The following is a 54,754-nucleotide window of genomic DNA, read 5'->3' on the forward strand; positions in this document are numbered from 1 at the left end:
TCGGCTCCCTTTCTCTATGGAAGAAACGCCCGCAAAGACCGTGAAGGTGCCAGCCCCATATCATGCTCTCATCGCCGCGTGATCCGGGCCAGGTCATAGTCGTCGTGATCTTGATCGGGAATCATCCCCTCTCCTGAAGAGGAGGGGCTTGCTCGGACCGATGCGTTGTCATCACGCCCTGAGTGCCCGAAGGTACCGCCCGGCCGATCACGGCGCCTTGGCAGGTGGGATCGGGGTGTATTGCGCGGACACAAGTTGCCAGGCGCCGCGCTCCAAGCGGGCAACATAGCGCGCGCGTAGCGAGCGTGTCGTGCCGTTGGGCAGCGCGATCGAACGCCGCGCGGTGACGAGCGCCATCGACCCCTGGGCGTGGACAACGATATCGGAACTGGTCATGGGCGGCGCCGGACGCCTGGCCTCGGGCGCGTAATAGCCCAGGACGCGCGCGCGGCTGTCGACATCGCCGAGCGGCGAGATTTCCTCATAGTCGGGGGCGAGCGTGCTGCCGAGCGCCGCCGCATCGAACTGGGTCCGCGCGTTTTCGAATCGTTCGACGAGCGCGGGCAAGGGCGCGTCCTGCGCAGCCGCCAAGGGCATCATCCCCGTTCCCGCTACCGCCACCAGCCCGACCGCCCAAAGACTCATCTCTGATCCCCCGTTGAATTGACGCTATTCCAGTCGAGTTCGGGATGGCGCGCAAGGGGCTCGTGATCGGCAATTTCAGCGGGCGAGAGGGGCTGGGCAAGGCGTCGAACGCGTATTCTGCAACGGGCCAAAAGAAAAGGGCGACCCCCGCAAAGGGGCCGCCCTTTCTGTAGCTCGCCAAGCGAACGGGTGCGGGGGTTGCCCCCCGCAGTCCGATTACTTGAGCTCGACGGTCGCGCCGGCTTCTTCGAGCTGCTTCTTGATCTTCTCGGCCTCGTCCTTGGCAATGCCTTCCTTGACGGGCTTCGGAGCGCCTTCGACCAGCGCCTTGGCTTCGGTCAGGCCCAGGCCGGTGATCGCGCGGACTTCCTTGATGACGTTGATCTTCTTGCCACCGTCGCCGGTGAGGATCACGTCGAATTCGGTCTTCTCTTCAGCGGCCGGAGCAGCAGCGCCGCCAGCGGCAGGAGCCGCAGCAACAGCAGCGGCGGCCGAGACGCCCCACTTCTCTTCGAGCATCTTCGAGAGCTCAGCGGCTTCGAGGACGGTCAGCTCGCTCAGCTGGTCAACCAGCGCGTTCAGGTCTGCCATGTTCTTATCTCCAATACGGGCCGGATGAAGTGGCCCGAGTGTGTCAGTTCAAATCGTGTACGCCCGAAGATCAGGCGGCTTCCTTGTCCTTGTCGGCATAAGCCGCGAGGACGCGGGCGATCTGCGCCGCGGGAGCCTGGGTGATGGTTGCCAGCTTCGTGGCGGGTGCCACGATGAGGCCGACAATCTTCGCCCGGAGCTCGTCCAGCGAGGGCAGAGTCGCCAGCGCCTGCACGCCTGCGACATCAAGGACGTTCGCACCCATCGATCCGCCGACGATCTCGAACTTGTCGGTCGTCTTGGCGAAGTCCACGGCCACCTTGGCGGCGGCCACGGGATCGATCGAGCTGGCAATGCCGACGGGACCCGTCAGCATGTCAGCGACACCGGCATAGTCGGTGCCCTGGGCTGCGATCTTGGCAAGCCGGTTCTTCGAGACCTTGTAGGACGCGCCGGCTTCCCGCATCTTCGTGCGCAGGGCCGTCGACTGGGCGACGGTCATGCCGAGGTTGCGGGTGATGACCACCACGCCGACCTCGTTGAAGTTACGGTTCAGTTCGGCGACGGCCTGGGTCTTTTGATCGCGATCCATGCCATTCTCCATGGTTGGAACGGCCGCGAACGACCATCCCGGTTGCTTGACCGGGGGGTGTGACCACCCCTCGGGGTGTCCAGCGATGGGGAATGGGCAACCGACGCGTATGGAAACGCGGGGCAGACCGGGCGGGACCAGCGAGCTGGAGCGACCGGCAAAATCCTTTTCCCCGTCTCGGCAGGAGATTAAGCCAGGGCATATTCCCCGGCACCTGCTGTCTTGGACGGAATCCGAACGGGCAAGCCCATCCGGATGCGGGGCTGCGCTTAGGCGGATCAGGGGTGCGAGTCAAGTCGATCGGCGTCATGAAGTCGGCGTCATCATATGGTCATCCATCCGTCACGGGCATGACGCGGAAATGAAGCCTGTGTGACTTGGTCGCGCGGCAAAGAGCGGCCCGAGGCCGCATTCGACCCAAGCGGCGCCGGGGGATTTTCCATGTCGGATATCAATAGCATGGTCGCCTATGACGATGGCGATATCGATACCAACCGCTCTGCCAACACGCATATGAGCGAGTTGATTGCCACCCGCCTGTCGCGCCGTCAGACGCTGCGTCACGGCGTGTCGGCGATGACGACCGCATTGTTCGGCGGTGCGCTGCTGGCCGGGTGCGACGACGAGAATCCGCAGGCGGTCACGGCTACGGCGGCGGGCAGCACCGCCAGCGTCGCAGCGGGGCGTCCGGTCACGCTGACCGGTACGGTCGCCAGCGGGCAGGTGGCCAATGTCAACTGGAGCCAGACGGCCGGACCGTCGGTCACGTTGACCAACGCCAACCAGCTGGTCGCGTCCTTCCGCGCACCCGCCGTGGCGACCGCGACGCAACTCGCCTTCAACCTCGAGATCACCAGCCGCGATGGCCTAATCACCAACAACAGCGTGACCGTCACCGTCACGCCGATCGCGCTCGACTTCACCGCCGTGCCGCACAGCCTGGCGGATGTGGTGACGGTGCCTGCGGGCTATAGTGTCAGCGTGCTCTATCGGCTGGGCGATCCGATCGCCGCGGGCGTCGCTGCCTATGCCAATAACGGCACCGATACGAACTTCGCTCAGCGTGCGGGCGACCATCATGATGGGATGAGCTATTTCGGCCTGGCGGCGTCGGGCAACAATCCCGATCCGAACAACAGCACGCGCGGCCTGCTGGTGCTCAACCATGAGAATATCAGCGAGCAATATCTGCACGTGAACGGCCCGTCGCCAGCGCCCCGCGCTGAAAGCGAGGCGATCAAGGAGATCGAGTGCCACGGCGTCTCGGTGATCGAGGTGACGCGCACCAATGGCACCTGGAGCTATGTCCAGTCGTCGGCCCTGAACCGCCGCATCACGCCCAACACGCCGATGGCGTTCAGCGGCCCGGCGAAGGGCGCCGCCTGGTTGAAGACCGCCTATTCGACCGATGGCACCAGCGGGCGCGGCACGATCAACAATTGCGCCAACGGCACGATGGCGTGGAACACGTACCTGACCAACGAAGAGAATTGGGTGGGCTATTTCCGTCGCCTCTCGGGCGATGCGGCGGTGCGCACGGCAACCACGCCGAAGCAAAATGTCTCGTTGGCGCGTTATGGCATCAGCGAACCGCGCAACGGCAATTACAACTGGGCCACCGTCACGCCGTCGGACTCGTCTAGCACCATCTATCGCCGCTGGAACGCGACCGCCAATGCCGCGCTGGCGGCAGACGGTACGGCGGACTTCCGCAACGAACCGTTCCAGTTCGGCTGGGTGGTCGAGATCGATCCGTTCAACCCCGCCTCCACCCCGCGCAAGCGCACTGCGCTGGGCCGCATGAACCATGAGGGCTGCCAGAGCGGCCGGATGATCGCGGGCGTCCGTCCGGCTTTCTACATGGGCGACGATGCGCAGAACGAATATATCTACAAATTCGTGTCGGCGACGCCGTGGAGCGCCTCGGACGCCAGCGCCTCCGACCGCCTGGCGGTGGGCGACAAATATCTCGACACCGGCACGCTTTATGTCGCCAGGTTCAACGCCGACGGCACCGGCACATGGATGCCGCTGGTGTTCGGCCAGAACGGGCTGAACGCGTCGAACAGCATCTATCCCTTCGCCGATCAGGCCGATGTCCTCATCAACACGCGTCTGGCGGGCGATGCGCTGGGCGCGACCAAGATGGACCGGCCCGAATGGACCGCGGTCAATCCGGCGACCGGCGAAATGTATTGCACGCTGACCAACAACGCCTCGCGCAAGCCGGTCGCCTCGAGCGGCAACACCGCCGTCGATGCGGCCAACCCGCGCGCCTATGTCGATCCGCCCTCGACCTCGGTCGGCAACCGCAACGGCCATATCATCCGCATCCGCGAAACCGGCGATACGACCGAGGCGACCAGCTTCACCTGGGACGTGTACGCCTTTGGCGCGGGCGCGGATCTGGATGCGACCAACATCAACCTGTCGGGCCTGGACGCGACCAACGACTTCTCCTCGCCCGACGGCCTGTGGTTCAGCCTGCCGAGCAATGTCGCGGGTCAGCAGACGCCGGTGATGTGGATTCAGACCGATGACGGCGCGTTCACCGACGTGACCAACTGCATGATGCTGGCCGCGATCCCCGGCCGGGTCGGCGACGGCGGTACGCGACAGGTGACGAGCAGCGCGGGCGGGGCCTCGGCCACCGTCACCACCCGCATCGGCAAGGCGCCGGGCGTGACCCTGAAGCGCTTCCTGGTCGGGCCGAAACAGTGCGAGATCACCGGCATCCACTCGACGCCGGACGGCACCTCGGTCTTCGTCAACATCCAGCATCCGGGCGAGGGGGCGACCAACCCGTCCGCGCCGACCAGCAACTGGCCCGACAGCCAGTCGGGCAGCGCCGCCGCGACCGTGCGCCCGCGCTCGGCCACCATCGTCATCACCAAGAATGACGGCGGCGTCGTCGCGATCTGATCCGCTGGTCGCATCGTGACCCGGAAGGGGGCGGGAAGTGATTGCCTTCCCGCCCCCTTTGGCGTTCAAGAACCGCCGAAAGGATGGCGCGGTATGACGACGACACGGCGCGAGGTGATGGCGGGAGCGGTCGCGGCCACGGGGCTGGCTGCCATGGGCGAACCGCTCTTTGCGCGGGCGGCGGCGGACCGGTTGATCGCGGGCACCTATGCCCAAGAGGGCGGCAAGGGGCTGTACCCGATCGTCGACGGGCATGTGGCGCAGCCGGTGACGGGAATCGTCAACGCCTCTTACGGCGTCGCGGGCGGGCCGAACGGCAGCGTCTATCTGCTCCGCGAGCAGGCCGAGGGGCGGGTGACCAGCTATGGCCCCGACTGGACGGCGCGGGGCGGGGTGTCGACCGGCGGCGCCGACCCGTGCCATGTCGCGATCGACCGCGCCTCGGCCTGTCTGGCGGTCGCCAATTATTCCAGCGGCTCGGTCGCCTTCTATCGGCTGGACCGGCGGACGGGTGCGCCGGGTGAGCCGCAGCTCTTCCAGCATCGCGGGACCGGTCCCAATGCCGAGCGTCAGGCCGGGCCGCACGCGCATTGGGTGGGGTTCAGCCCCGACCGGCGCTGGCTGCATTCGGTCGATCTGGGGGCGGATGCGATCTTTGCCTATCGCTTCGACCCGGTGACGCGCACGCTCACCGACCAGCGGATCGCGTGGCAGGCTCCGGCGGGCGTCGGGCCGCGCCATATGGTCCGTCACCCGACCCTGCCGCGCGCTTATGTGGTTTGCGAGTTGCAGACGCGGTTTTTCATGCTCGAAGCGCTGCCCGATGGCCGTTTCCGCACCGTAGGCGAGCGCGCGCTGCTGCCCGAGGGGGCCACCGGCCCGTCCTTTGCCGCACATATCGCGATCGATCGCGCGGGGCGGACGCTCTATGTCTCCAATCGCGGGGCGAACACCATCACCGTCTTCGCGCTCGACGCCCGGGGCGAGCCTCGGGTGGTGCAGCATGTCCCGACCGGCGGGAACTGGCCGCGCTTCTTCCTGCTGCGCGAAGGGCGGGGCGAGATGCTGGTGGCGAACGAGCGATCGGGGACGGTAAACACGTTCCAGATCGGCCGGGACGGAAGACTGACCGCGATCGGGCGCAGGCTCACGATTCCGGGCGTGGTGTTCCTAGCCGAAGTCTAAAGCGCGTATAGCTCGCCACAATCCGCTCCCCTCCCGTAAACGGGAGGGGATGGGGGAGGGCCGGTGTCTCACCGAGGCCATCGCGTGCGGCTAACCCCCCACCCCAAACCCCTCCCCCCTGCCGGGAGGAGGGGCTTATCAAACGCCAAACCTCATAGGCCGCCATGCGCTTCTTCCAACCCCTGCTTGCCGGAGCCACGCTGTCCGGTCGTCTGCTCGCCTGTGTCGGGGCGGTCATCGGGATCGCCCTGACCATCATCGTCTGCGGCGGTCTGCCAGCACTCGGTCCCGACCTGCCGATCATCGTCGCGCCGCTGGGCGCTTCGGCGGTGCTGGTCTTCGCGGTGCCCGCCAGTCCGCTGGCCCAGCCCTGGTCGGTGGTCGGCGGCAATGTCCTGTCCACGCTCGTCGGGGTGGCGATGTTCCAGGCCATCCCCTCGCTGCCGCTGGCGGCGGGGTGCGCAGTAGGGGGCGCGATCCTGGTCATGTCGCTGGCACGCTGCCTGCATCCGCCGGGCGGCGCGGCCGCGCTGACCGCCGTCATCGGCAGCCAGGGCATCCATGCGGCCGGCTTTTCCTTCGCCTTCGCGCCGGTGGCGATCAACTCAATCGCGCTGGTGGCGCTGGGCATGTTCTTCCACCGGGCGACGGGGCGGAGCTATCCCCATGAACCCGCGCTCGCCCCGCCCGGCGGCGATGCCTCGCGCATCCGGCCGGAGGATGTCGACGCCGCGCTGGAGGATATGCACGAGAGCTTCGATATTGCGCGCGAGGATCTGGACATGCTGCTCGCCCATGCCGAGCGCCATGCCCGGGCAAGGGCCACCCCTCGTTCACGCTGAGCGAAGCCGAAGCGCACGAGCGAACCTTCGCCTGAAGCCAATAAAAAAGCCCGCCCCTCGCAACGAGGGGCGGGCCTTTCCGTCAAACGATCACACCGATCAGCGATATTTGCCGCTGAACGACACGCCGATGATGCGCGGTTCGTTGAACACCGCCGCCATATAGTTCTCGATCACGCCCTTGAGGTTCTTCTCGTTCGTGATGTTGCGGGCGAAGACCGACAGGCTCCAGTCGTCGTTCGGCGCGGAATAGCCGATGCTCAGGCCGCCCTCGAAATTGCCGTTCGCGGTGAACTCCTTGGTCCGGTACAGGACGAAGTTGGTGTAGCCCTGCAGGTTCCAGTCGGTCGAGATGAACGCCTTGCCGCCATCCGCCAGCGGCATGTCGTACTTGGCCGCCAGGTTGACGTTGTACTCGGGCGCGTTGGGCAGCGGGTTGCCGTTGATCGGCACGAAGAACGCCCTGGAGCCGAAGATCGTGCGCGTCGTCACCGGGCCGTTCAGCACGGTGCAGACCATCACGCCGTTCAGGCCGCAGGTCTGGACGCTGACGTTACGGTCGCGGATTTCGGAGTGGAGCAGGCTGACGCCCGCCGACAGCGCCAGATTGCGCACCGGCAGCCACTGCGCATCGGCTTCCAGACCATAGGCGACCGCCTTGTCGGCGTTGAGCAGCACGCCGTTGCCGTCCGAATCATTGCCGTTCAGCTGGATGTTCTTCACGCGATAGGCAAAGGCCGCCGCGTTCAGGCGCAGCGTGTTGTCGAACAGCTTCGACTTGAAGCCGGTTTCGAACGACAGGTTCGTTTCCGAACCAGCGGTCGAGAAGTCCGAGTTGAACACCGCCGAACGACCCTGAATGGTCGGGCCACGGAAGCCCTGCGCCGCACGGACATAGACGTTCAGGTTCGGATTGACCTCATACATGGCCGACAGGTCCCAGCTCGGCTGGGTGTCCGACAGGCGCACGTCGCGGCGACCGCGATAGGTGGAGACACCGGCGGCACTGTCGGCAGTGCGCAGCAGCTGGGTCCGCTTGGTATCCTCGCTGACCCGGCCGCCAGCGGTCAGGGTCAGGCGATCGGTCGCCCGGTAGCTGACCTGACCAAAGGCGCCCCAGGAGGTGTTGACGTTGTGCAGGCGCACCCAGTTGTTCGGATTGGCCCCGATCAGATAGGCGCGCTGGTAGAAGTCGGTGATGTCGCGGCTGTCGAAATAGATGCCGCCCAGCTGCCACTTGAAGGCGCCGCTGCCGGTCGAGGCGAGGCGGACCTCCTGCGTCCACTGGTCGAGGCCCCGGACCTGACCCTGGCTCAGGCCATAGCCATTCGGCACGCCGTTCACCGGGAAGTTGGTCGCGGCGCCGCCATCGGTATCGCCCCGGCTGTAGCCCGCGGTCGTCTCATAGGCAGTGATCGAGGTCAGCTCGGCCCCGCCCATGTCCCACGCGGCGCGCAGCGAGGTTCCTTGCGTGTCATAGGACTGCGGGTTGTCGCGGCCTTCGTCATAGGCGACCTGGTCGCGCGGCTCGGCCGACACGTCGCGCGAGCCCTTCTTGAGCGCAGCCCGATGGAACAGCGTCGAGGTGCCGTCATACCAGCGGGCATGGCCCGACAGGTTGAACGACAGCGTGTCGGTCGGCGTGAGGAGCAACTGGAGTCGCACGTCGCGCTCGGTGAAGCCGCCCATGGCGTCCTTCTTCGGGGTCAGCGTGCCGTCGGCGCTGGGACCGGAATAGACATTGTCGACCCAGTTGTCGCGGTGCTGCACCAGCGCCGACAGGCGGAAGGCCAGTACGTCGCGGATCAGCGGGCCGCCGACACCCGCGTCCATGCTGATCGTGTTGTAGCTGCCGATCGAGGCGGTCGCGCGGCTCTGGAAGCTCTGGCTCGGCTTGATCGTGTCGAACTTGATGATGCCCGCGGTCGTGTTGCGACCGAACAGGGACCCTTGCGGCCCGCGCAGCACTTCCACCTGGTCGACGTCGAAGATCGGGTTCGACTTCAGCACGACATGCTCCAGGACGACATCGTCCTGAATGATCGACACGGGCTGCGACGCGCCGAGATAGAAGTCGATATTGCCCAGGCCGCGAATGTAGAAGCGCGGAAAGATACGGCCGGTGGTCGTCTCGGCGTACAGGCCGGGGACGCGGCCCGACAGCGCCAGAATGTCCTCACCACCCTGCTGGAAAGCGCGCAGGTTCGACCCGCTGACCACGCCGACCGACACCGGCACACGGTTCAGGCTTTCCGAACGGCGCTCGGCGGTGACGACGACATCGCCCAGGCCCTGCTGCTCGTCCGTCGCAGCGGCGGCGGTGGCCGCACCCTGGTCTGCGGCGGTCTGCGCCATGGCTGGCACAGTCGCCAGCGTTCCCCACGCAGCGCCCAGCAGCGCCGCGGTCTTGATAACCGATTTCATATGTTCCCCACGCTCCGGCGGGCGGTTCGTGCCGCCCGACTGATTGGTTTATCCCGGTGAGGCGGGCCGTTAGAGGCGCATTATGGCGCTTGCGTGACAGAGGTGATGCGGCAAAACCACAGTGGCATGTGAAATCACCATCGGGATCCGGTCATGCCTGCGTCATGCATTCGGTGATCGCGGCATCAGCGGGCACCCGGGGCCTCCCCGAGGGTTGGTGTCACATAGTTGTAACCCAGTTTTGCTTGACGTGGTGCCTGCGTCTGGTCAGGGGGGCGGCATTCGTGCCATCCTCGGTTCATGACCCTTTCACGGTCCGGCGCTTCGCCGTGGCCCGATCGGCCATGGCTAGAAGACGTGTACGCTATCGGATCACTATCGGGGTTTACCGACTGATGTTCGCCTGGTTCCAACGCCTCCTGCCGAAGACGGGAAATTTCTTCGAGCTGTTCGAGGCGCAAGCCGCCACCATCCTTGCGGGGGCCGAAGCCACCGTCCGGCTGTTCGACAGCCAGGGCAATACCGCAGACGAAATCGCCGTCGTCGCCGCGCGCGAGCATGACGCCGACGAGATCACGCGCCAGGTGCTGACCTCGGTCCGCTCGACCTTCCTGACGCCGTTCGACCGCGCCGCCATCACCTCGCTGATCGGATCGATGGACGACACGATCGACGAGATGCACGCCGCCGCCACCGCGATCGGCCTGTACCGGCTGACCAGCTTCGCGCCCGAAATGCGCGAGATGGCGGCGGTAGCGGTCGAAGCGGCCAAGCTGACCGTCGAGGCGATGCCGTTGATGCGCGACGTCGCACGCAACGGCGACCGCCTGCACGCGCTGACCGAGGAACTGGTCCGGCTGGAGGGCCGTGCCGACGAGATGCACGCGGCGGGACTGAAGCGCACGCTGGACGAATGCGGCGAGCGCGACACGCTGCGCTTCGTCATCGAAAAGGAAGTGTACAAGCATCTGGAGCGCATCCTCGACGCGTTCGAGGATGTCGCCGACGAGATCGACGGCATCGTCATCGATCACGCCTGAGGCGGCGGCAATGCACGAACTCGCCTTTCCGCTGCTCGCTGGCCTGATCCTGGTCGCGCTGGCCTTCGACTATCTCAACGGCCTGCACGACGCGGCCAATTCGATCGCGACCGTGGTGGCGACCCGGCTGTTGTCGCCGGTCGCGGCGGTCGGTTTCGCGGCCTTCTTCAACTTCGCCGCCTATTTCCTGACCGTCGCCTTTCCCAGCCTGCACAAGGTGGCGGAGACCGTCGGCAAGGGGTTGATCGACCAGGACGTGGTGACGCCCGCCGTCATCTTCGGCGCACTGGGCGGGGCGATGGCGTGGAACGTCATCACCTGGCTGCGCGGTATCCCGTCGTCGTCCAGCCATGCGCTGGTCGGTGGGCTGGTCGGCGCCGGCGTCGCCCATGCTGGCATGGGCGCGGTGAAGTGGGCAGGACTCAACAAGACGCTGCTCGCCATCGTACTGTCGCCGATGCTGGGCATGATGCTGGCAATGCTGGTCATGCTGCTGAGCAGCTGGGCGCTTCGCCGCTCGACGGCCGGGCAGGCGGAGCGCAGCTTTCGGGCGATGCACCTCGTCTCCTCGGCCGCCTATTCGCTCAGCCACGGGCTGAACGATGCGCAGAAGACGATGGGGATCATCACCGTCCTCCTCTATTCGACCGGCCGCCTGACCGGCCCGTTCGAGGTGCCGCATTGGGTCGCCATCTCCTGCTATGTCGCGATGGCGCTGGGCACCATGACCGGCGGCTGGAAGATCATCGAGACGATGGGCAGCCGCATCACCAAGCTGTCGCAGCATCAGGGGTTCAGCGCCTCGACGGCGGGCTCGATCGTGATCTTCTGCGCCTCGGCACTGGGAATTCCGGTGTCGACGACGCACACCATCACCGGCTCGATCATCGGGGCGGGTGTCGCGCGGCGTGCCTCGGCGGTGCGCTGGGGCGTGGCGGGCAATGTGGTGATCGCCTGGATCATCACCATCCCGGCCTCCGCCGTAATGGGGGCGGGGTTCTACCTGCTAACCCGGTTGTTCTGACGAAGGGGGAGGGCCGGGGCTCTCCCCTTTTTTTATGATCCTCCCCGGTACGGGGAGGTGGCAGGCCGCAGGCCTGACGGAGGGGGGCTTCCTCATAGGTACTACCTAGCGGGACGCCCCCTCCACCATCCTTCGGATGGTCCCCCTCCCCGTGCCGGGGAGGATTATTCTATCATCACGACCCGGTAACCGGCCCGCCAGCGGCCTGGAACAGCGCGACCGTATCGGTCATCCGCGCCGCCTTGGCCTGAATCAGCTGGGCGCGGGCCTGTGCGTCCGTCGCGGTGGCGTTGAGCAGTTGCAGCGTGCCCACATCGCCCAGCGCCAGCTGCCGCCGTGCGAAGGTCAGCGCCTGGCCTGCCGCGTTGCTCGCCCGCTGCGCCGCGTCCAGTGCCTGTGCGTCGGTCGCAAGGCCGGTCAGCGAGTCCGCGACATTGCCGAACGCCTGGAGCACCGCCGCGCGGTACTGCGCCTTGGCCCCCTCCAGCGCGGCCTCCGCCGCCTTTTGCTGATGGCGCAGCGCATTGGCATGGAACAGCGGCTGGGTGATGCCGCCGAGCAGCGCCCAGAAGGGGTTGCCGCTCTTGAACATGTCGCCGAAATCCTGCGCCGAGCCACCGGCATTGGCCGATAGCTGGATGCTGGGCAGCCGCGCGGCGATGGCGGCACCGACATCGGCCCCGGCACCCTGCAACTGCGCGGCCGCCGCCAGCACGTCTGGGCGGCGATGGACCAGCTCGGACGGGACGATCGCGGGCAGCTCGGTCGGCAGATTGAGCTGCGACAGTTCGGGCAGCGGCGGCAAGGCCGACCCCGCCGGACGGCCGATCAGCGTCGCGATGACGGTGCGCTGGGCGGCCTCGGCGCGGACCAGCGGGGGCAGGGCGCCCTCGGCGGTGGCGAGCGCGGCCTGTTGAGTGGCCACGTCGGACGCGCCCACCGCACCCAGCCGCTGGCGCTGTTGCAGCGCGGACAGGATGTCGCGGTTGACCTGCACGGCGGTCTGCGCGGCGGCGACCTGTTCGGCCAGGCTCGCCCGCTCGATCAGCGCGGTGACGAGGTTGGCCGCCACCGTCATCCGCGCCGCATCCAGCTGATGCCGCTCGACCTCGGCGCGCGCGACGGCGGAGCGGACCTGCGCCCGGTTGCCGCCGAACGCATCGACGTCATAAGAGACGCTGACCTGCGCGGTGTGCAGCGTATAGAGTTGCTGGTTCTGGTTGGCGACCGCCGGGGACAGCGCGTTGGACACGCGGGTCCGCTGAACATTGTAGTTCAGCCCGCCCTGCGGAAACAGCAGCGTGCCGCGCGTCGCCCGGGCCTGTTCCTGCGCCTGTCGCAGCGAGGCTTCGGCGACCGCGACATCATTGTTGTGCGCCAATGCCTCGGCGACCAGCGCGTCGAGCTGGGCATTGCCGAAAGCGTGCCACCATTCGGGCGCGACGGTGGCGGACACCGTCTGGGCCGGGCCACTCGCGGGGGCGATCACCGGCGCCGGGGCGAGGGGGGGCAGGCTGGCATGGGCGTCCAGGTCGTGCGGGCCGACGGCGCAGGCCGAAACGCACGCCAGCAAAGGCAGGGTCAGGAAACGCTTCATGCCGGAACCCCGGGTTCAGAGGTGGTGGTATCGCCCTGGTCGTCGACCATCGGGTCATGCTTCTTCTTGCGCTGCGATAGCGGCAGGCGGACCGAATAGCGGCTGATGAGCACCGGCAGGACCAGCAGGATCAGCAACGGGGCCAGCGTCATGCCGCCGACCACGACCAGCGCGAGCGGCTTTTGCACCTGGCTGCCAATGCCGTGCGACAGCGCGGCGGGTAGCAGGCCGATCGCCGCGACCAGACAGGTCATGACGACGGGCCGCAGGCTGTTCTTGACGGTGGTGGCCAGCGCGTTCTCGCGAGGCGCGCCTTCGTCGATCGCATTGTTGAAGGTGGTGACGACCAGGATCCCGTCCATCACCGCGATCCCGAACAAGGCCACGAAGCCGATCGCCGCCGAGATGCTGAACGCCGTTCCGGTCAGGGCCAGCGCCAGCACGCCGCCCACGATCGCCATCGGGATCGCGGAGAAGGCGAGCAGGCTGTCGCGCATCGAGCCGAAATTCGCATAGAGCAGCAGCAGGATGAGCACGAGGCTGATCGGCACCACGATCTCCAGCCGCGAGATGGCGTTCTTCAGGTTATCCAGCTCGCCCGCCCATTCCAGGTGATAGCCCGGCGGCAGGTGGACATTCTGGTTGATCCGCGACCGCGCCTCCTCGACCGCGCCGCCCAGATCGCGGCCACGCACCGAGAATTTGATCGGGACGTAACGCTCCTGATGCTCGCGATAGATGAACGAGGCACCGCTGGTCAGCTTGACGTTCGCCACTTCGGACAGCGGCACCTGGATGGTCCCGTTGCCGTCGGGCGAGGGCGCGCCGATGGTGATGTTGCGCACCGACTCCAGCGAATCGCGCTGCTTGGGCTGCAAGCGCACGATGATCGGGAAATGGCGGTCGGTGCCGGGCTCGTAGAGGTCGGCGGGTGACTGGCCGCCAATGGCGGCGGCGACGGTGGCGTTGATGTCGTCGGGGGTCAGGCCATAGCGCGCGGCCTTGGCGCGATCGACATCGATGCGCACGGTCGGCTGGCCCAGAATCTCGAACACGCCGAGATCCTCGATGCCCTTCACCTTGGCCATCTGCGCCTTGATCTGGTTGGCCAGCTTTTCCAGCGTGACCAGATCGGGGCCGAACAGTTTGATCGAATTGGCACCCTTCACGCCCGAAGCGGCCTCTTCGACATTATCCTCGATGATCTGCGAGAAGGAGAAGTCGACCCCGGGATATTTGGTCGCCAGCCGCTTCGACAGTTCGTCGATCAGCTTCTCCTTGGTCATGCCGCTCGGCCAGGTGTCGAACGGTTTCAAAGGCACAAAGAACTCGACGTTGAAGAAGCCGGTCGCATCGGTGCCGTCGTCCGGGCGGCCATGCGCGGACAGGACCGCCGTGGTCTCCGGGTAGGACGCGATGATCTTGCGCACCTCGTTGGTCACCTTCTCGCCCGCCTCGAGACTGATCGAGGAGGGGAGGGTGGCGCGGATGTACATATTGCCTTCTTCGAGATGCGGCAGGAACTCGATGCCCAGCGAGCGCACGCCGACGACCGCCAGACCCATCATCAGCACCGCGCCGCCGATCGTCACCACCTTGTTGCGCAGCGCGAAGGACGCGGCGGGCTCATAGACGCGGCGTAGCTTGCCGACGATGAACGTCTCGGTCTCGGCCAGCTTGTCCGGCAGCAGCAGCGTCGACAACACGGGTGCGACGGTGAAGGTCGCGAGCAGGCCGCCGCTGATCGCATAGGCATAGGTCTTGGCCATCGGGCCGAAGATATGGCCCTCCACCCCGGTCAGGGTGAACAGCGGCAGGAAGCTGGCGATGATGATCGCGGCGGCGAAGAAGATGCCGCGGCTGACCTCGCTGGACGCGCCCAGCACCGCGCCAAAGCGGCTGGCCATGGTGTAATGGCCCTTGCCGCTCTCCACGGCGGCCGATCGTTCCACCATGTGGCGGAAGATATTCTCCACCATGATGACGCAGGCATCGACCACCAGGCCGAAGTCGAGCGCACCGACCGACAGCAGGTTCGCACTCTCCCCCTGCAACACCAGGATCAGGATCGCAAAGGCCAGTGCGAAGGGGATGGTCGCCGCCACGATGATCGCCGAGCGCAGATTGCCGAGGAACAGCCACTGCAGCGCGAAGATCAGCAGGATGCCCACCACCATGTTTTCCATGACGGTGTGGATGGTCAGGTTGATGAGGTCGGAGCGGTCGTAGATGCGCTCCAAATGGACGCCGGGGGGCAGGACGCCGCTGTCGTTGATATTGGCGACCTCGGCCTGCACGGCCTTGATCGTTGGCATCGACTGGGCACCGCGCTGCATCAGGACGATGCCCTGCACGATGTCGTCGTCGTTATTATACCCGGCGATGCCCATGCGCGGCGCGTTGCCGACCTTGACGGTGGCGACGTCCTTGATGAGCACGGGCGTGCCGCCCGCCTCGCCGACCAGCACGTTCTCGATGGCGTTCGGCGACTGGATCAGGCCGATGCCGCGCACGATCGCGGCCTGTTCGCCGAAATTGATCGTCTGGCCGCCGACATTGCCGTCGCTCTTCGACAGCGCCGCCAGCACCTGCGCCACGGTCACGCCGTGTGCGGTCAGCCGGTTCTGGTCGATCACCACGTCATAGGCGCGCAGCTTGCCGCCCCAGCCGGTGACGTCGATCACGCCCGGAATCCGCTTGAACCGGCGCTGGAGCACCCAGTCCTGCAACGTCTTCAGGTCCATCACCGAATAGCCCTTGGGCGCGACGATGCGGTAGCGATAGATCTCACCCACCGGCGAGGTCGGCGACAGCGTCGGCTGTGCCCCACCGGCCAGCGGGGGCAGCTGCGACAGGCGGTTGATGACCTGCTGCTTGGCCTGTTCGTTGGTATAATCGTAAGTGAACTGGATCTTGATGTCGGACAGGCCGAACAGGCTGATCGCGCGGATCGCGGTCATATGCGGGATGCCCGCCATCTGGACCTCGATCGGGATGGTGACGTTGCGCTCCATCTCCTCGGCCGACAGACCCTGGGTCTGGGTGATGACCTCGACCATCGGCGGAACGGGATCGGGATAGGCTTCGATGTTGAGGTTGATGAAGCCGATGACGCCAGCGACGATCATCGCAAAGAACAGGCCGACGATCAGCAGTCGCTGACGCAGCGCAAAGTCGACGATGCGGTTCATTATTCGCCGATCCCCGCTTCGTTGACGAACAGCGCGCCCGAGGTGACGATCTTCTCGCCCGGCTTCAGGCCGGAGGTGATCGTGACCAGGCCACCCGCGGAGTCGCCGGTCGTCACGTCGCGCGCGACCAGCAGGCCGTCGGGACGCATGATCCAGACGCGGGCATTGTCGCCTTCATGGATGACGGCGGCGGCGGGGACGCGGATCGCCTCGCCCGCGTTCAGATGGCGAATCGCAAAGCTGGCGAACATCTGCGGCTTCAGCGCCTTGTCCGGGTTGGGGATCGAGGCGCGAACGGGCAGGCGGTGGGTTTCGGGATCCAACGCGGCACCAACCAGATCGATGGTCGCGTGGAAGACGCGGCCCGGCACGGCGGGCGTCGTCACCTCGACCGGATCGCCGACGCGGACATTCTCGGCATCGCTCTCGGCCACTTGAGCCACCAGCCAGACGCGCGACGGGTCGGTGATGGTCATCACCGGCTTGTCGCCGCCCTGCGAGACATATTGCCCCGGCGCGACATCGCGCGACGCGACGACGCCGCTGATCGGCGCGACCAGCGTGGTGATGTCATGAATGCCGGCGCCCTGACCGGAATTCTCCAGCCGGTTGATCTCGCCCTGCGACTTGCCGAGGATCGCCAGCTTGTCGCGCGCCGCGCCCAGCGAGGCGGCGGCGGTGCGGGCGGTCGCCTGTGCCGCGGCGAGGTCGGCCTTGGCCTGCTGATAATCCTTCAGCGCGCCGCCTGCGGTCTCATAGATTTGCTGCTGGCGGTCGGCGTTGCGCTGCGCCGCGACCAGTTGCGCCTGCGCGTTCTGGTACGCGGCGCGGGCCGAAAAGAGCCCCGAGCGGGCATCGACGAAGTCGCTCGTCTTGATGAGCAGCAGCGGCTGGCCCTGGCGCACCACCTGGCCCGCATCGGCCAGCACCCGCACCACCTGGCCCGCATAGGGCATCAGCACCGGCGTCGAGCGGGTGCCGTCGGCGGTGATCGCACCTGTCGCCACGGTCTGCGCCCCCGACGCGCCCAAGCCGACGCGCATGGTCGGCATCGCGTCCAACTGCTCCTTGGACAGGCGCAGCGTGCCCGGCGGCGGCGGCGGTGGCGGCGTTTCCTCCTTATGCGTCAGCTTGCCAATGACCGTGAACAGGATCAGCGCCCCGATCAGCACGGCGGCGGCTATGCCAACCCAGCGCCATTGCTGCGCAGAGGAGAGGCGGCGGGTTTCGGGCAGCGTTGCGTCGGCGGGATTGACGTGCATCGGGCTCTTTCGGCGCAAGAAAGCGGATATTCGCTTGGCCGATAGGGGCAAACCCCTGACGCACGACTTACGGGTTCCTTACGAGACGTTCATGATGGAGAGCGGCTGAAGCCGCCAAAAATCCGCGAAAAATGCCCTATTGCCCGTATTTCAAAGCCTTGGGGGGCGGGCCTGCGGGATGACCACCCTGTCACCTTCGAGGAACAAATTTCGCCGTTCGTCGTTCGAAACCAACGGTTCGACATAAGGGAGGGTATAAGATGGCCAGTCACATGCCGCCGCCACGGATTTCTGACATGCCGCGCGAGCAGCGTCTGGATGCGCTCTATCGGCGCGCCGCCGAGGATCGTGCCCGCTATATGGCGATGCGCACCCGCAAGTCCGGCCTGCTCGACCGGTTGTTACACCTGTTCTGATTGGGTCCGCCGCGCCGATCAGCGCGCGGCACGACGTGTACGCCGCCGCGGCAATGGACGGGGGCGTAACCGCTTTTCGCGCCGCATGTCGCTGTGACCGATGGCGATCAGGATGATGACGAGCGAGGACAGCGCCGACACGGTCAACCAGATTTCCACCAGCGCGCCTGCCATGCCGTCTCCCCTGTCTCGAACCGCGCCAACGCGCTTGCCCGCGATCCGATCCCCGGAAACTCTGCAATAGGCCTTGGTCAGGCCGCGCACGGCGCGATATAGCTTCCGGCCATGATCCGATCCGATCGCCGATCCTGGCCGCTGGCGATATGGCTGGCCCTGTTGTCCGGTTATGTCGATGCGATCGGATTTCAGCAACTCGGTGGCTATTTCGTTTCGTTCATGAGCGGCAACGGCACGATGCTGGCGGTCCGGCTGGTCGCGCCGCATGAGCCCGTGTCGGGTGCGGTGGCGGTGCTGGCGATGCTGCTGGCGCTATTCGTCGCGGGCGTACTGGTCGGCACGCTGATCCGGCTGGCGCTGCCTCGTATTGGGCAGGTGGCGGTGCTGCTGCTGGTCGCCTTGCTGTTGGGCGGCGTCGCGGTGCTGGGCCGATGGGCCGCCCCGGCCATGGTGCTGGCGATGGGAGCGACCAACGCCACTTTCGAGCGCGACGGCGAGGTCAGCATCGGCGTCACCTATATGACCGGCACGCTCGTCAAGATCGGACAGCATCTGGCGCAGACCATGGCGGGGCGGGAACGCTGGGCCTGGCTTCCCTATCTATTGTTATGGACCGGCTTTCTGGTCGGTGCGGGGCTGGGCGCGCTGGCCTTTCCGGTCTGGGGATTGGTTTCGCTGATAGCGGCGGTGATGGGGGCGCTGATCGCGGCGGGCGCGGCGTGGCGGCTCTGCCCGGCGGCCTGACGCAAGCGAAAGCAGCCTCGACGCCTTTTTGGCCGACCCGACTTGGATTTCACGCGCGAGCAATATAATTACAAGGGCGAGAGTCGGGCATCAGACCCGAAACAGGAGAGTTTATGCGCGTGATCGACCATTTGGTTGCTGGCGGACAGACCGCAACCAACGCCGCCGGAACCCGCCAGGGTGACGTGTTCGACCCCAATAGCGGTCAGGTTCAGGCCCGCGTGATGCTGGGCGACGCCGCGCTGCTCGAACGCGCCGTTGCCGCCGCGAGTGCCGCGCAACCAGGCTGGGCCGCGACCAACCCGCAGCGCCGGGCGCGCGTGATGTTCCGGTTCAAGGAACTGGTCGAGCAGAATATGGATGCGTTGGCGCATCTGCTCTCCTCCGAGCACGGCAAGGTGATTGCCGACGCAAAAGGCGACATCCAGCGCGGGCTGGAGGTGATCGAGTTCGCCTGCGGCATCCCCCACGCGCTGAAGGGCGAATATACCCAAGGCGCCGGGCCGGGCATCGACGTCTATTCGATGCGCATGCCACTGGGCATCGGCGCGGGAATCACGCCGTTCAACTTCCCCGCGATGATCCCGATGTGGATGTTCGGTGTCGCCATCGCCTGCGGCAACGCCTTCATCCTGAAACCCTCCGAGCGTGACCCCTCGGTCCCCGTCCGCCTCGCCGAGCTGATGCGCGAAGCGGGCGCGCCCGAGGGCATTTTGCAGGTCGTGCACGGCGACAAGGCGATGGTCGACGCGATCCTCGACCATCCCGCGATCAGCGCGGTCAGCTTCGTCGGCTCGTCCGACATCGCGCATTACGTCTATCGGCGCGGTGTCGAGGCGGGCAAGCGCGTCCAGGCGATGGGCGGCGCGAAGAACCACGGCATCGTGATGCCCGACGCCGATCTGGACCAGGTGGTCGCCGACTTGTCGGGCGCGGCCTTCGGCTCGGCGGGTGAGCGCTGCATGGCGCTGCCCGTGGTGGTGCCGGTCGGCGACAAGACGGCGGACGCGCTGCGCGAAAAGCTGATCCCCGCGATCGACGCGCTGCGGGTCGGCGTTTCGACCGATGCGCAGGCGCATTATGGCCCGGTCGTGAACGCGGCGCACAAACGCCGTGTCGAGGACTGGATCCAGACCGGCGTGGACGAAGGCGCCGAACTGGTCGTGGACGGGCGCGGCTTCAAGCTGCAGGGCTATGAGGAAGGCTTCTTCATCGGCCCGTCGCTGTTCGACCGGGTGACGCCCGCGATGCAGAGCTACAAGGAAGAAATCTTCGGTCCCGTCCTGCAGATCGTCCGCGCCCCCGATTTCGAGACGGCGGTGCGGCTGCCCAGCGAGCACCAATATGGCAACGGCGTCGCGATCTTCACCCGCAACGGCCACGCCGCGCGGGAATTCGCGGCAAGGGTCGAGGTGGGCATGGTGGGCATCAACGTGCCGATCCCGGTGCCGGTCGCCTATCACAGCTTCGGCGGTTGGAAGCGCTCGGCGTTCGGCGACGTGAACCAGCACGGCATGGAGGGCGTCCGCTTCTGGACCAAGGTGAAGACGGTGACCCAGCGCTGGCCCGATGGCTCGCCCGATGGCGGCAACGCGTTCGTCATCCCCACGATGGCCTAACAGCACGCCCCTCCCGTTTACGGGAGGGGATGGGGGAGGGCACGCCACAGGCGACGGTCTCGGTGAGACTCCCTGCCCTCCCCAAACCCCTCCCGCCTGCGGGAGGGGCTTAAAGAAGCGAGAGATTTCGATGACCCAATTCGACCTCACCGACGAACAGCGCGAGATTCAGGAGCTGGCGCGCCGCTTCACCGCCGATCGCATCACGCCCTTCGCGGCGGAGTGGGACGAGAAGCACATCTTCCCGCGCGAAACCATCAAGGCGGCCGCCGAGCTGGGCTTCGCGGCCATCTACGTGTCCGAGGAATCGGGCGGCATCGCGCTCGGACGGCTGGAGGCGGCGCTCATCATGGAGGCGATGGCCTATGGCTGTCCCTCGACCTCCGCCTTCATTTCGATCCACAATATGGCGTCATGGATGATCGACCGGTTCGGCGATGCGGATGTGAAGGGGCGTTACCTGCCCGATCTCGTCACCATGGAGCGCATGGCCAGCTATTGCCTGACCGAGCCGGGCTCGGGGTCCGACGCGGCCGCGCTCAAGACGCGGGCGGTGCGCGACGGCGATCATTATGTCGTTTCGGGCTCCAAGCAGTTCATCTCGGGCGGTGGCGAGAACGAGGTCTATGTCACCATGGTCCGTACCGGTGAGGAGGGGCCGAAGGGCATTTCCTGCCTGGTGATCGACAAGGACACCCCCGGCGTCTCGTTCGGCGCGAACGAGCGCAAACTAGGCTGGCATTCGCAGCCGACGCGGCAGGTGATGTTTGATAACGTCCGCGTGCCCGTCGCCAACCGGCTGGGCGCGGAAGGCGAGGGTTTTCGCATCGCGATGATGGGGCTGGACGGCGGGCGGCTGAACATCGGCGCCTGCTCGCTGGGCGGCGCGCAGCGCTGTCTCGACGAGTCCGTCGCTTACGTGAAGGACCGCCGCCAGTTCGGCAAGGCGATCGCCGAATTCCAGAACACCCAGTTTACCCTGGCCGACATGGCGACCGAGCTGGAGGCGGCGCGTGCGCTGCTCTATCTCGCCGCCGCCAAGGTGACGGGCAATGCACCCGACAAGACCCGCTTCGCCGCGATGGCCAAGCGACTGGCGACCGATACCGGATCGTCGGTGGTCGACCGGGCGCTGCAGCTGCATGGCGGGTACGGCTATCTGATGGACTATCCGATCGAGCGTTTCTGGCGCGACCTGCGCGTCCATTCGATCCTGGAGGGGACCAACCAGGTGATGCGGATGATCGTTGGGCGTGACTTGCTGAAGGACTGACGTTCCCTCCAAACGCAACCACCCCGGCCTTCGCCGGGGTGGAAGAAGAGAGTAAGGTATAGGCATGACCCAAGACCTGATCGTCACCCGCGAAGGCCCGGTCGGGCGACTGCGGCTCAACCGGCCCAAGGCGATCCACGCGCTGACCCGCGACATGTGCGAGGGCGTGTTGGCCGCCTTGGAGGACTGGCGCGGCGATCTGTCGATCGAGGCGGTCATCATCGACCATGCCGAGGGACGCGGTTTCTGCGCGGGCGGCGACATTCGCCTGCTTGCCGAAAGCGGGGCTGGCGACGGCGAGGCGGCGCGGGGCTTCTTCCACAGCGAATATCGGATGAACCACCGGCTGTTCACCTATGCCAAGCCGATCGTCGCGTTCATGGACGGCATCACCATGGGCGGCGGCGTCGGCATCTCGGCACCTGCGCGCTTCCGCATCGCGACCGAGAATACCCGGCTGGCTATGCCGGAGACGGGGATCGGCCTGTTCCCCGATGTCGGCGGCGGCTGGTATCTGTCGCGCCTGCCCGGGCGGATGGGCGAGTATCTGGCGCTGACCGGGCACCGGCTCGACGGGGCAGAGGCCTATGCGTTGGGGCTGGCCACCCACTACCTGTCCGCTGCCTCGCTCGACGAGGCCAAGGCTGCGATTGTGTCCGCGCCACAGGAAATCGCCGCGACGCTCGATCGGCTGTCTGTCCTTGCTCCGCAAGCGAAGATCATGGCGCACGCCGCCGAGATCGACCGGCTGTTCGCCACCGATACGCTGGAGGAGATCATCGAGGCGCTGGAGGCGGACGGCGGCGAATGGGCGACGCAGCAACTCGGCGTCCTTCGCACCAAATCGCCGCAAGCCTGCAAAGTGTCGCTACGTCTGCTGCGTGAGGGCAGGCTGACCACGGACTTCGCCGACGAAATGCGCCGCGAATATGGCGTCGCTGCCCATGTCGTACAGCGCCCGGATTTCGTCGAGGGCGTCCGCGCGCTGATCGTCGACAAGGACAATGCGCCGCGCTGGGACCCTGCCACGCCCGAGGGCGTGACCGACACGATGATCGACCATATCTTCGCAGCCCTTCCCGAGGGGCAGGCCTGGACTCCCGATGACCGCTGAAGAGGACGCCGCATGACCGAATACAACACCCTGATCGTCGAGCGCCGTGAGGCAGTGACCCTGGTGACGCTTAACCGGCCCCAGGCCTTGAACGCGCTCAATGCCGAGCTGCTGTCCGAGCTGCTGGACGTGATGCGCGCCTATGACGCCGATCCCGAACAGCGCTGCGCCGTCATCACCGGGTCGCCCAAGGCGTTCGCGGCGGGCGCGGACATCAAGGAGATGCAGGAGATGGACTTCGCCGCCATGTATGGCGGCAATCATTTTACCGGCTGGGACGACTTCACCCGCACCCGCAAGCCGATCATCGCGGCGGTCGCGGGCTATGCGCTGGGCGGCGGGTGCGAGCTGGCGATGATGTGCGACTTCATCCTCGCCGCCGACACCGCCAAGTTCGGCCAGCCGGAGATCAAGCTGGGCGTGACGCCGGGCATGGGCGGGTCGCAGCGCCTGGCTCATGCGGTCGGCAAGGCCAAGGCGATGGAGATGTGCCTGACCGGCCGGATGATGGACGCCGAGGAAGCCGAGCGCGCCGGCCTCGTCGCCCGCATCGTCCCCGCCGCCGATCTGGTCGAAGAGGCGCTGAAGACCGCCGCGACCATCGCGGGAATGGCCCCGCTCGCGGTCCGTGCGAACAAGGAGATGGTCAACGCCGCCTTCGACATGGGCCTGGCGCAGGGCGTGCAGTTCGAGCGGCGGCTGTTCCACGGCCTGTTCGGCTCGGCCGATCAGAAGGAGGGCATGGCAGCGTTCGTGGAAAAGCGCAGCCCCAACTGGACCAACGGCTGATGAGTCCCACGCCCCTCCCGCAGGCGAGTTTCAGGTCGATCATGCCCCCGGCATGATCTAAACGATGCGGGGCATCGTTTACCTGAAACTGGGATGGGGGAGGGCAGGGAGTCTCACAGAGACCATTGCCCGTGGCCTTTCCCTCCCGCGGCCCCTCCCGCCTGCGGGAGGGGGGGAAGAAGAAAAAGAACACGATTGGAGAGAGCATCATGGCGCGGATCGCCTTTATCGGCCTGGGCAATATGGGCGGCGGCATGGCCGCCAATCTGGCGAAGGCGGGGCATGACGTCCGCGCCTTCGACCTGTCGGCGGACGCGCTGGCGGCGGCGAAAGCGGCCGGGTGCCTGCCCGTCGACAGCGCCATCGCGGCGATGGACGGTGTCGAGGCGGTCGTGACCATGCTGCCCGCCGGAAACCATGTCGAGCGCGTCTATGCCGACGCGGTATTCGCCGCCGCGCCGCCGTCGGCAATCCTGATCGACTGCTCGACCATCGACGTCGCCACCGCGCGACGCGTCGCCGAAGCCGCACAGGGCAAGGGCATGATGGCGGTCGATGCGCCCGTCTCCGGTGGGATCGCGGCGGCCAAGGCGGGTACGCTGACCTTCATGGTCGGCGGCCCCCAGGAGGCATTCGCACGCGCCGAGCCCTTCCTGTCGGCGATGGGCCAGGCGGTGATCCATGCCGGTGGCCATGGCGCAGGCCAGGCGGCCAAGATCTGCAACAACATGCTCTTGGGTGCGACGATGATCGCAACCTGCGAGGCATTCGTATTGGCCGAGAAGCTGGGGCTGGAAGCGCAGACCTTTTACGACATCGCCTCGGTCTCGTCGGGGCAGAGCTGGTCGATGACCAAATATTGCCCCGTCCCCGGCGTCGGGCCGGAGACACCCGCCGATCACGATTATCAGGGCGGCTTTGCGGCGGCGCTGATGCTGAAGGACCTGAAACTGGCGATGCAGGCGGCGCAGGAGGCTGGCGCGACCACGCCGATGGGCGAGCGGGCGGCAGAGCTTTACACGGCGTTCGTGGGTGAGGGGCAGCCGCCGGTGGACTTTTCGGGCATCATCCGCACCCTGCGGTAAGCCCCGAGCCCCAAATGCGATTCAGCCGGGGGCCAAGGCGAAGGCCAAGGGAATCCCTTTCGTCTTGGGTTGCACAGAGGCGCCGGGCAATTCCGTCGAACGCCCTAGGACGGAGCCATTTCGGCTCTCCCCCTTAACATATCGCAACCTTTGCCGTCGCAAAGCGATTCCCCCGCATTACCCATGAGGGAGGATGTGATGCGTGCATTGACACTCGGCCTGGTGGCGGCCGCGACGCTGGTTTCCGGTTGTTCGACTTATGGCGGTGGTTATGGCGGCCCGCGCTATGCCTATGACTATAACCGGCCCGATCCGGCTTATGGCGGCTATTATGCCGACCGCTATTATGTCGACAATGCGCGCTATCGCGAACGCCGTCTGAGCCGGAACGACCGCGTCTATGTCGGACAGGACGGCCGCTATTACTGCCGCCGCAACGACGGCACGACGGGTCTGATCGTCGGCGGTATCGCAGGCGGTGCGCTGGGCGCGGCGATCACATCGGGTGGATCGCAGACGCTGGGTACGCTGCTCGGTGCGGCGGGCGGTGCGCTTGCCGGGCGGGCGATCGAGCGGGACAATGTCCGCTGCCGTTGATTCCGACCTTTAAGCTTTGAAAAAAACGGGCCGATCCTTCCCTCGCAAAGGCAGGGTCGGCCTTGTCATGTCCGGCTGAAATAAACGTCACATGAACGGCGTGTCATTTTCTGCGACAATTGGCGACACAATAGCCAAGTGATTGGGATGACTTTGCGATTGCCGCCACCCATATTGTGGATAGGGCCAGTATTTGCCCGCTTTATTAAGGGAGTGTCATCATGAAGGCCATGATCCTTGCAGGCTTGGGTTTCGCCACTATTGCCGTTCCGACGGTTGCCGAGGCGCAGCGCTGGACTCCGATCGCGCAGCGCCAGGGGCAGTTGCAGCAGCGGATCGACCAGGGCATCCGCTCGGGCGCGCTGAACCGGCGCGAGGCCAATCGCCTTCAGTCCGAACTGCGCGGTCTGAGCCAGCTTGAATATCGCTATCGCCGGTCGGGTGGTGGCTTGAGCGTCTCGGAGCGCAATGACCTGGACCGTCGCTATGCCATGTTGACCCGTCAGGTCCGCTTCGAAAAGCACGATCGCAACTATCGCCGCTGATCGGTGACGGCCGCCGCGCCCGGAACATTCGGGCGTGGCGTGCCGGGCCGCTCGATGGGGCTGCCGCTATCCTTCCATTTGTCGAGTATCTGGCCCGAATTGGCCAGCCGGTCGCTGATCCCCGTTTCGCGTGGCGGAGCGGGGGTCGGCGCTTCCCGCGCCGGGGCCGGACGCGCGGGTGCGGGCGTGGCACCAGCGAAAGGTGCCGCGGGCAGGCTCGCCGGGGCGGGCGGGAGAACGTCGCTGCTCGCAATGTCCGGTGCCGGAGCGAGGGCCAGCACGGGCAAGACCTCTCCGCCCGCATAAGCGCGGTTCATCGCGGCGGCGGTCCCCCAATAGCCTTTCCAGCGGTGGAACAGGTGTGCGCCGACCATGTCGGTCATGACCATCGCCCGGTTCCAGGCGGGGGCGACGGCGAATGTGTGATAATGCGTCGCCAGCCCGACCGGGGCATAGACTCCGCCGGACAGCGCCGCCGCGGCGACCTGCGCCGCGCGCGACCAGCCCGTGATGGCGGGCGCGCGCGACAGGGCGCCGTCACAGGCGAAGCTGAACTGGCAATGCGCACGCTCGACCCCCTGATAGACGACGCCGCACACGGTCGCGGGAAAGGCCGGATGGCGCGCGCGATTTAGCACGACCTGCGCCACCGCGCGCTGGCCGTCGATGCTTTCGCCACCCGCTTCGTAATAGATGGCGGCGGTCAGGCACTGCATCGCGCGGGCGCGATCGATCGCGGTCGCACGCCCCCAGGCAAAGGGCCGAGCCGCCACCACGCCGCGATCGGCGACGCTGGCTCCCGGCGGGATCGGCAGGGCAGGGAGGGCGACGGTGCCGGTGCTGCCATCGATGGCGGGAAGCGCGTCGGCGGCGGGGGCGGAGGCTGTCACCGCAGGGCGCGCTTGTGGCGCGGCTATCGCCGCCACCGGCCGCTTGGCCCGCCAGGCCCCTTGCGCGGCCAGCACCAGTCCGAACGTCAGCATCAGGCCGAGCAGCGCCAGCCAGACCTGTATCATCCGCCTTACTGTCCGCTTCGCCACCCGCAATGTGGGGAGTCCTCTCGCCCTGCCGTTATCGGATTACGGCTATACCCAAGAGGGTTAAGGATTTTGTGTAGCGCTGGGCTCTGCCCCTCCACCATCCTTCGGATGGTCCCCCTCCCCAAGCATGGCTTGGGGAGGAATGGGCGGTCAGCGCAGTTTGGGTGAGTCGAGGTTGACCGAGGTGGCCGGAATGACCTCGACATTCGGATGGGCGGCCTTCAGCGCGGGCAGGAACTGCTTGGAATCGCCGACCACGATGATGCTCGCGGCCTTCGGGTCGAGCAGCGCGGCCGACACCGACTCTACCGCCGCCGAGTCCACCGCCTGGACGCGCGGGATATAGCGGCTCAGCTCGTCCAGCGGCACGCCTTGCAGCGTATAGTTGGCCAGGATGTCGGCGATGCCATCGGTCGTCTCGATGGTACGGCCGAAACCGCCGACGAGCACCGCCTGCCGGGTCGCCAATTCCTCTTGCGGCACGGGGGCGGTGCCCAGCTTGCGCATCTCGGCATCGATCAGCCCGACGACCTCGGCGGCCGAAGGGTTCTTGGTCTGGGTGCGCGCGGAAATCAGCCCGATATCGCGCCCGGTCGCCACCGAGCTGCCCGCTCCATAGGCCAACCCGCGCTTGATGCGGATTTCCTGGTTCAGCCGCGACGAAAAGCCTCCGCCGAGCACGGTGTTGGCCACCGCCAGCGGATAATAGCGGTCGTCCGCGCGCCGGATGCCCGAGCGCGCGACGACCACGCCCGCCTGTCCGGCATCGGGCATGTCGACAATGATCACGCGCGGCGCGGGGAAGGGGGATTCGGCTGCCTTGGCCGTGGCGGCCGGGGCTCCGGCGACACGCCAGTTGCCCAGGTAGCGCTCGGCGACCTGACGGGCCTGGTCGGGTGTGACATCGCCAACCAGCAGCAGTGTCGCCTGGCCCGGCTTCCAGCTGCGCGCATAGGCGGCGGTCAGGTCGGCGCGGGTCAGGCCCTTCAGCGACGCGGGCGTGCCCGAGAGCGGCTGGCCATAGGCGCGCGCGCCATAGACGACGCGGTCGGCGATCATCGCCGAAAGCTGCGCCGGGTTCTGCATCGCGACGTTCAGGCTGTCGATCGACTGGGTGCGGGCGCGGTCGATCTCGTCCTGCTTGAACGCCGGGTTGGTCGCGACATCGGCCAGGATGGTCATCGCGGTGCCGAGCTGGGCAGAGGGCACGGTCAGGTCGATGGTCGCGCCGTCATCCGACGCACCCGCCGCAATCGACCCGCCCAGACTCTCGACCGCCCGCGCGATGTCGGTCGCCGAGCGGGTCGTTGTGCCCTTGGTCATCAGTTCGGCCGACAGGCTGCTCGCCCCGGCCTTGCCCGCCGGATCGGTCGCCGCACCGCCCAGCGCGACCAGCGAGGCGGTGACGAGGGGCAGGTCATGCCGCTCGACCGTCACGACACGCAGGCCGTTGGGCAGCGTCGTCGCGACCGGCTGGGGCAAGGAGGGGGCGATGGCGGTGCCGGGGGCGGGCGGCTGGATGCGCTGGCTCTCGGGCGCAGGCGTCACCACCTCGATATTGGCGGGCGGGGTGAGTGCCGCCGTCTGCACCGTGGGCGCGATCTCGATCGGCATTTCGCGGACGTTGGCGGGCCGTTCGCTGTCGGGCAGATAGCGGATGGTCGCACTCTGCCGGTCGCTCAGATACTGGCGCGCGACCCGCTGGATGTCGGCGGCGGTGACCTTCTGCACGGCGGCGATCTGGCGGTCGGCGGCGGTGGGGTCGCCATCGACGATGACGCTGTTGGCGATCAGGCTGGCCTTGCCCTCCGCCGTCTCACGCTGCTTGAGCGCGGAGGTCAGCAACTCGTTCTTTGCCTCGGTCAGTTCGGCGGCGGAGACCGGCGTGTCGCGCAGGCGGGCGACTTCCTTCTTCAGCGCCGCCTCGCCCTCGGCCACCGGCTTGCCGCTCGCCATCATCGCGTACAGCACGAGGTTGCCGGTCGACTGCTTGGTGTCGAGGAAGGTCGAGGCCGACTGGGCCAGCTGGTCGCGGTACACCAGATCCTCGTACAGCCGCGAGCTTTCGCCCGCCGAGAGGATCGCGTTCAGCACCATCAGCGCAGGGGTATCGGCGCTGCGTTCGGGGGGCACGTGGTAGCTGATGAGCACGGCGGGAAGCGGCGTGTTGGGCTCATAGACGGTGCGCGACACAGGCGCCGTCCGCGCCGGTTCCTGAACGGTGACGCGCGGGATCGTGGTCGCAGGGCGCTTGATCTTCGCGAAATACTCGTCGACCCAGCGGTTCAGCTGCGCGGGATCGAAATTGCCCGACACCACCAGCACCGCATTGTCCGGCCGGTAATAGGTGGCGTGGAACGCGCGAACATCGTCGATGCCCGCCGACTCCAGTTCCTCCAGGCTACCGATGCCCGGCCGCGCATAGGGGTGCACCGAATAGGCGAGCTTGGGATAATAGATGGAGAACAGCTTGCCATAGGGCTGGGCGAGGGTGCGCTGGCGCAGCTCCTCCTTCACCACGTCGCGTTCGCTGGCGAAGCTCTTGGGCTCGACGACCAGCGCGGCCATGCGATCCGCCTCGGCGAACAACAGGCGTTGCAGGTGGTTGGCAGGCACCACCTCGAAATAATTGGTGTAATCGTCGGCAGTCGAGGCGTTGTTGTAGCCGCCGACATCCTCGGTCAGGCGATCCATCTGTTCGGGGACGAGGTTGCGCGTCGCCTTGAACATGAGATGCTCGAACATGTGTGCAAAGCCCGAGCGACCCTTGGGATCGTCCTTCGACCCGACATCATACCAGACCTGGACCGAGACGTTGGGCGTCGCGGTGTCGCGAATGGCATAGACACGCAGGCCGTTAGGCAGGGTGCGCGTCGTGAAATCGATGGGCTTTACGCTCTCCGTGCGCGCTGGCTGCGCAGATTGCGCCCCGGCCAGCGTGGGAAGGGCGGCAACGCCGAGCAGTAGCGCGGCACGGAAAAGGCGCATGAAAACCCTCTTTATCGAGTGACGTTACTTGGACTTGTTGCGCGCGCCGTAGAGCACGGCCGCCGCGATGGCCGCCGAACCGATCCCGACGCCCAGACCGATCTTCCCCATCGGCCAGTTGCGCGTTTTTTCCTTCACCGAATCGGCCGTCGCTTCGGCGGCGGCGATGGCGTGGTCCTTGGCTTCCTTGGCCGCGGCGAGGATTTCGTTGGGGGCGTCTTCGGTATGATCGGTCATGTTACTCTCCTACTGGCCACCAGCGTAGCGCGCCCGGAAGTCGTCCGCAAAGGCCGTAAGCCGCCCTTCGCCGATTGCCGCGCGCAGATCGGCCATCATCTGTTGGTAGAACCAGATGTTATGCTCGGTCATCAGCATCGCGCCCAGGATTTCGCCGGCGCGGACCAGATGATGGAGATAGGCGCGGCTCCAGGTCGCGCAGACCGGGCAGCCACAGGCGGGGTCGAGCGGCCCCTGATCCTCGGCGAAGCGCGCGTTGCGGATGTTGATCGGCCCTTGCCGCGTAAAGGCCTGCCCCGTCCGCCCCGAACGGGTCGGCAGGACGCAGTCGAACATGTCGACGCCGCGCTCGACCGCGCCCACGATATCGGTCGGCTTGCCCACGCCCATCAGGTAGCGCGGTTTGCTGGCAGGAAGCTGACCCGGCGCGAAGTCGAGGCAACCGAACATCGCTTCCTGCCCCTCGCCGACCGCCAGGCCGCCGATCGCATAGCCGTCAAAGCCGATATCGATCAGGGCGTCGGCGGAGGATTTGCGGAAACCCTCGTCCAATGCACCCTGCTGGATACCGAAAATGGCATTGTCCTCGGCGTGTTGGCCGCCCGCGTTGAAGGCATCGCGGCTGCGCCTGGCCCAGCGCATCGAGCGTTCCATCGCGGCGGCCTGCACCTCGCGCGTCGAGGTGGTCGGGACCAGCTCGTCGAATGCCATGACGATGTTGCTGCCCAGCAGCCGCTGAATTTCGATCGAGCGTTCGGGGCTGAGCAGATGGCGGGTGCCGTCAAGATGGCTTTTGAAGGCGACGCCATCCTCCGACCGCTTGGTCAGCTCGGCCAGGCTCATGACCTGATAACCGCCCGAATCGGTCAGGATCGGCCGGTCCCAGCCCATGAAGCCGTGCAACCCGCCCAGCCGGTCGACCCGCTCTGCGCCCGGTCGCAGCATCAGGTGATAGGTGTTGCCCAGGATGATATCCGCGCCGCTCGCGCGCACATCGCCGGGTTTCATCGCCTTGACGGTGGCGGCGGTGCCGACGGGCATGAAGGCGGGGGTGCGGATTTCGCCCCGCTTCATGGTGATGGTGCCGGTGCGGGCGCGGCCATCGGTGGCATGGATGGCGAAGGAGAAGCGGGCGGTCATTTTCTGTCTCTTGGCCGAAGCGGGCCGGTCGGCCCATTGGCATCGGCGGGAATGGTACGGATGGTCAGCGCCTCGGGCCGGCTGATCGCGCCGTCATGGTCGCGATCGAAGCGCGAGAACAGGCGCGAGAAATGCGCCTGCAATTCGGCCAGGGTGATGCGGTTGTCGCCGTCCTTGTCGACATCGAACGGACTGGGCAGCGCGTTGCGGTCGCCCAGCCAACGCTCGGCCCAGTCGGCGAACTGGAGATAGCCGATCGACCCCTGATGCGCCGTATCGATCGCGTCATAGCTGCGCTTCACGCCCGCCTCCATTTCGGCGCGAGTCGTCTTGCCGTCGCCGTCGCTGTCGAGCGTGGCGATCATCATCGCTACCGGCTCGACCACCATGGTCGCGGGCGTCTGGGCAAAGGGCTTGGGGCGGGCAGTGACGACGACCGTATTGTCCGCACCCTGATCGGCAGGCGGCGTCGCCTGCATCAGGAGCAGCGCGAGCAGGATCATGCGGCACGTTCCGGCAGCAGCAGCGAGGCGTCGCCATAAGAGTAAAAGCGATAGCCGCCCGCGATCGCATGGGCATAGGCCGCCTGCATCCGCTCCAGCCCCATCAGCGCCGACACCAGCATGAACAGGGTCGAGCGCGGCAGGTGGAAGTTGGTCATCAGCCCGTCGATCCCGCGAAAGCGATAGCCCGGCGTGATGAAGATCGCGGTGTCGCCCTCGAAGGGGCGGATCACGCCGTCTTCTCCCGCCGCGCTCTCGATCAGGCGGAGCGAGGTGGTGCCGACCGCGATCACCCGGCCGCCGCGTTCCTTCACGGCATTCAGCCGGTCGGCAGTGGCGGCGTCGATGCGGCCCCATTCGGCATGCATCTTGTGATCCTGCGTATCCTCGGCCTTGACCGGCAGGAAGGTGCCCGCGCCGACATGCAGCGTCAGCGTCGCGTGCTCGATCCCCGCCGCCGCGAGCGAGTCCAGCAGGCCGGGCGTGAAGTGCAGCGCCGCCGTGGGCGCGGCGACTGCGCCCGGCTCGTTGGCGAACATCGTCTGATAGTCGGCGGCGTCCTGTTCGCTCACGCCCCGCTTCTGCGCGATATAGGGGGGCAGGGGCATGGTGCCCGCCCGCTCCAGCAGCAGCTCGACCGGCTCGTCCCCGGCGAAGTCGAGCGCGAAGCTGCCATCCTCGGCACGGTCGCGCGCGGCGGCGGTGACGCCCGCGCCGAAGTCGATCACGTCGCCGTCGCGCAACCGCTTGGCGTTGCGGATGAAGGCCCGCCAGCGGCGCGTACCCTCGCGCTTGTGCAGCGTCGCGCCGATCCGCGCCTCGCCCCGCACGCCTTCCAGCTGGGCGGGGATGACGCGCGTGTCGTTGAACACCAGCAGATCGCCCGCACGAAGACAGGCGGGCAGGTCGCTCACCCGCCGGTCGCTCGTGGCGCCGCCGTCCAGGACCAGCATCCGCGCCGAATCGCGCGGGACTGCGGGATAAAGCGCGATCTGGTCGGGCGGCAGCGTGAAATCGAAAAGGTCGACGTTCACTTGGTCGCCGTGGCCGCCTTCTTGGCCGGCGCCGTTCTGGTTGCGGGGCGGCGTGCGGGCGTGATGGTGACGGGCTTGGTCGCCGCACCGGGCAGCGTCACCGGCGCGCCCAACCCGGGGGCGGCGCTGGGCGCGGGCGGCACATAGGCCGGGGGATTGTCCGCCGCGACATAGGCATGAAGGATGCGGCTGGGGTTCGTAGGCGGCTCGCCCCGCTCGATCGCGTCGACATATTGCATGCCGTCGATCACCCGGCCGAACACCGTGTACTTCTTGTCGAGCGCGAAGCGCGGCTGGAAGACGATGTAGAACTGACTGTTCGCGCTGTTGGGATCATCGGCGCGCGCGGCGGCCACCGATCCGCGCACATGCGGCAGATAGTTGAACTCGGCAGGCACGTTGGGCAGGTCCGACCCGCCGGTGCCGTCGCCCTTGGGGTCGCCGCCCTGCGCCATGAACCCGTCGATGACGCGGTGGAAGGTCAGGCCGTCATAGAAGTGACGGCGCGTCAGCGTCTTGATCCGCTCCACCATCTTGGGCGCGACATCGGGACGCAGCCAGATCGTCACCCGGCCGCCGGTCGACAGGTCGAGCAGCCAGAGATTCTCCTTGTCGGTGACGGGGGGCGGGGTCGGACGGCCGGTGACATTGTCCTCCAGAACCTGCGCGGCCTTGGCGGGGGAGGTGAATTTGGGCGGAGCTTCGGATTTCTGCGCCTGTGCCGGAACGGCGATCAGGCTGGCCATCATCATGGCAAGAGCGGCGAGAACGCGCATCATATCTCTACGACAAGGGAAGGAATGGGGAGGCTGTAGAGCAAATCGCCCCTTGCGCCAATCTGAACCTTTGGGGGCACCATCTCGCTCGCACACATGCGCAGCATGGTGGAGGGGGCGTTCCACAAGGGATGCCCTTAGAGGAAGCCCCCCTCCGTCAGGGCTCCGCCCTGCCACCTCCCCGCGCCGGGGGGGATATTAGCGGCCCTTCCGCCCGATCGCCTCGACGCGGGCGACGACATCCTCGCGCACCGCGGGCGTCACGAACTTGGCGATATTGCCGCCGTACATCGCGATTTCCTTGACCAACCGGCTGGCGATGGGTTGCAGCGCGACATCGGCCATCAGGAAGACGGTTTCGACCCGCGGATTGATCTGCTGGTTCATCCCCGCCATCTGGTATTCATATTCGAAGTCGGCGACGGCACGCAGGCCCCGGACGATGACCTTCGCCCCTTCGCGCTCGGCAAAATCCATCAGCAGTGAATCGAAGGCGACGACGTGAATCTCGCCCGCGACATCGGCGACCTCGCGCCGGACCATCTCCATCCGCTCGTCCAGCGTGAACATGGGCGATTTGGACGGATTGGTGGTGACACCGATGACCAGCCGGTCGACCAGCTTTGCGCCGCGCCGGATGATGTCCATATGGCCCAGCGTCACGGGATCGAAGGTGCCAGGATAGACGCCGATCCGGGTCATCGGTCGCGCTCCACCACATAGGCGGCGATGGCGCGCAGCAGATCGGCCTCGGGGCCGTAATCGCGCAAATGCTCGATCGCCTGGGCGACCAGCATTCGGCATTGTTCGCGCGCACGTTCGACACCCAGCAGGCTGAGGAAGGTGGCCTTGCCCGCGTCCTGATCCTTGCGCAGCTTCTTGCCCGCCGCCGCCTCGTCGCCTTCCACGTCGAGCAGATCGTCGGCGATCTGGAAGGCAAGCCCCAGGTCATGCGCATAGCCGCGCAGATGGGTACGCCCTTCCGGCGGCACGCGGCCCAGAATCGCACCCGCCTCGACCGCGGCGGAGATCAGCGCGCCGGTCTTCATCTGCTGAAGCCGGGTGACGGTGGCGAGGTCGAAGGTCTGGCGCTCGGCCTCCAGGTCCATCTGCTGCCCGCCCGCCATGCCGCTGGGGCCGGACGCACGCGCGAGGTCGAGGATCAGTTCGGAACGGACGAAGGGATCGGCATGGGTCGACGGATCGGCCAGGATCTCGAAGGCCAGCGCATGGAGGCAGTCACCCGCCAGGATCGCAGTGGCCTCGTCGAAGGCCTTGTGCACTGTCGGCTTGCCGCGCCGCATGTCATCGTCGTCCATCGCGGGCAGATCGTCATGGATCAGCGAATAGACATGGATCGCCTCCAGCGCGGTGGCGACCCAGCCCGCGCAGTTGCGGTCGACCGCGAACAGATGCGCGGTGGCGAAGACCAGCAGCGGGCGCAGCCGCTTGCCGCCGCCGATCGCGGCATGGCGCATCGCAGCATAGAGCGAGGCGCGCGGATCGCCCGGATCGGCGAGCAACTCGGCAAAGCGGCGGTCGATATCCTCCGCGACTTCGGCCAGAGCCTCGGGCAGGGTGGTGGCGGCGAGCGTCACCCTCAACCCGCCTCGAACGGGCGCGTGCCCGCGGCCTTGCCCTCGGCGTCGAGGCGGATCGCCTCGATCCGGGCCTGGGCGGCGTCGAGCCGTTCGGCGCAGCGCTGGCGCAGACGATCGCCGCGCTCATAGAGGCGGATCGATTCGTCGAGCGTCGCTTCGCCGCTTTCCAGTCGGCCGACGATCCTCTCCAATTCCTTGAGGGCGTCCTCGAACGTCAGTTCTTCGATGGGCGTATCCATGACGCCGCTATGCGATACCGACTCGACGCGCGCAAGGATGCTCGCACTCAGCGCAGCCGGTTGACGGTCCAGGTGTAGAGAAACGAGACGCCGAACAGTCCCACATCGACCGCCGCCTGAACCCGGCGCGGCGAATGATCGGTCAGGTCATGGGTGATGAGACGGATATCGGCCCTCGGATGGTGATAGGCCAGCGCGATCAGCGAAAGCCCCAATCCCGCCATCATGATCCGCCGTTCACGCAAAGTCCTTCCCCCCTGGCCGTCGTCTTACGATGGGGGTGGATCGCGGGCAATAGCCCGGCCGGTGATGCGGCGACGATCGGCGGCCCCCAGCAGGCCCGGTCGCGTCCGGCGTGCTTGGCCGCAAACAGGGCCTCGTCCGCCTCTCGGTACAGGCGGCGCCAGTCCGATTCGTCGGCGATCGGGCCGGTGCACAGGCCCAGGCTGGCGGTGACGGTCAGCCCGGACGGATAGCCGGTCGTGCGTAACCGGGCCAGCAGCGTCTCGGGATCGGGGGCGCGTTCGGCATCGGCCAGCAGTGCGAACTCTTCGCCGCCGATCCGGGCGACCAGCATGTCGGGGCCGACCGCCGCCCCCAGCGTGCGGGCAAAGATGCGCAGCACCTCGTCGCCGTCGTCATGACCCAGCGTATCGTTGATCCGCTTGAAATGGTCGATGTCCGCCAGCATCAGCGTCTGCGGCCCGCTGCGCCCGATCGCCTGTTCCAAGAAGGCGCGCCGGTTGAACAGACCGGTCAGCGGATCGGTATCGGCCAGGCGGCGCGCCACCCGCTCGTCGGCGCGCGCCAGATCGCGTTCGCGGCTGAGCAGATAGATTCGATAGGCGACGCCGACGCTGGCGATCAGCGCCTCCACGCCCATGGACAACACCGTCGACTGGTCGATCCAGGGCCGCCATTCGATCAGGTGCAGCGCCTGGAGCACCCGGAACATCGCCAGCCCGATCGGCGCGGCCCAGGCGATCGCAAAGGCCCAGAGGAAATTGCTGCGCCGCCGCCACGCCCGGACCAGCACGGCGATCAGGAAGATCAGCAGCACCATGAAGCCGAGCAGCACCGCCTGGTCGAGCGCAATGATCCAGCGCGGAGCGAGTAGCGCGAAGGCGATGTTGGGAATGGCGATGACAACGAAGCTGATGGCCGCCATCCGGTCCAGCCAGCCCTCGAACACCTTCCGCTCGAAGAAATAGCGCGAGAAGATCACCAGGGTCATCGCGACGCCGCCGAGCATGATCGCGTTCCAGCGATGCCGCTCGTTATTGTCGAGCCAGGGTAGCCATTGGCCGATCAACCCCGACGACGACAGCGCATAGCCGGTGATGAAGAACAGGAGTAGGCAATAGACCGGCTGAAGCGGCTGGCGCAGCGCGGGCCAGAGGGCGAGATTGTACACCGCCAGGCCGACGACTATGCCGATGATGACGCCATAGATCAGCCCGAGCGAGGACTCGACCGCCAGCATGTCGGCATGATGGCTGATCCGCGCGCCGCGCACGACGCCGCGCATATTGGCCGCGCCATGCGCCTCCCACAGGATACGCACCGGTCGCGCCGTTTCGCCGGGAAGCGGCACGGCGATCATCGCACCGAGCAATAGATAGGGGGCCGTCGTCGCGCTGGTGAAGGCGACGGTGCGAATTCGCCCGTCGGCATAGAGGATATGCAGCGCCGTCGCATCCTGCCAGGTGCTGGCGAAGCTGACCGCGAGCCGATCGCGAGGGTCGCCCGATATCGTCGGCAGCGGTTGCGACAGGACCCAATAATCGCCGACGCCGTAAGAGGACTGGTCGCTGGTGCAATCGAACCCCTGGGGTCGGGCCAGCAGGGCGCGGGCATCGTCGCCCGATCGGATCGGGCGAATGCAGGTGGCCAGGGCCTCACCGGCTTGGGCGCGCGCCTCCGCCAACGGCCAGAATGCCGCCAGCAGCGCCAGCACCAACGCAGCTATCGTGATCGGCCCTATGCCCTTCATGATTCTCATCTGTCTGCGAAAGGCCGAAAATCGGGTTAATGGCATTGTAATATGACTGGCACATGTCGCCGGGCCTTACCGATGGAACATGGAAAAAGGGCCGGGTGTCGCCACCCGGCCCTTTCGACAATATTCAGCTTTCCAGTGGCCGATCAGCTCGCGTCGACTGAGGCGGGCTTGCCGCCCTTCTTGCGCGGCTTCTTGGGGGGAGCCGGTTCGATCGCGAAGGACAGCGCGCCGTCCTTCATCTTCACCGTCACCTCGCCGCCATGCACCAGCTTGCCGAACAACAGTTCCTCGGCCAGCGGCTGCTTGATCTTCTCCTGGATCAGGCGGCCCATCGGGCGTGCACCATACAGGCGGTCATAGCCCTTCTCGGTGAGCCAGCTCTTCGCCGCCTCGTCCAGGCTGATATGGACGTTGCGGTCCGCCAGCTGAAGTTCGAGCTGGAGGATGAACTTGTCCACCACCCGCGCCACGACCTCCGGCGGCAGATACCCGAAGGGCACGATCGCATCCAGGCGATTGCGGAATTCCGGCGTGAACATCTTCTGCACGGCCTGCTCATCCTCGCCCTCGCGGGTGAGGTTGCCGAAGCCGACCGTCTCGCGTGCCATGTCGGCGGCGCCCGCATTGGTCGTCATGATGATGATCGTGTTGCGGAAATCGACCGTCTTGCCGTGGTGATCGGTCAGCTTGCCGTTGTCCATCACCTGAAGAAGGATGTTGAACAGGTCGGGATGCGCCTTCTCGATCTCGTCGAGCAGCAGCACCGAATGCGGGTTCTGGTCGACCGCATCGGTCAGCAGACCGCCCTGGTCATAGCCGACATAGCCCGGAGGGGCACCGATCAGACGGCTGACCGAGTGACGCTCCATATATTCGGACATGTCGAACCGCTGGAGCGGGATGCCCAGGATCGTCGCCAGCTGCCGCGCAACCTCCGTCTTGCCGACGCCGGTGGGGCCGGTGAACAGATAGTTGCCGATCGGCTTGTCGGGATCGCGCAGGCCCGCCCGGCTGAGCTTGATCGCCGAGGACAGATTCTCGATCGCGGCATTCTGGCCGAACACCACGCGCTTGAGGTCGGTCTCCAGCGTTTCCAGCTGCTGGCGGTCGTCGGTCGACACGCTTTTCGGCGGGATGCGCGCCATGGTGGCGATCACCGCCTCGATCTCCTTGGGCGTGATCGTCTTCTTGCGCTTGCTGACCGGCACCAGCATCTGCATCGCGCCGACCTCGTCGATCACGTCGATCGCCTTGTCGGGCAGCTTGCGGTCGTTGATGTAGCGCGCCGACAACTCGACCGCCGACTTGATCGCATCGGGGGTGTACTTCACCTGATGGTGATCCTCGAATGCCGAGCGCAGACCCGCCAGGATCTTGATCGTGTCCTCGATCGTCGGCTCGTTCACATCGATCTTCTGGAACCGGCGCAGCAGCGCGCGGTCCTTTTCGAAGTGGTTGCGGAACTCCTTGTACGTCGTCGAGCCGATGCAGCGGATCGTGCCGCCCGACAAAGCGGGCTTGAGCAGGTTCGACGCATCCATCGCCCCGCCGCTGGTCGCGCCCGCGCCGATGACGGTGTGAATCTCGTCGATGAAGAGCACCGCATGGGGCAGCTTCTCCAGCTCGTTGACGACCGCCTTCAGTCGCTCCTCGAAATCACCGCGATAACGGGTGCCCGCCAGCAGCGCGCCCATGTCGAGCGAGTAGATGACGGCGTTGAGCAGCACCTCGGGAACGTCGCCCTCGACGATCTTGCGCGCCAGACCTTCGGCGATGGCGGTCTTGCCGACGCCGGGGTCGCCCACATAGAGCGGGTTGTTCTTCGACCGGCGGCACAGGATCTGGACCGTGCGGTCCACTTCCGGCCCGCGCCCGATCAGCGGATCGACCTTGCCGATCTTGGCCTTTTCGTTGAGGTCGACGGTGAACTGCTTGAGCGCGCTCTCGGCCTTGCCTTTCTCCGTAGGCTTGGCGGGCTTTTCCTCCTCGACGCCCTTGGGCGGGGTCGATTCGGTGGTGGCACCACCCTTGCCGACGCCGTGGCTGATGAAGCTGACGGCATCCAGGCGGCTCATATCCTGCTGTTGCAGGAAATAGACGGCATAGGATTCGCGTTCGGAAAACAGCGCGACCAGCACGTTCGCGCCGGTCACTTCGTCGCGGCCCGAGGACTGGACGTGCAGGATCGCGCGCTGGACCACGCGCTGGAACCCGCTGGTGGGGGAGGGGTCGGTCGCCGCCTCGACCTTCAGCGCGTCGAGTTCGGTGTCGAGATACTGGGCGACCGTCGCCTTCAACTCGCCCGTGTCGACATGGCACGCTTCCATCACCTTGGAGGCATGTTCGTCGTCGATCAGCGCGAGGAGGAGGTGCTCCAGCGTGGCATATTCATGGCGCCGCACGGTCGCGGCTTCGAGCGCCTTGTGAAGCGTGGTCTCAAGCGCGGGGGCGAAAGATGGCATCTACGATACTCCTGGCGAAGCGCAGGGGACGGGCGCTCCGTTGCGACCAATGTCGGGATGGGGAGGCCCCGCATCAAGCGGGTATGGCACGCCGGATCTGAACAAAGCGTGTTCGGCGGCGCGGGCGAACCGGCGGAGGGGGTTGGTCCCGGCCGAGCCCCGCGCCGTCACCGCTTGAACAGGGCGTCGGCGCTGGCGCGGTGGGTGGCGGCGCGATCCATGTGGCGTCGGGTGCGGGTGATCTCGCCCTCCAGCGCCGCGATCCGCGACTCCAGCTCGGCCACCGAGAGCGGGTCGAGATCCTGCTTGGTCAGTGCGGCGAGCGCATCCGGCAGGCGGAGGGGGGAATCATCCGGGTCCATCACGGGATGCAGCGTTGACCCCAACGCCGCCGATGTCAATAACAGGGCGACAGTGGTCGAGAGGGGGGATGGCAACCGGTGTACGCGCTTAGCGAGGGGTTGGGGATCGGCGATATCCCGAAGATGATGACGGCCATCGATCCCGAGGCCGCGGGCGGTCCCGAGGTGCTGGTGCCTGTCCAGCGCCCGACTCCCAGTGCCGGCGAGGGCGAGGTGCTGATCCGCGTCGCCGCCGCCGGGGTGAACCGCCCCGACGTGATGCAGCGCCAAGGCCTGTATCCACCACCGCCGGGCGCCCCCTCCATTCCGGGGCTGGAGATCGCGGGCGAAATCGTCGCGATCGGCGAGGGCGTGGGGCCGGAGATGCTGGGCCAGCCGGTCTGCGCGCTGATCGGCGGCGGGGGTTATGCCGAATATGCCGTCGCGGTCGCCGACCATTGTCTGACGGTGCCCCATGGCCTGTCGATGGTTCAGGCCGCTGCGATCCCCGAGACGCTGTTTACCGTTTGGACCAACGTGTTCGAGCGCGCCTATGCCAGCGAGGGCGATTCCGTGCTGGTGCATGGCGGGACCAGCGGCATCGGCACCATGACGATCGCGCTGGGCCGGATCTTCGGGATGACGGTGATCGTTACCGCGGGCTCGGATGAGAAATGCGCCGCCGCTGAAAAACTGGGCGCGGCCAAGGCGATCAATTACAAGACGGCCGATTTCGTCGAGGCGGTGAAGGATTTCACCGACGGGCGGGGCGTCGACATCGTGCTCGACATGGTCGGCGGCGACTATGTGCCGCGCAACCTGAAATGCCTGGCCGAGGATGGCCGTCACGTCTCGATCGCGGTGCAGCGCGGTGCCAACGCGGAAATCCCGATCTGGGAGATCATGCGCCGTCGCCTGACCCTGACCGGCTCGACGCTGCGTGGACGCGACCGGGCGTTCAAGGCGATGGTCGCGGACGAACTATCGAGTGTGGTCTGGCCGCATGTCGAGGAAGGGCGGCTGCGCCCTGTCATCGACCGGAGCTTCCCCCTGTCCCAAGCCGCCGAGGCGCATCGCCGGATGGAGGCGGGCGATCATCTCGGCAAGATCGTCCTGACGATGGACGATCTCGTGGCCGGCGGACCGCAAGGCCAATCTTGATCCCGCTGCAAAAGATTGCAACGGATCGAACGACCGGATCGGCCGTTTCCCCGCGCTGAATCCAGGAGGGGACGTCGATGTTGCGGGATCGTGGTCGGATCGGGCTGGTTTGCGTGGGGCTGGCAACCGGCACGGCGGTCGCGCCCGCCCATGCCCAATCGGCCCGCGACCTGTTGACCCAGGCCTCTTTCGCCGATGCCGACGAGGCGAGCGCGCTGCGCCGCGTGTCGAGCGCCTATATGGCGGCCGCCAATGTCCTGCGCCGGGCGCCTGACGATCACGAGGCGCTGCTGATGCGGGCCACGGCGCTCGGCTATCGCGCCAAGCTGACCGGCAACCGCGGCGATGCGATCGCCGCGCGGCATCAGTTCGAGGCACTGGTCGCACAAAATCCGCGCAACGCGGAGGCGCAGCTGGCGCTGGGGGCCTGGCATATCGGCGCAGTCAAGAAGCTGGGGGCGATCATGGGGCGCGCGGCGCTCGGCGCGCAGCGGGGCCTTGGGCTTTCCTCGCTCGACCAGGCGATCGCGTTGGGCGGCGACCGGGCGCTGTTTTCGGGGCTGGCGGCGCTGCTCAGGCTGGAACTGGACCCGCGCGATCCGCGTGGCCGAGCGTTGGCGGAGGCGACGGTGCGCGCCGGGATCGTCACGCCGATCGACCGAATCCTGCAACGCGCCTGCGTCGGCGTCCTGGCCTCGCTGCGCGCCGGCGACCTTCGCAAGACCCGCCAGCTTGCCTCGCAATCCTTACCGTTCGGGCGATTCGACGACGACAACTGAGCGGGAACGGATCGACTGGACGCGGACCCCGCCAGCGTCTATCGGGCTCTGTCCCGACAGTTTGTGGCAGCGCACCTTGCTCTCGGGAACGGCTTTCATTAGATTTGTCGCAGCTACGGCCGCTCCGGTGAGGGGCGGCCCTTTTATTTTTCGACTGGAGTGATCCCCGTGGCCCAGCCGCTCATGCCCCATGCGACCGCTTCCTGGCTGGTCGACAACACGTCGCTCTCGTTCGAGCAGATCGCGGATTTCTGCGGCCTCCACATCCTGGAAGTCCAGGCGATCGCCGATGACACGGCGGCGACCAAGCTGACCGGTCGCGATCCCGTCCGCGCCCATGAACTGGACCAGAGCGAGATCGAGAAGGCGCAGGCCAATCCCGATTACCGCATGAAGATGACCAAGGGGCCTGAGCAGGTCCGCCGCACCAAGGGGCCGCGCTACACGCCGGTGAGCAAGCGCCAGGACAAGCCGGACGGCATCGCCTGGATCATCCGCAACCATCCGGAAATCTCCGACGGCGCGATCTCGAACCTGATCGGCACCACCCGCACGACGATCGCTGCGATCCGCGACCGCAGCCACTGGAACATCGCCAACATCACGCCCAAGGATCCGGTGACGCTCGGCCTCACCACGCAGCGCGAGCTGGACTCGGCGGTGGCCAAGGCGGCGAAGGCGACCGGCGGCAACGCCGAAGCGCAGCCGACCGACACCCGCCTGGAAGGCGACCGCGAAGCCTTGCTCGCCTCGCTGCGCGCCGAGCGGGAGCAGGCGAGCCGCGACATCGATTCGATCGGGCACGGGCACGGCGACGACGTGATCGATCCGCACTCGCTGTTCCGCAGCTGATCGCGGGCGACGGTCTGAGGAAAAGGGGCGTCCACCTTGGCGGTGGGCGCCCCTTTTGCGTGACGGGGAACGGCGTCTTCCTTGTTCCGTTAAACGTGGCCAAAGGAGATGTCCGATGTCCGAGCAGGAAAAGCCCTTCGACCATGATCACGGGCATAGCGGTCAAGCCTATCACCGCGACGACGAGCGGGCGATGGGACGCGCCGAACCATCAGGCAGCGTGACGACCACGCCGCCCGCGCCGGGCGGGGGTAATGCCGATACCTCACTGCCCCAAGAGAATGGCAAGCGGGCCTCGGTCGACCCGAAGACCGGTGAAGTGCATGGCAGCGGAGCCGGGGCCGGTGGTGGCCATCGCGGCGACGAGATCGACGAAGTGGACCCCGCGACTCCGCCGGGCGTGGGGCCACGGCCGGTGAACTGACAATCCTCCCCGGCACGGGGAGGGGGACCGCTGCGAAGCGGTGGCGGAGGGGGGCGTGCGGCGAGGTGCGACCTTTGCGGAAGCCCCCCTCCGTCAGGCCTTCGGCCTGCCACCCCCCAGCACGGGGAGGATAAGGACGCGGCTTCGCTCACCGCAAAGGCGGCGCCACCAATCCAACGATGTCATGAAAGTGGCAGGAGTGCACGGACTCGAACCGTGGGCCCTCGGTTTTGGAGACCGATGCTCTACCAACTGAGCTACACTCCTGCGAGGCGGCCGCCATTAGCCCGGCTCGCGAGGCGGGACAAGACCCAAATGTGCGATTTTCGCAGATCGCTCGGAAAGCGCGCGCGGCGGCCTCTTGCGCCGACATTGACCATGGGGCGACTCCCGCGTATAGGCCGCCGCTGCACGAAGGGGATTTCTCGGGAATCGGGACATGTCCGTCGGGCAAGCTTGAACATTGCTGGATGCGAATATGGGCCGGGCGAAAGCTGCGATGGCCCCTTTTTGTATTCCTAAGTGCTGTGATGGCTCCAGCAAAGTAACCTCATGGAAAGGTGAAGGCTTCAATGCCGACGATCAACCAGCTGGTCCGCAAGGGCCGCGAACTGCAGAAGGCCAAGTCCAAGGTCCCTGCAATGGAGCAGAACCCGCAGAAGCGCGGCGTTTGCACCCGTGTCTACACGACGACCCCGAAGAAGCCGAACTCGGCGCTTCGCAAGGTGGCCAAGGTCCGTCTGACCAACAGCCGCGAAGTCATCTCGTACATTCCGGGCGAAGGCCACAACCTGCAGGAGCACTCGGTCGTGCTCATCCGCGGCGGCCGTGTGCGCGACCTTCCCGGCGTGCGCTACCATGTGCTGCGCGGCGTTCTCGACACGCAGGGCGTGAAGGATCGCAAGCAGTCCCGCTCGAAGTACGGCGCCAAGCGTCCGAAGTAAGCCGGTCGGGCCTTTCACTAGGCTCCTCGACCATCCAAGGCTGAAGTTTTGTAAGGAAATACGAGAATGGCTCGTCGTCGTCGTCCCGAAAAGCGGGAAATCCTGCCGGATCCCAAGTTCGGGGATGTGGTCCTGTCGAAGTTCATGAATTCGGTCATGCTGGACGGTAAGAAGTCCGTGGCCGAAGCCATCGTGTATGGTGCTCTGGAAACCGTCGAGACGCGCGCCAAGCGCGATCCGATCGGCGTGTTCCACGATGCGCTGAACAACATCAAGCCGGGCATCGAAGTCCGTTCGCGCCGCGTCGGCGGTGCGACCTACCAGGTCCCGGTCGAAGTCCGTCCGGAGCGTGCCCAGGCGCTGGCCATCCGTTGGCTGATCGGCGCGTCGCGCGCCCGTTCGGAGAACACCATGGCCGCGCGTCTGTCGGGCGAGCTGATGGACGCCGCGAACAACCGCGGCAACGCGGTCAAGAAGCGCGAAGATACGCACCGCATGGCGGAAGCGAATCGCGCCTTCTCGCACTACCGCTGGTAAAGGCCTGGCGGCGGGCGGAATTTATTTCCGTCCTGCCGCAACCTTTTGCACGCTCGGTGCCGGCGGTCTTCCGCTGGTCACGCAAACAGCCTATATGAGGGGGAGCCGGGCCAACCGGCTCCCCCCTACGCTTGAGGAAGATCGATCATGGCCCGCAGCCATCCGCTCGAGAAGTATCGCAACATCGGCATCATGGCGCACATCGATGCCGGCAAGACGACCACGACCGAGCGCATTCTTTATTATACCGGCAAGTCCTACAAGATCGGCGAAGTGCACGAAGGCACCGCCACCATGGACTGGATGGAGCAGGAGCAGGAGCGCGGCATCACCATCACGTCGGCCGCGACGACCTGTTTCTGGAACGACAACCGCATCAACATCATCGACACCCCCGGGCACGTCGACTTCACCATCGAAGTGGAGCGTTCGCTCCGCGTGCTCGACGGCGCGGTCGCCTGCTTCGACGGCGTGGCGGGTGTTGAGCCGCAGTCGGAAACCGTGTGGCGTCAGGCCGACAAGTACGGCGTGCCGCGCATGTGCTTCGTCAACAAGCTCGACCGCACCGGCGCCGACTTCTATTTCTGCGTGAACTCGATCATCGAGCGTCTGGGCGCGCGTCCGGCGGTCCTGTATCTGCCGATCGGCATCGAGGGCGGCTTCAAGGGTCTGGTCGACCTGGTCGAGAACCGCGCGATCATCTGGCTCGAAGAGTCGCTGGGCGCCAAGTTCGAATATCAAGACATCCCTGATGACCTGAAGGAAAAGGCCGCCAAGTATCGCAGCGACCTGATCGAAATGGCCGTCGAGCAGGACGACGCCGCGATGGAATCGTACCTGGAAGGCAACGAGCCGTCGGTCGAGGAGCTGAAGAAGCTGATCCGCAAGGGAACGCTCGACATGGCGTTCGTGCCGGTCGTCTGCGGCTCGGCGTTCAAGAACAAGGGCGTGCAGCCCCTGCTCGACGCGGTCATCGACTATCTGCCGTCGCCGCTCGATGTTCCGGCCATCAAGGGCGTGAAGCTCGACGGCGAGACGCCGGACGAGCGTCCTTCGTCGGACACCGAGCCTTTCTCGGCGCTGGCGTTCAAGATCATGAACGACCCGTTCGTCGGTTCGCTGACCTTCGCCCGCATCTATTCGGGCAAGCTCGAGACGTCGTCGCAGGTCCTGAACTCGGTCAAGGACAAGAAGGAAAAGATCGGCCGTATGCTGCTCATGCATGCGAACAGCCGTGAGGACATCCAGGAAGCCTATGCGGGCGACATCGTCGCTCTGGCGGGCCTCAAGGACACCACCACGGGTGACACGCTCTGCGCGCAGAACGCTCCGATCATCCTCGAGCGGATGGAATTCCCCGAGCCCGTGATCGAGCTGTCGGTGGAGCCGAAGACCAAGGCCGACCAGGAGAAGATGGGCGTCGCGCTCAATCGTCTCGCGCGCGAGGACCCCTCGTTCCGCGTGACCTCGGACGCCGAGTCGGGCCAGACCATCATCAAGGGTATGGGCGAGCTCCATCTCGAGATCCTGGTCGACCGCATGAAGCGCGAGTTCAAGGTCGAGGCGAATGTCGGTGCGCCGCAGGTGGCGTATCGCGAATACCTCAAGAAGCCGGTCGACATCGACTATACGCACAAGAAGCAGTCGGGCGGCACCGGCCAGTTCGGCCGCGTCAAGGTCAAGCTGACCCCGGGCGAGCGTGGTTCGGGCTTCGTCTTCAAGGACGAGATCAAGGGCGGTAACATTCCGAAGGAATATATCCCCGCGATCGAGAAGGGCTTCCGCGAGACCGCGGAAACCGGTTCGCTGGTCGGCTTCCCGATCATCGACTTCGAAGTCCTGCTGTATGACGGCGCGTACCACGACGTCGACTCGTCGGCGCTGGCGTTCGAAATCTGTGCCCGCGGCGCGATGCGCGAAGCGGCTCAGAAGTCGGGCATCACGCTGCTCGAGCCGGTCATGAAGGTCGAAGTCGTGACCCCGGAAGACTATCTGGGCGACGTCATCGGCGACATGAACAGCCGTCGCGGCCAGATCCAGGGCACCGACACGCGCGGCAACGCGCAGACGGTCGAGGCGATGGTCCCGCTGGCGAACATGTTCGGCTATGTGAACGCGCTCCGCTCGTTCACCCAGGGCCGTGCACAGTACTCGATGCAGTTCTCGCACTATGACGAAGTGCCGCAGAACGTTGCGGACGAGGTCAAGGCGAAGATGGCCTAAGGCGTCGATCGCGCCTCCGGCGACCGGGGGCGCGACAACGCTAGGGGCTGGCAATCGCTTCCAACACCCGCTATGGGGCCGCGTTCGCGTGGCCTCGGATGCGGCACCGAATTCGATTCAGAAGGTAGGAAAATGGCAAAGGCAAAATTCGAGCGGAACAAGCCGCACCTCAACATCGGCACCATCGGTCACGTCGACCATGGCAAGACCTCGCTGACCGCCGCAATCACCAAGGTTCTGGCCGAGACGACCGGCGGCACCGCCGTCGACTTCGCGAACATCGACAAGGCTCCGGAAGAGCGTGAGCGCGGCATCACCATCTCGACCGCGCACGTCGAGTATGAGACGACGAACCGCCACTATGCGCACGTCGACTGCCCCGGCCACGCCGACTATGTGAAGAACATGATCACCGGCGCGGCGCAGATGGACGGCGCGATCCTGGTCGTGTCGTCGACCGACGGCCCGATGCCGCAGACCCGCGAGCACATCCTGCTCGCCCGTCAGGTCGGCGTGCCCGCGATGGTCGTGTTCATGAACAAGGTCGATCTGGTCGACGACGAGGAAATCCTCGAGCTGGTCGAGCTGGAAATCCGCGAGCTGCTGAGCTCGTACGAATTCCCGGGCGACGACATCCCCGTCATCAAGGGTTCGGCGACCTGCGCCCTGTCGGGTTCGAACGACAAGTTCGGCAAGGAAGCCGTCCTCGAGCTGATGAAGGCCGTCGACGAGTACATCCCGCAGCCGGAGCGTCCGCTCGACAAGCCGTTCATGATGCCGATCGAAGACGTGTTCTCGATCTCGGGTCGCGGCACCGTCGTCACCGGCCGTGTCGAAACCGGCATCATCAAGGTTGGTGAAGAAGTCGAGATCGTCGGCATCAACGACACCCGCAAGACCACCGTCACCGGTGTCGAAATGTTCCGCAAGCTGCTCGACTCGGGCCAGGCCGGCGACAACATCGGCGCGCTGATCCGTGGCGTTGCCCGTGACGAAGTCGAGCGTGGTCAGGTTCTGGCCAAGCCGGGTTCGATCACCCCGCACACCGACTTCAAGTCGGAAGTGTACGTCCTGTCGAAGGAAGAAGGCGGCCGTCACACCCCGTTCTTCGCGAACTACCGTCCGCAGTTCTACTTCCGCACGACCGACGTCACCGGCACTGTCGAGCTGCCTGAGGGCACCGAGATGGTCATGCCGGGCGACAACGTCGCTCTGGGCGTGAAGCTGATCGCTCCGATCGCCATGGACATCGGTCAGCGCTTCACGATCCGTGAGGGCGGCCGCACCGTCGGCGCCGGCGTCGTCAGCGCGATCGACAAGTAAGTCTCGGGCGAGAGCCTGAAACTTCTTCGGAAAAGGGCCGGCCCCGGCGACGGGGTCGGCCTTTTTTCGTTGGTGGGGGTTAGATGGTCGTCCCCGCAAAACGGCGGGCGGAGCAAAGCCCAAGTGTGCGGGTAAGGGCTCGGCCAAAGCGTCGCCTTTGACGTCGCTCAGGCTGAACGCAGGTCGGGGAGTGGGCGGAATTACGCGGCGCCGTAAGGCGACCCACCACGGGTTCCGCCCCTTTCAACAAAAACCCGTCCCAGCCTCTTGCGGCCCCCGGCCCATCTGCGTATAGGCACACGCCTTGAGGGAATCGGCTGGCACCGGAAACACCGGAGTCGGCCGTTTGCTTTTAGTGAGGGCAGGGGTGGTTTTTCCGCCACTGTCGTAACCCAGAGTTTGTTTCGGCCCAAGGTCGCCTTCACGGCGGATGGTCGAGTGCCTGGTCGGATCGACCGATCGCACTTGCCATCCACCGCCAGGGAAACCGGAAAGCCCGCTCTTTCGCATCGGTAGGGATCATGGACAGCAATATCCGCATTCGTCTGAAGGCGTTCGACCATCGCGTGCTCGATCAGGCGACCGGCGACATCGCCGACACCGCGCGCCGCACCGGCGCTCTTATCCGCGGTCCGATCCCGCTTCCGACGCGCATCGAGAAGTTCACGGTCAACCGTGGTCCGCACATCGACAAGAAGTCGCGCGAGCAGTTCGAGGTCCGTACCTACAAGCGGATGCTGGACATCGTGCAGCCGACCCCGCAGACCGTCGATGCGCTGATGAAGCTCGACCTCGCCGCAGGTGTTGATGTCGAGATCAAGCTGGCGTAAGAGGGCCAGCGTTCCCGTGGTTGACGATTCCGTCCCACGGGATTTTGGCGTTTCCTGGTTGTAAAGCTGCCAGGCAACGCGTCGAGGTCGCTCCCGCGATCCGGCACTCTTTAGGGATACCGCCCGGTGGTCTCGCGCAAGCGAGATGGTGCCGGGGCAGCGTCCCCCGTCTGACCGGCTCGCCGGTCACCAGCCCGGGACGGGGGCTCGTTTCGCTTTAATCGGGCTGGATATGCCCCCCTTGAATGGTTCTTGGGGGCCTCTGTCGAGGAAGGAACAGGATCATGCGTACCGGCGTGATCGCGAAGAAGCTGGGGATGACCCGCCTGTTCCAGGACGATGGTCGGCACGTGCCGGTCACCGTTCTGGCGCTTGAAGGCGTACAGGTCGTCGCTCGCCGCGAGATGGATCGTGACGGTTACACTGCCGTCCAGCTTGGTGCAGGTGTCGCCAAGGCCAAGAATGTTGCCAAGCCGCAGCGTGGCCACTTCGGCAAGGCCGAAGTTGAGCCCAAGCAGGTGCTGGTCGAGTTCCGCGTGAACGAAGACGGCCTGCTGGACGTCGGCGCGGAAATCTCCGCCGACCATTTCGTCCCCGGTCAGTATGTCGATATCCAGGGTCGTACCCAGGGTAAGGGCTTTGCCGGTGCGATGAAGCGCTGGAACTTCGGTGGTCTGCGCGCGACCCACGGCGTCTCGGTCTCGCACCGTTCGCATGGTTCGACCGGTAACCGTCAGGATCCGGGCCGCGTCTTCAAGAACAAGAAGATGGCCGGTCACATGGGTGACAAGAACCGCACGCAGCAGAATCTGGAAATCGTGTCGACTGACGTCGAGCGCGGCCTGATCTTCGTCAAGGGCTCGGTGCCCGGCTCGAAGGGTGGCTGGCTGATCGTCAAGGACGCGGTCAAGGTTTCGCGCCACGCGGACGCCCCGTTCCCCGCCAGCATCAAGGCGGCCGCCAACAATAACGCTTCTGCCGAGCCTGCTCCGGAAGCCACCGAGAGCCAGGAGGGCTAAGTCGTGAAGGTCAAGGTTCAATCCTTCGCCGGCACCGACGCCGCGGACATCGAGCTCAACGACGAGGTCTTCGGCCTCGATCCGCGCGCCGACATCCTGCACCGCGTTGTGACCTGGCAGCTGGAAAAGCGTCGCGCCACCGCGCGCGGCACCCGTGAGCGCGCCGATGTCGCCCGCTCGGGCAAGAAGCTCGGTCGCCAGAAGGGCGGCGGTGTCGCCCGTCACGGCGATCGTCGTGCTCCCGTCTTCATCGGCGGTGGTAAGGCGCACGGCGCCCGCGTCCGCGACTTCAACCCGGGTCTGAACAAGAAGGTTCGCGCTCTGGGCCTGAAGATGGCGCTGTCGAGCCACGCCAAGGCGGGTTCGCTGATCGTGATGAACGATCTGGCCGTCGAGGGTAACAAGACGAAGACGCTGCAGGGCGATCTGGTGAAGCTCGGCTTCGGCAAGACCGCGCTGGTCATCGATGGCGACGCCGTCGAGACGTCGTTCGCACTGGCCGCAGGCAACCTGAAGGAAATCAACGTCCTTCCGGCCGCTGGCGCCAATGTCTACGACATTCTGAAGCATGACACCCTGGTGCTGACGCGCTCGGCTGTCGAAAAGCTGGAGGCCCGTTTCAATGGCTAAGCAGCAGAAGGCGGTCGATCCGCGTCATTACGACGTGATCGTTGCGCCGCACATCACCGAGAAGGCGACGCTCCTCAGCGAGCACAACGCCGTGGTGTTCAAGGTCGCTTCGGGCGCTACCAAGCCCGAGATCAAGGCGGCTGTCGAGGCTCTGTTCGACGTGACCGTCACCGGCGTGAACACGATCGTCCAGAAGGGCAAGACGAAGCGTTGGAAGGGTGCTCCCTATCAGCGTTCCGACATGAAGAAGGCGATCGTCACCCTCAAGGACGGTCAGTCCATTGACGTGACGACGGGGATCTGAGGCGATGGCACTCAAGCATTATAACCCGACGAGCCCGGCCCGCCGCGGCCTGATCCTCGTCGACCGCTCGGCGCTCTGGAAGGGCGCGCCTGTCAAGGCGCTCACCGAAGGCAAGCGCAAGACCGGCGGCCGCAACAACAAGGGCCATGTGACCAGCCGCGGCATCGCGGGCGGCCACAAGCAGCGCTATCGTTTCATCGACTTCAAGCGTCGCCAGTGGGACGTCGAGGGCACCGTGGAGCGGATCGAATATGATCCCAACCGCACCGCCTTCATCGCGCTCATCAACTATGGCACCGACGAAGCCGGCAAGGTCGACCAGTCCTACATCATCGCTCCGCAGCGTCTGGCTGTCGGCGACAAGGTGATCGCGGGCAAGAAGACCGACGTGAAGCCGGGCAATGCCATGGAACTGGGCCAGATGCCGGTCGGCACGATCGTCCACAACGTCGAGATGAAGCCCGGCAAGGGCGGTCAGATCGCACGTTCGGCCGGCACCTATGTGCAGGTCGTGGGCCGCGACAAGGGCATGGTCATCGTCCGTCTGAACTCGGGCGAGCAGCGCTACATCCATGCGAACTGCATGGCGACCGTCGGCGCGGTGTCGAACCCCGACAACGGCAACACCAACCTGGCGAAGGCTGGTCGCAACCGTTGGAAGGGCCATCGCCCGCTGACCCGCGGTGTTGCGAAGAACCCGGTCGACCACCCGCACGGCGGTGGTGAAGGCCGGACCTCGGGCGGCCGTCATCCGGTCACCCCGTGGGGCAAGCCGACCAAGGGTGCGCGCACTCGTCACAACAAGGCGACGGACAAGATGATCATCCGTAGCCGCCACGCCAAGAAGAAGGGCTAACACGCAATGGCTCGTTCCGTTTGGAAGGGTCCTTTCGTGGACCTCCATCTCCTGAAGAAGGCCGAAGTGGCTCAGGATGCTGGCAACCGCGCAGGTCCGATCAAGACCTGGTCGCGTCGCTCGACCATCCTGCCGTCGTTCGTCGGTCTGACCTTCAACGTCTACAACGGTCGCAAGTTCGTTCCCGTCTCGGTGAACGAGGACATGGTCGGCATGAAGCTCGGTGAATTCGCGCCCACGCGCTACTTCCCCGGCCACGCTGCCGACAAGAAGGGTAAGCGCTGATGTCGAAGCCAGCATCCCCCCGCAAGGTCGGTGACAAGGAAGCGCTGTCGGTCGGCACGCAGATCCGTGGTTCGGCGCAGAAGCTGAACCTGGTCGCGGGCCTGATCCGCGGCAAGAAGGCCGGCGACGCGATGAACATCCTCGCCTTCTCGACGAAGGCGATGGCTGTCGACGCGCGCAAGGTGCTCGCCTCCGCGATCGCCAATGCCGAGAACAACCACAACCTCGACGTCGACGCGCTCGTCGTCGCCGAGGCGTCGGTCGGCAAGTCGATCACCATGAAGCGTTTCGCGACGCGCGGTCGCGGCAAGTCGACGCGCATCCTGAAGCCGTTTTCGCGGCTCCGCATCGTCGTCCGCGAGCAGGAAGAAGCATAATGGGTCAGAAGAGCAATCCGATCGGCCTGCGTCTCCAGATCAACCGTACCTGGGACAGCCGCTGGTTCGCCGAAGGCCATGACTATGGCCGCCTGCTGCTGGAGGATCTGAAGATCCGCCAGTACATCATGAAGACGCTGCCCCAGGCTGCGATCTCGAAGGTCGTCATCGAGCGTCCGGCCAAGCTGTGCCGCATCTCGATCTTCGCGGCGCGTCCGGGCGTGATCATCGGCAAGAAGGGCGCCGACATCGAAAAGCTTCGCAAGAAGCTGGGTTCGATGACCTCGTCCGACGTGTCGCTGAACATCGTCGAGATCCGCAAGCCCGAAATCGACGCCAAGCTCGTCGCACAGGGCGTGGCCGACCAGCTGGAGCGCCGTATCGCGTTCCGCCGCGCCATGAAGCGTGCGGTGCAGTCGGCGCTCCGTCTGGGCGCCGAAGGCATCCGTATCACCTGCGGCGGCCGTCTGGGCGGCGCGGAAATCGCGCGTACCGAATGGTATCGTGAAGGCCGCGTTCCGCTGCACACGCTGCGTGCGAACGTCGACTATGCCGAAGCGCAGGCCCACACCGCTTATGGCGTGTGCGGCGTGAAGGTGTGGATCTTCAAGGGCGAGATCCTGGGCCATGACCCCATGGCGCAGGACCGGCTGATGATGGAGGCTCAGACCTCCGGCGTGCGCCCGGCGCGCGACGATCATCGCCGCTAAGGATCAAAGAACATGCTGCAACCAAAGCGCACCAAGTTCCGCAAGGCCTTCAAGGGCCGCATCCACGGCGATGCGAAGGGCGGCACCAGCCTGAACTTCGGTTCCTATGGCCTGAAGGCCATGGAGCCGGAGCGTATCACGGCTCGCCAGATCGAAGCGGCTCGCCGCGCGATCACGCGTCACATCAAGCGCCAGGGTCGTCTCTGGATCCGCATCTTCCCGGACGTGCCCGTCTCGTCGAAGCCTGCCGAAGTCCGCATGGGCTCGGGTAAGGGTTCGCCGGAATTCTGGGCCGCCCGCGTGAAGCCGGGTCGCATCCTGTTCGAACTCGACGGTGTCGACGGCCCGCTGGCCGCCGAAGCGTTCGAGCGCGCCGCGATGAAGCTCCCCATCAAGACCAAGGTCGTTGCCCGTCTGGGCGACACCTCGCACCTCGGAGGCGAGTAATGGCCAAGACTGAATATACCGGCCAGAGCGACGACCAGCTCGTCGAGGCGCTGGGCAACCTGAAGCGTGAGCAGTTCAATCTGCGCTTCCAGGCGGCCACGAGCCAGCTCGAAAAGCCCAGCCGGGTCAAGGAAGTCCGTCGCGATATCGCGCGGATCAAGACCATCCAGGCGCAGCGCACCGCTGCGGCTGCCAAGTAAGGACCGAGACACATGCCGAAGCGCGTGCTGACCGGGGTGATTGTCTCGGACAAGACCGACAAGACGGTCGTCGTCAATGTAGAGCGGAAGGTTAAGCACCCCCTCTACGGCAAGATCATCCGTCGGTCGAAGAAGTACCACGCCCATGACGAGGCGAACGAGTACAAGGCCGGTGAGACGGTGCGGATCGAAGAGACCGCCCCGATCTCGAAGCTGAAGACCTGGAAGGTCGTCGAGCGGGTCGATACCCACATGACGCCGGAACGGGCCTCGGCCGAAGGCTGAACCCTTTGACGTCCAGCCCCGCTCCTCCGGTTCGGAGGGGCGGGGTTCGGATCAAAGGGTGCCCTTCGGGGCGACGAGCGGATTGGTCAAAGGGCGGCAGGCGACTCGCTTGCCATTCGGACCAGGAGTGGCTATGGGGCCTCTCCCCCTGGCGCGGTAGCCCGCGCCGGGGGTCGTTTTTTAAAGGCGGGGTTGGGTCGGAATCCACCCCAGAAGAGAGAAGGAAGCGGATCCATGATCCAGATGCAGTCCAATCTCGACGTCGCTGACAACAGCGGCGCGAAGCGGGTGCAGTGCATCAAGGTGCTGGGCGGCTCGAAGCGCCGTACCGCATCGGTCGGCGATATCATCGTCGTCAGCGTCAAGGAAGCGCAGCCGCGTGGCCGCGTGAAGAAGGGCGACGTTCACCGCGCGGTGATCGTGCGTACCGCCAAGGACATCCGTCGCGCCGACGGTTCGGTGATCCGTTTCGACGGTAACGCCGCCGTTCTGGTCAACAAGAACGAGGAGCCGATCGGCACCCGTATCTTT

At 66.0% G+C, this 54,754-nt stretch carries 56 protein-coding genes and 1 tRNA gene (1 of these 57 cut by a window edge); 34 read left to right on the top strand and 23 right to left on the bottom strand.

Annotated features, from left to right (window positions below):
• Positions 1-207: 207 nt before the first annotated feature.
• The 3 genes from GGR45_RS01575 to rplJ all read right to left on the bottom strand — a co-directional run bounded on the left by GGR45_RS01575 (position 208) and on the right by rplJ (position 1,828).
• Complete coding sequence (locus tag GGR45_RS01575; RefSeq protein WP_175313708.1) at positions 208-645, bottom strand: nuclear transport factor 2 family protein; 438 nt, start codon at positions 643-645, stop codon at positions 208-210.
• A gap of 216 nt (positions 646-861) precedes the next feature.
• A complete protein-coding gene (gene rplL / locus GGR45_RS01580) occupies positions 862-1,236 on the bottom strand; it encodes a 50S ribosomal protein L7/L12 (protein WP_007403895.1) in 375 nt (124 codons plus the stop codon).
• Positions 1,237-1,306: 70 nt separating this feature from the next.
• Entirely contained in the window at positions 1,307-1,828 is a 522-nt protein-coding gene (rplJ, locus tag GGR45_RS01585) for a 50S ribosomal protein L10 (protein ID WP_175313710.1), read from the bottom strand.
• 441 nt (positions 1,829-2,269) lie between these two features.
• Between rplJ and GGR45_RS01590 the strand changes: the two genes are divergently transcribed.
• The 3 genes from GGR45_RS01590 (at position 2,270) to GGR45_RS01600 (ending at position 6,777) form a co-directional block, all read left to right on the top strand.
• Positions 2,270-4,750, top strand: coding sequence for a PhoX family protein (locus GGR45_RS01590; protein WP_175313711.1), 2,481 nt, complete (start codon positions 2,270-2,272; stop codon positions 4,748-4,750).
• Between the two features lie 93 nt (positions 4,751-4,843).
• Entirely contained in the window at positions 4,844-5,935 is a 1,092-nt protein-coding gene (locus GGR45_RS01595) for a lactonase family protein (RefSeq protein ID WP_175313713.1), read from the top strand.
• Between the two features lie 164 nt (positions 5,936-6,099).
• Positions 6,100-6,777, top strand: a complete 678-nt coding sequence (locus GGR45_RS01600) for an HPP family protein (protein WP_175313715.1) — start codon at positions 6,100-6,102, stop codon at positions 6,775-6,777.
• A gap of 99 nt (positions 6,778-6,876) precedes the next feature.
• On the opposite strand, the gene GGR45_RS01605 is transcribed toward GGR45_RS01600, so the two are convergent.
• Complete coding sequence (locus tag GGR45_RS01605) at positions 6,877-9,201, bottom strand: TonB-dependent receptor (protein ID WP_175313722.1); 2,325 nt, start codon at positions 9,199-9,201, stop codon at positions 6,877-6,879.
• 395 nt (positions 9,202-9,596) lie between these two features.
• Here GGR45_RS01605 and GGR45_RS01610 point away from each other — a divergent pair, with 395 nt between their 5' ends.
• Both GGR45_RS01610 and GGR45_RS01615 read left to right on the top strand, forming a co-directional pair.
• Complete coding sequence (locus tag GGR45_RS01610; RefSeq protein WP_175313724.1) at positions 9,597-10,241, top strand: DUF47 domain-containing protein; 645 nt, start codon at positions 9,597-9,599, stop codon at positions 10,239-10,241.
• Positions 10,242-10,251: 10 nt separating this feature from the next.
• A complete protein-coding gene (locus tag GGR45_RS01615; RefSeq protein ID WP_175313725.1) occupies positions 10,252-11,265 on the top strand; it encodes an inorganic phosphate transporter in 1,014 nt (337 codons plus the stop codon).
• A gap of 175 nt (positions 11,266-11,440) precedes the next feature.
• On the opposite strand, the gene GGR45_RS01620 is transcribed toward GGR45_RS01615, so the two are convergent.
• From GGR45_RS01620 to GGR45_RS01630, 3 genes are read right to left on the bottom strand one after another with little or no spacing between them, the layout of a single operon-like run.
• Positions 11,441-12,862, bottom strand: a complete 1,422-nt coding sequence (locus tag GGR45_RS01620; protein ID WP_175313727.1) for an efflux transporter outer membrane subunit — start codon at positions 12,860-12,862, stop codon at positions 11,441-11,443.
• The gene (locus GGR45_RS01625; RefSeq protein WP_175313729.1) at positions 12,859-16,053 is read right to left on the bottom strand and encodes an efflux RND transporter permease subunit; all 3,195 of its coding nucleotides are present in this window, start codon (positions 16,051-16,053) and stop codon (positions 12,859-12,861) included. Before GGR45_RS01625 ends, GGR45_RS01620 begins: the two co-directional genes overlap by 4 nt.
• Positions 16,053-17,315 (bottom strand): efflux RND transporter periplasmic adaptor subunit, encoded by a 1,263-nt coding sequence (locus GGR45_RS01630; RefSeq protein ID WP_175313732.1) that lies wholly within the window; start codon positions 17,313-17,315, stop codon positions 16,053-16,055. The genes GGR45_RS01625 and GGR45_RS01630 overlap by 1 nt, the downstream gene beginning before the upstream one ends.
• 260 nt (positions 17,316-17,575) lie before the next feature.
• Between GGR45_RS01630 and GGR45_RS01635 the strand changes: the two genes are divergently transcribed.
• Entirely contained in the window at positions 17,576-17,731 is a 156-nt protein-coding gene (locus GGR45_RS01635; RefSeq protein WP_175313734.1) for a hypothetical protein, read from the top strand.
• An 18-nt stretch (positions 17,732-17,749) separates the two neighbouring features.
• Here the strand turns inward: GGR45_RS01635 and GGR45_RS19515 are convergent, their stop codons facing one another.
• Complete coding sequence (locus GGR45_RS19515; RefSeq protein WP_175313736.1) at positions 17,750-17,905, bottom strand: hypothetical protein; 156 nt, start codon at positions 17,903-17,905, stop codon at positions 17,750-17,752.
• 111 nt (positions 17,906-18,016) lie between these two features.
• On the opposite strand from GGR45_RS19515, the gene GGR45_RS01645 reads away from it, so the two are divergent.
• The 8 genes from GGR45_RS01645 to GGR45_RS01680 all read left to right on the top strand — a co-directional run bounded on the left by GGR45_RS01645 (position 18,017) and on the right by GGR45_RS01680 (position 25,674).
• Entirely contained in the window at positions 18,017-18,652 is a 636-nt protein-coding gene (locus GGR45_RS01645; protein WP_175313737.1) for a YoaK family protein, read from the top strand.
• Between the two features lie 113 nt (positions 18,653-18,765).
• The gene (locus GGR45_RS01650) at positions 18,766-20,271 is read left to right on the top strand and encodes a CoA-acylating methylmalonate-semialdehyde dehydrogenase (protein ID WP_175313739.1); all 1,506 of its coding nucleotides are present in this window, start codon (positions 18,766-18,768) and stop codon (positions 20,269-20,271) included.
• A 130-nt stretch (positions 20,272-20,401) separates the two neighbouring features.
• Positions 20,402-21,544 carry an acyl-CoA dehydrogenase family protein gene (locus tag GGR45_RS01655; RefSeq protein ID WP_175313748.1) on the top strand — a complete coding sequence of 381 codons (1,143 nt, stop codon included), beginning with the start codon at positions 20,402-20,404 and terminating at the stop codon, positions 21,542-21,544.
• 64 nt (positions 21,545-21,608) lie between these two features.
• The gene (locus GGR45_RS01660) at positions 21,609-22,658 is read left to right on the top strand and encodes an enoyl-CoA hydratase/isomerase family protein (RefSeq protein ID WP_175313750.1); all 1,050 of its coding nucleotides are present in this window, start codon (positions 21,609-21,611) and stop codon (positions 22,656-22,658) included.
• Positions 22,659-22,670: 12 nt separating this feature from the next.
• The gene (locus GGR45_RS01665; RefSeq protein WP_175313752.1) at positions 22,671-23,447 is read left to right on the top strand and encodes an enoyl-CoA hydratase; all 777 of its coding nucleotides are present in this window, start codon (positions 22,671-22,673) and stop codon (positions 23,445-23,447) included.
• A gap of 161 nt (positions 23,448-23,608) precedes the next feature.
• On the top strand, positions 23,609-24,532 hold the full coding sequence (gene mmsB, locus GGR45_RS01670; protein WP_175314165.1) for a 3-hydroxyisobutyrate dehydrogenase: 924 nt from the start codon (positions 23,609-23,611) through the stop codon (positions 24,530-24,532).
• Between the two features lie 198 nt (positions 24,533-24,730).
• Entirely contained in the window at positions 24,731-25,129 is a 399-nt protein-coding gene (locus tag GGR45_RS01675; RefSeq protein ID WP_175313759.1) for a glycine zipper 2TM domain-containing protein, read from the top strand.
• 221 nt (positions 25,130-25,350) lie between these two features.
• Complete coding sequence (locus GGR45_RS01680; RefSeq protein WP_246357989.1) at positions 25,351-25,674, top strand: hypothetical protein; 324 nt, start codon at positions 25,351-25,353, stop codon at positions 25,672-25,674.
• Here the strand turns inward: GGR45_RS01680 and GGR45_RS01685 are convergent.
• From GGR45_RS01685 to GGR45_RS01750, 14 genes are all read right to left on the bottom strand, one after another.
• Positions 25,662-26,690: a cell wall hydrolase gene (locus tag GGR45_RS01685; RefSeq protein ID WP_175313765.1), complete on the bottom strand. Its 1,029-nt coding sequence runs from the start codon at positions 26,688-26,690 to the stop codon at positions 25,662-25,664. The two genes, GGR45_RS01680 and GGR45_RS01685, sit on opposite strands and share 13 nt — an antisense overlap.
• 174 nt (positions 26,691-26,864) lie before the next feature.
• Entirely contained in the window at positions 26,865-29,702 is a 2,838-nt protein-coding gene (locus GGR45_RS01690; protein WP_175313767.1) for a M16 family metallopeptidase, read from the bottom strand.
• A gap of 24 nt (positions 29,703-29,726) precedes the next feature.
• Positions 29,727-29,939, bottom strand: a complete 213-nt coding sequence (locus GGR45_RS01695) for a hypothetical protein (protein WP_175313769.1) — start codon at positions 29,937-29,939, stop codon at positions 29,727-29,729.
• Positions 29,940-29,948: 9 nt separating this feature from the next.
• A complete protein-coding gene (gene tgt / locus GGR45_RS01700; protein ID WP_175313778.1) occupies positions 29,949-31,079 on the bottom strand; it encodes a tRNA guanosine(34) transglycosylase Tgt in 1,131 nt (376 codons plus the stop codon).
• Positions 31,076-31,582, bottom strand: a complete 507-nt coding sequence (locus GGR45_RS01705) for an EF-hand domain-containing protein (protein ID WP_175313780.1) — start codon at positions 31,580-31,582, stop codon at positions 31,076-31,078. Before GGR45_RS01705 ends, tgt begins: the two co-directional genes overlap by 4 nt.
• Complete coding sequence (gene queA / locus GGR45_RS01710; protein WP_175313788.1) at positions 31,579-32,616, bottom strand: tRNA preQ1(34) S-adenosylmethionine ribosyltransferase-isomerase QueA; 1,038 nt, start codon at positions 32,614-32,616, stop codon at positions 31,579-31,581. Before queA ends, GGR45_RS01705 begins: the two co-directional genes overlap by 4 nt.
• A complete protein-coding gene (locus GGR45_RS01715; protein WP_175314169.1) occupies positions 32,613-33,392 on the bottom strand; it encodes a peptidylprolyl isomerase in 780 nt (259 codons plus the stop codon). Before GGR45_RS01715 ends, queA begins: the two co-directional genes overlap by 4 nt.
• A gap of 198 nt (positions 33,393-33,590) precedes the next feature.
• Positions 33,591-34,094, bottom strand: a complete 504-nt coding sequence (gene coaD / locus GGR45_RS01720; RefSeq protein WP_175313797.1) for a pantetheine-phosphate adenylyltransferase — start codon at positions 34,092-34,094, stop codon at positions 33,591-33,593.
• On the bottom strand, positions 34,091-34,990 hold the full coding sequence (locus GGR45_RS01725) for a polyprenyl synthetase family protein (RefSeq protein WP_175313799.1): 900 nt from the start codon (positions 34,988-34,990) through the stop codon (positions 34,091-34,093). Before GGR45_RS01725 ends, coaD begins: the two co-directional genes overlap by 4 nt.
• Before the next feature lie 2 nt (positions 34,991-34,992).
• A complete protein-coding gene (locus GGR45_RS01730) occupies positions 34,993-35,232 on the bottom strand; it encodes an exodeoxyribonuclease VII small subunit (protein WP_175313801.1) in 240 nt (79 codons plus the stop codon).
• 47 nt (positions 35,233-35,279) lie between these two features.
• Positions 35,280-35,459 carry a hypothetical protein gene (locus GGR45_RS01735; RefSeq protein ID WP_080497543.1) on the bottom strand — a complete coding sequence of 60 codons (180 nt, stop codon included), beginning with the start codon at positions 35,457-35,459 and terminating at the stop codon, positions 35,280-35,282.
• A complete protein-coding gene (locus GGR45_RS01740) occupies positions 35,456-37,225 on the bottom strand; it encodes a sensor domain-containing diguanylate cyclase (RefSeq protein WP_175313804.1) in 1,770 nt (589 codons plus the stop codon). Before GGR45_RS01740 ends, GGR45_RS01735 begins: the two co-directional genes overlap by 4 nt.
• A gap of 152 nt (positions 37,226-37,377) precedes the next feature.
• On the bottom strand, positions 37,378-39,696 hold the full coding sequence (gene clpA / locus GGR45_RS01745; protein ID WP_175313805.1) for an ATP-dependent Clp protease ATP-binding subunit ClpA: 2,319 nt from the start codon (positions 39,694-39,696) through the stop codon (positions 37,378-37,380).
• 167 nt (positions 39,697-39,863) lie between these two features.
• Entirely contained in the window at positions 39,864-40,058 is a 195-nt protein-coding gene (locus tag GGR45_RS01750; protein ID WP_175313807.1) for a DUF1192 domain-containing protein, read from the bottom strand.
• Between the two features lie 126 nt (positions 40,059-40,184).
• Here GGR45_RS01750 and GGR45_RS01755 point away from each other — a divergent pair, with 126 nt between their 5' ends.
• The 4 genes from GGR45_RS01755 (at position 40,185) to GGR45_RS01770 (ending at position 43,253) form a co-directional block, all read left to right on the top strand.
• A complete protein-coding gene (locus GGR45_RS01755) occupies positions 40,185-41,198 on the top strand; it encodes an NAD(P)H-quinone oxidoreductase (RefSeq protein WP_175314170.1) in 1,014 nt (337 codons plus the stop codon).
• A gap of 77 nt (positions 41,199-41,275) precedes the next feature.
• Positions 41,276-41,977, top strand: coding sequence for a hypothetical protein (locus tag GGR45_RS01760; protein ID WP_175313809.1), 702 nt, complete (start codon positions 41,276-41,278; stop codon positions 41,975-41,977).
• A gap of 168 nt (positions 41,978-42,145) precedes the next feature.
• Complete coding sequence (locus tag GGR45_RS01765; RefSeq protein ID WP_175313811.1) at positions 42,146-42,829, top strand: DUF1013 domain-containing protein; 684 nt, start codon at positions 42,146-42,148, stop codon at positions 42,827-42,829.
• A 115-nt stretch (positions 42,830-42,944) separates the two neighbouring features.
• A complete protein-coding gene (locus tag GGR45_RS01770; protein WP_175313813.1) occupies positions 42,945-43,253 on the top strand; it encodes a hypothetical protein in 309 nt (102 codons plus the stop codon).
• 191 nt (positions 43,254-43,444) lie between these two features.
• Here the strand turns inward: GGR45_RS01770 and GGR45_RS01775 are convergent.
• Positions 43,445-43,520 (bottom strand) — tRNA-Trp (locus GGR45_RS01775).
• Positions 43,521-43,825: 305 nt separating this feature from the next.
• Here GGR45_RS01775 and rpsL point away from each other — a divergent pair.
• From rpsL to rplN, 16 genes are all read left to right on the top strand, one after another.
• Positions 43,826-44,197: a 30S ribosomal protein S12 gene (gene rpsL / locus GGR45_RS01780; protein WP_007406072.1), complete on the top strand. Its 372-nt coding sequence runs from the start codon at positions 43,826-43,828 to the stop codon at positions 44,195-44,197.
• Positions 44,198-44,263: 66 nt separating this feature from the next.
• Positions 44,264-44,734 carry a 30S ribosomal protein S7 gene (rpsG, locus tag GGR45_RS01785; RefSeq protein ID WP_007406077.1) on the top strand — a complete coding sequence of 157 codons (471 nt, stop codon included), beginning with the start codon at positions 44,264-44,266 and terminating at the stop codon, positions 44,732-44,734.
• Positions 44,735-44,881: 147 nt separating this feature from the next.
• The gene (fusA, locus tag GGR45_RS01790) at positions 44,882-46,957 is read left to right on the top strand and encodes an elongation factor G (protein WP_175313814.1); all 2,076 of its coding nucleotides are present in this window, start codon (positions 44,882-44,884) and stop codon (positions 46,955-46,957) included.
• Between the two features lie 132 nt (positions 46,958-47,089).
• A complete protein-coding gene (gene tuf, locus GGR45_RS01795) occupies positions 47,090-48,280 on the top strand; it encodes an elongation factor Tu (RefSeq protein ID WP_175313816.1) in 1,191 nt (396 codons plus the stop codon).
• Positions 48,281-48,801: 521 nt separating this feature from the next.
• Positions 48,802-49,110, top strand: a complete 309-nt coding sequence (rpsJ, locus tag GGR45_RS01800; RefSeq protein ID WP_007406109.1) for a 30S ribosomal protein S10 — start codon at positions 48,802-48,804, stop codon at positions 49,108-49,110.
• Between the two features lie 284 nt (positions 49,111-49,394).
• On the top strand, positions 49,395-50,129 hold the full coding sequence (gene rplC / locus GGR45_RS01805) for a 50S ribosomal protein L3 (RefSeq protein ID WP_175313818.1): 735 nt from the start codon (positions 49,395-49,397) through the stop codon (positions 50,127-50,129).
• A 3-nt stretch (positions 50,130-50,132) separates the two neighbouring features.
• Positions 50,133-50,759 (top strand): 50S ribosomal protein L4, encoded by a 627-nt coding sequence (gene rplD / locus GGR45_RS01810; protein ID WP_175313821.1) that lies wholly within the window; start codon positions 50,133-50,135, stop codon positions 50,757-50,759.
• Entirely contained in the window at positions 50,752-51,063 is a 312-nt protein-coding gene (locus tag GGR45_RS01815; RefSeq protein WP_058716510.1) for a 50S ribosomal protein L23, read from the top strand. The genes rplD and GGR45_RS01815 overlap by 8 nt, the downstream gene beginning before the upstream one ends.
• A 4-nt stretch (positions 51,064-51,067) precedes the next feature.
• Entirely contained in the window at positions 51,068-51,919 is an 852-nt protein-coding gene (rplB, locus tag GGR45_RS01820) for a 50S ribosomal protein L2 (protein WP_042491179.1), read from the top strand.
• A 6-nt stretch (positions 51,920-51,925) separates the two neighbouring features.
• On the top strand, positions 51,926-52,204 hold the full coding sequence (gene rpsS / locus GGR45_RS01825; RefSeq protein WP_037569384.1) for a 30S ribosomal protein S19: 279 nt from the start codon (positions 51,926-51,928) through the stop codon (positions 52,202-52,204).
• A complete protein-coding gene (gene rplV, locus GGR45_RS01830; protein ID WP_175313828.1) occupies positions 52,204-52,581 on the top strand; it encodes a 50S ribosomal protein L22 in 378 nt (125 codons plus the stop codon). Before rpsS ends, rplV begins: the two co-directional genes overlap by 1 nt.
• Positions 52,581-53,291: a 30S ribosomal protein S3 gene (gene rpsC, locus GGR45_RS01835; protein ID WP_007406047.1), complete on the top strand. Its 711-nt coding sequence runs from the start codon at positions 52,581-52,583 to the stop codon at positions 53,289-53,291. Before rplV ends, rpsC begins: the two co-directional genes overlap by 1 nt.
• A gap of 12 nt (positions 53,292-53,303) precedes the next feature.
• On the top strand, positions 53,304-53,738 hold the full coding sequence (rplP, locus tag GGR45_RS01840) for a 50S ribosomal protein L16 (RefSeq protein ID WP_007406071.1): 435 nt from the start codon (positions 53,304-53,306) through the stop codon (positions 53,736-53,738).
• Positions 53,738-53,938: a 50S ribosomal protein L29 gene (gene rpmC / locus GGR45_RS01845; RefSeq protein WP_007406063.1), complete on the top strand. Its 201-nt coding sequence runs from the start codon at positions 53,738-53,740 to the stop codon at positions 53,936-53,938. Before rplP ends, rpmC begins: the two co-directional genes overlap by 1 nt.
• 12 nt (positions 53,939-53,950) lie before the next feature.
• Positions 53,951-54,223, top strand: coding sequence for a 30S ribosomal protein S17 (gene rpsQ, locus GGR45_RS01850; protein ID WP_056430742.1), 273 nt, complete (start codon positions 53,951-53,953; stop codon positions 54,221-54,223).
• 234 nt (positions 54,224-54,457) lie between these two features.
• Positions 54,458-54,754 carry the 5' portion of a 50S ribosomal protein L14 gene (gene rplN / locus GGR45_RS01855; RefSeq protein WP_007406105.1) on the top strand. It continues 72 nt past the right edge of the window, so 297 of the gene's 369 nt are visible here — the first part of the coding sequence; it begins with the start codon at positions 54,458-54,460; the stop codon falls past the right edge of the window.

The sequence above is a fragment of the Sphingomonas zeae genome (assembly GCF_014197135.1).
Lineage (GTDB): Bacteria > Pseudomonadota > Alphaproteobacteria > Sphingomonadales > Sphingomonadaceae > Sphingomonas > Sphingomonas zeae.

Excerpts from the sequence above, each read along its gene's own strand:
- GGR45_RS01575 (WP_175313708.1), bottom strand. The coding sequence starts at position 645 with ATGAGTCTTTGGGCGGTCGGGCTGGTGGCGGTAGCGGGAACGGGGATG.
- rplL (WP_007403895.1), bottom strand. The coding sequence starts at position 1,236 with ATGGCAGACCTGAACGCGCTGGTTGACCAGCTGAGCGAGCTGACCGTC.
- rplJ (WP_175313710.1), bottom strand. The coding sequence starts at position 1,828 with ATGGATCGCGATCAAAAGACCCAGGCCGTCGCCGAACTGAACCGTAAC.
- GGR45_RS01590 (WP_175313711.1), top strand. The coding sequence starts at position 2,270 with ATGTCGGATATCAATAGCATGGTCGCCTATGACGATGGCGATATCGAT.
- GGR45_RS01595 (WP_175313713.1), top strand. The coding sequence starts at position 4,844 with ATGACGACGACACGGCGCGAGGTGATGGCGGGAGCGGTCGCGGCCACG.
- GGR45_RS01600 (WP_175313715.1), top strand. The coding sequence starts at position 6,100 with ATGCGCTTCTTCCAACCCCTGCTTGCCGGAGCCACGCTGTCCGGTCGT.
- GGR45_RS01605 (WP_175313722.1), bottom strand. The coding sequence starts at position 9,201 with ATGAAATCGGTTATCAAGACCGCGGCGCTGCTGGGCGCTGCGTGGGGA.
- GGR45_RS01610 (WP_175313724.1), top strand. The coding sequence starts at position 9,597 with ATGTTCGCCTGGTTCCAACGCCTCCTGCCGAAGACGGGAAATTTCTTC.
- GGR45_RS01615 (WP_175313725.1), top strand. The coding sequence starts at position 10,252 with ATGCACGAACTCGCCTTTCCGCTGCTCGCTGGCCTGATCCTGGTCGCG.
- GGR45_RS01620 (WP_175313727.1), bottom strand. The coding sequence starts at position 12,862 with ATGAAGCGTTTCCTGACCCTGCCTTTGCTGGCGTGCGTTTCGGCCTGC.
- GGR45_RS01625 (WP_175313729.1), bottom strand. The coding sequence starts at position 16,053 with ATGAACCGCATCGTCGACTTTGCGCTGCGTCAGCGACTGCTGATCGTC.
- GGR45_RS01630 (WP_175313732.1), bottom strand. The coding sequence starts at position 17,315 with ATGCACGTCAATCCCGCCGACGCAACGCTGCCCGAAACCCGCCGCCTC.
- GGR45_RS01635 (WP_175313734.1), top strand. The coding sequence starts at position 17,576 with ATGGCCAGTCACATGCCGCCGCCACGGATTTCTGACATGCCGCGCGAG.
- GGR45_RS19515 (WP_175313736.1), bottom strand. The coding sequence starts at position 17,905 with ATGGCAGGCGCGCTGGTGGAAATCTGGTTGACCGTGTCGGCGCTGTCC.
- GGR45_RS01645 (WP_175313737.1), top strand. The coding sequence starts at position 18,017 with ATGATCCGATCCGATCGCCGATCCTGGCCGCTGGCGATATGGCTGGCC.
- GGR45_RS01650 (WP_175313739.1), top strand. The coding sequence starts at position 18,766 with ATGCGCGTGATCGACCATTTGGTTGCTGGCGGACAGACCGCAACCAAC.
- GGR45_RS01655 (WP_175313748.1), top strand. The coding sequence starts at position 20,402 with ATGACCCAATTCGACCTCACCGACGAACAGCGCGAGATTCAGGAGCTG.
- GGR45_RS01660 (WP_175313750.1), top strand. The coding sequence starts at position 21,609 with ATGACCCAAGACCTGATCGTCACCCGCGAAGGCCCGGTCGGGCGACTG.
- GGR45_RS01665 (WP_175313752.1), top strand. The coding sequence starts at position 22,671 with ATGACCGAATACAACACCCTGATCGTCGAGCGCCGTGAGGCAGTGACC.
- GGR45_RS01675 (WP_175313759.1), top strand. The coding sequence starts at position 24,731 with ATGCGTGCATTGACACTCGGCCTGGTGGCGGCCGCGACGCTGGTTTCC.
- GGR45_RS01680 (WP_246357989.1), top strand. The coding sequence starts at position 25,351 with ATGAAGGCCATGATCCTTGCAGGCTTGGGTTTCGCCACTATTGCCGTT.
- GGR45_RS01685 (WP_175313765.1), bottom strand. The coding sequence starts at position 26,690 with ATGATACAGGTCTGGCTGGCGCTGCTCGGCCTGATGCTGACGTTCGGA.
- GGR45_RS01690 (WP_175313767.1), bottom strand. The coding sequence starts at position 29,702 with ATGCGCCTTTTCCGTGCCGCGCTACTGCTCGGCGTTGCCGCCCTTCCC.
- GGR45_RS01695 (WP_175313769.1), bottom strand. The coding sequence starts at position 29,939 with ATGACCGATCATACCGAAGACGCCCCCAACGAAATCCTCGCCGCGGCC.
- tgt (WP_175313778.1), bottom strand. The coding sequence starts at position 31,079 with ATGACCGCCCGCTTCTCCTTCGCCATCCATGCCACCGATGGCCGCGCC.
- GGR45_RS01705 (WP_175313780.1), bottom strand. The coding sequence starts at position 31,582 with ATGATCCTGCTCGCGCTGCTCCTGATGCAGGCGACGCCGCCTGCCGAT.
- GGR45_RS01715 (WP_175314169.1), bottom strand. The coding sequence starts at position 33,392 with ATGCGCGTTCTCGCCGCTCTTGCCATGATGATGGCCAGCCTGATCGCC.
- coaD (WP_175313797.1), bottom strand. The coding sequence starts at position 34,094 with ATGACCCGGATCGGCGTCTATCCTGGCACCTTCGATCCCGTGACGCTG.
- GGR45_RS01730 (WP_175313801.1), bottom strand. The coding sequence starts at position 35,232 with ATGGATACGCCCATCGAAGAACTGACGTTCGAGGACGCCCTCAAGGAA.
- GGR45_RS01735 (WP_080497543.1), bottom strand. The coding sequence starts at position 35,459 with ATGATGGCGGGATTGGGGCTTTCGCTGATCGCGCTGGCCTATCACCAT.
- GGR45_RS01740 (WP_175313804.1), bottom strand. The coding sequence starts at position 37,225 with ATGAAGGGCATAGGGCCGATCACGATAGCTGCGTTGGTGCTGGCGCTG.
- clpA (WP_175313805.1), bottom strand. The coding sequence starts at position 39,696 with ATGCCATCTTTCGCCCCCGCGCTTGAGACCACGCTTCACAAGGCGCTC.
- GGR45_RS01750 (WP_175313807.1), bottom strand. The coding sequence starts at position 40,058 with ATGGACCCGGATGATTCCCCCCTCCGCCTGCCGGATGCGCTCGCCGCA.
- GGR45_RS01755 (WP_175314170.1), top strand. The coding sequence starts at position 40,185 with ATGACGGCCATCGATCCCGAGGCCGCGGGCGGTCCCGAGGTGCTGGTG.
- GGR45_RS01760 (WP_175313809.1), top strand. The coding sequence starts at position 41,276 with ATGTTGCGGGATCGTGGTCGGATCGGGCTGGTTTGCGTGGGGCTGGCA.
- GGR45_RS01770 (WP_175313813.1), top strand. The coding sequence starts at position 42,945 with ATGTCCGAGCAGGAAAAGCCCTTCGACCATGATCACGGGCATAGCGGT.
- rpsL (WP_007406072.1), top strand. The coding sequence starts at position 43,826 with ATGCCGACGATCAACCAGCTGGTCCGCAAGGGCCGCGAACTGCAGAAG.
- rpsG (WP_007406077.1), top strand. The coding sequence starts at position 44,264 with ATGGCTCGTCGTCGTCGTCCCGAAAAGCGGGAAATCCTGCCGGATCCC.
- fusA (WP_175313814.1), top strand. The coding sequence starts at position 44,882 with ATGGCCCGCAGCCATCCGCTCGAGAAGTATCGCAACATCGGCATCATG.
- tuf (WP_175313816.1), top strand. The coding sequence starts at position 47,090 with ATGGCAAAGGCAAAATTCGAGCGGAACAAGCCGCACCTCAACATCGGC.
- rpsJ (WP_007406109.1), top strand. The coding sequence starts at position 48,802 with ATGGACAGCAATATCCGCATTCGTCTGAAGGCGTTCGACCATCGCGTG.
- rplC (WP_175313818.1), top strand. The coding sequence starts at position 49,395 with ATGCGTACCGGCGTGATCGCGAAGAAGCTGGGGATGACCCGCCTGTTC.
- GGR45_RS01815 (WP_058716510.1), top strand. The coding sequence starts at position 50,752 with ATGGCTAAGCAGCAGAAGGCGGTCGATCCGCGTCATTACGACGTGATC.
- rplB (WP_042491179.1), top strand. The coding sequence starts at position 51,068 with ATGGCACTCAAGCATTATAACCCGACGAGCCCGGCCCGCCGCGGCCTG.
- rpsS (WP_037569384.1), top strand. The coding sequence starts at position 51,926 with ATGGCTCGTTCCGTTTGGAAGGGTCCTTTCGTGGACCTCCATCTCCTG.
- rplV (WP_175313828.1), top strand. The coding sequence starts at position 52,204 with ATGTCGAAGCCAGCATCCCCCCGCAAGGTCGGTGACAAGGAAGCGCTG.
- rpsC (WP_007406047.1), top strand. The coding sequence starts at position 52,581 with ATGGGTCAGAAGAGCAATCCGATCGGCCTGCGTCTCCAGATCAACCGT.
- rplP (WP_007406071.1), top strand. The coding sequence starts at position 53,304 with ATGCTGCAACCAAAGCGCACCAAGTTCCGCAAGGCCTTCAAGGGCCGC.
- rpmC (WP_007406063.1), top strand. The coding sequence starts at position 53,738 with ATGGCCAAGACTGAATATACCGGCCAGAGCGACGACCAGCTCGTCGAG.
- rpsQ (WP_056430742.1), top strand. The coding sequence starts at position 53,951 with ATGCCGAAGCGCGTGCTGACCGGGGTGATTGTCTCGGACAAGACCGAC.